General features: G+C 72.4%; 52 protein-coding genes (1 of these 52 running past the window's edge). 29 read left to right on the top strand and 23 right to left on the bottom strand.

What is annotated here, in order from left to right; translation table 11 throughout:
* From RH861_RS00260 to RH861_RS00245, 4 genes are all read right to left on the bottom strand, one after another.
* Positions 1-1,428, bottom strand: partial view of a cryptochrome/photolyase family protein gene (locus RH861_RS00260; protein WP_310519229.1) — the 5' portion only. 63 nt of this gene lie to the left of the window's left edge; 1,428 of the gene's 1,491 nt are visible here — the first part of the coding sequence; it begins with the start codon at positions 1,426-1,428; its stop codon lies beyond the left edge, outside the window.
* Between the two features lie 6 nt (positions 1,429-1,434).
* Positions 1,435-2,205, bottom strand: coding sequence for a hypothetical protein (locus RH861_RS00255; protein ID WP_310519228.1), 771 nt, complete (start codon positions 2,203-2,205; stop codon positions 1,435-1,437).
* A 35-nt stretch (positions 2,206-2,240) separates the two neighbouring features.
* Positions 2,241-3,599: an MFS transporter gene (locus RH861_RS00250; protein ID WP_310519227.1), complete on the bottom strand. Its 1,359-nt coding sequence runs from the start codon at positions 3,597-3,599 to the stop codon at positions 2,241-2,243.
* 107 nt (positions 3,600-3,706) lie between these two features.
* Positions 3,707-5,476, bottom strand: coding sequence for a bifunctional metallophosphatase/5'-nucleotidase (locus tag RH861_RS00245; protein WP_310519226.1), 1,770 nt, complete (start codon positions 5,474-5,476; stop codon positions 3,707-3,709).
* A gap of 250 nt (positions 5,477-5,726) precedes the next feature.
* Here RH861_RS00245 and RH861_RS00240 point away from each other — a divergent pair, with 250 nt between their 5' ends.
* Complete coding sequence (locus tag RH861_RS00240) at positions 5,727-7,157, top strand: M20/M25/M40 family metallo-hydrolase (RefSeq protein ID WP_310519225.1); 1,431 nt, start codon at positions 5,727-5,729, stop codon at positions 7,155-7,157.
* Here the strand turns inward: RH861_RS00240 and RH861_RS00235 are convergent.
* Complete coding sequence (locus RH861_RS00235) at positions 7,154-7,630, bottom strand: DUF4383 domain-containing protein (protein ID WP_310519224.1); 477 nt, start codon at positions 7,628-7,630, stop codon at positions 7,154-7,156. The genes RH861_RS00240 and RH861_RS00235 overlap by 4 nt on opposite strands.
* A gap of 98 nt (positions 7,631-7,728) precedes the next feature.
* Here RH861_RS00235 and RH861_RS00230 point away from each other — a divergent pair, with 98 nt between their 5' ends.
* From RH861_RS00230 to RH861_RS00210, 5 genes are all read left to right on the top strand, one after another.
* On the top strand, positions 7,729-8,859 hold the full coding sequence (locus RH861_RS00230; protein WP_310519223.1) for a class I SAM-dependent methyltransferase: 1,131 nt from the start codon (positions 7,729-7,731) through the stop codon (positions 8,857-8,859).
* 58 nt (positions 8,860-8,917) lie between these two features.
* A complete protein-coding gene (locus tag RH861_RS00225; protein ID WP_310519222.1) occupies positions 8,918-11,596 on the top strand; it encodes an adenylate/guanylate cyclase domain-containing protein in 2,679 nt (892 codons plus the stop codon).
* Between the two features lie 12 nt (positions 11,597-11,608).
* Positions 11,609-11,905 (top strand): ATP-dependent Clp protease adapter ClpS, encoded by a 297-nt coding sequence (gene clpS / locus RH861_RS00220; protein ID WP_067949504.1) that lies wholly within the window; start codon positions 11,609-11,611, stop codon positions 11,903-11,905.
* Entirely contained in the window at positions 11,902-12,399 is a 498-nt protein-coding gene (locus RH861_RS00215) for a DUF2017 family protein (RefSeq protein WP_310519221.1), read from the top strand. Before clpS ends, RH861_RS00215 begins: the two co-directional genes overlap by 4 nt.
* Positions 12,400-12,473: 74 nt before the next feature.
* The gene (locus RH861_RS00210) at positions 12,474-13,604 is read left to right on the top strand and encodes a DUF998 domain-containing protein (RefSeq protein WP_310519220.1); all 1,131 of its coding nucleotides are present in this window, start codon (positions 12,474-12,476) and stop codon (positions 13,602-13,604) included.
* 99 nt (positions 13,605-13,703) lie between these two features.
* Here the strand turns inward: RH861_RS00210 and RH861_RS00205 are convergent, their stop codons facing one another.
* Positions 13,704-14,099: an SHOCT domain-containing protein gene (locus RH861_RS00205; RefSeq protein WP_310519219.1), complete on the bottom strand. Its 396-nt coding sequence runs from the start codon at positions 14,097-14,099 to the stop codon at positions 13,704-13,706.
* A 130-nt stretch (positions 14,100-14,229) separates the two neighbouring features.
* Between RH861_RS00205 and RH861_RS00200 the strand changes: the two genes are divergently transcribed.
* The 4 genes from RH861_RS00200 (at position 14,230) to RH861_RS00185 (ending at position 18,499) form a co-directional block, all read left to right on the top strand.
* Positions 14,230-15,336 (top strand): AI-2E family transporter, encoded by a 1,107-nt coding sequence (locus RH861_RS00200; RefSeq protein ID WP_310519218.1) that lies wholly within the window; start codon positions 14,230-14,232, stop codon positions 15,334-15,336.
* An 84-nt stretch (positions 15,337-15,420) separates the two neighbouring features.
* Positions 15,421-16,569, top strand: a complete 1,149-nt coding sequence (locus RH861_RS00195; protein ID WP_310519217.1) for a type III polyketide synthase — start codon at positions 15,421-15,423, stop codon at positions 16,567-16,569.
* 3 nt (positions 16,570-16,572) lie between these two features.
* Positions 16,573-17,334, top strand: coding sequence for a methyltransferase domain-containing protein (locus RH861_RS00190; RefSeq protein WP_310519216.1), 762 nt, complete (start codon positions 16,573-16,575; stop codon positions 17,332-17,334).
* A complete protein-coding gene (locus RH861_RS00185) occupies positions 17,327-18,499 on the top strand; it encodes an FAD-dependent oxidoreductase (RefSeq protein WP_310519215.1) in 1,173 nt (390 codons plus the stop codon). Before RH861_RS00190 ends, RH861_RS00185 begins: the two co-directional genes overlap by 8 nt.
* Before the next feature lie 118 nt (positions 18,500-18,617).
* Here RH861_RS00185 and RH861_RS00180 read toward each other — a convergent pair whose 3' ends face one another.
* A complete protein-coding gene (locus RH861_RS00180) occupies positions 18,618-19,070 on the bottom strand; it encodes a nitroreductase family deazaflavin-dependent oxidoreductase (protein WP_310519214.1) in 453 nt (150 codons plus the stop codon).
* 160 nt (positions 19,071-19,230) lie between these two features.
* Here RH861_RS00180 and RH861_RS00175 point away from each other — a divergent pair, with 160 nt between their 5' ends.
* Both RH861_RS00175 and RH861_RS00170 read left to right on the top strand, forming a co-directional pair.
* On the top strand, positions 19,231-19,566 hold the full coding sequence (locus RH861_RS00175; RefSeq protein WP_248599008.1) for a hypothetical protein: 336 nt from the start codon (positions 19,231-19,233) through the stop codon (positions 19,564-19,566).
* 216 nt (positions 19,567-19,782) lie between these two features.
* Entirely contained in the window at positions 19,783-21,993 is a 2,211-nt protein-coding gene (locus RH861_RS00170) for an ATP-dependent Clp protease ATP-binding subunit (RefSeq protein ID WP_310520257.1), read from the top strand.
* Positions 21,994-22,011: 18 nt separating this feature from the next.
* Here the strand turns inward: RH861_RS00170 and RH861_RS00165 are convergent, their stop codons facing one another.
* Positions 22,012-22,371, bottom strand: a complete 360-nt coding sequence (locus RH861_RS00165) for an Asp23/Gls24 family envelope stress response protein (protein ID WP_310519213.1) — start codon at positions 22,369-22,371, stop codon at positions 22,012-22,014.
* A gap of 70 nt (positions 22,372-22,441) precedes the next feature.
* Here RH861_RS00165 and RH861_RS00160 point away from each other — a divergent pair, with 70 nt between their 5' ends.
* A complete protein-coding gene (locus tag RH861_RS00160) occupies positions 22,442-23,491 on the top strand; it encodes a zinc-dependent alcohol dehydrogenase family protein (protein WP_310519212.1) in 1,050 nt (349 codons plus the stop codon).
* 10 nt (positions 23,492-23,501) lie between these two features.
* On the opposite strand, the gene RH861_RS00155 is transcribed toward RH861_RS00160, so the two are convergent.
* Both RH861_RS00155 and RH861_RS00150 read right to left on the bottom strand, forming a co-directional pair.
* Positions 23,502-24,092: a nitroreductase family protein gene (locus RH861_RS00155; protein ID WP_248599011.1), complete on the bottom strand. Its 591-nt coding sequence runs from the start codon at positions 24,090-24,092 to the stop codon at positions 23,502-23,504.
* A gap of 96 nt (positions 24,093-24,188) precedes the next feature.
* Positions 24,189-25,274, bottom strand: a complete 1,086-nt coding sequence (locus RH861_RS00150) for a threonine aldolase family protein (protein WP_310519211.1) — start codon at positions 25,272-25,274, stop codon at positions 24,189-24,191.
* A 507-nt stretch (positions 25,275-25,781) separates the two neighbouring features.
* Between RH861_RS00150 and RH861_RS00145 the strand changes: the two genes are divergently transcribed.
* Complete coding sequence (locus tag RH861_RS00145; protein WP_310520256.1) at positions 25,782-27,137, top strand: MFS transporter; 1,356 nt, start codon at positions 25,782-25,784, stop codon at positions 27,135-27,137.
* 59 nt (positions 27,138-27,196) lie between these two features.
* On the opposite strand, the gene RH861_RS00140 is transcribed toward RH861_RS00145, so the two are convergent.
* Together RH861_RS00140 and RH861_RS00135 are read right to left on the bottom strand one after the other, a co-directional pair.
* Complete coding sequence (locus tag RH861_RS00140) at positions 27,197-27,661, bottom strand: SRPBCC family protein (protein WP_310519210.1); 465 nt, start codon at positions 27,659-27,661, stop codon at positions 27,197-27,199.
* On the bottom strand, positions 27,642-27,995 hold the full coding sequence (locus tag RH861_RS00135) for an ArsR/SmtB family transcription factor (RefSeq protein WP_310519209.1): 354 nt from the start codon (positions 27,993-27,995) through the stop codon (positions 27,642-27,644). Before RH861_RS00135 ends, RH861_RS00140 begins: the two co-directional genes overlap by 20 nt.
* Positions 27,996-28,177: 182 nt before the next feature.
* Here RH861_RS00135 and RH861_RS00130 point away from each other — a divergent pair, with 182 nt between their 5' ends.
* The 6 genes from RH861_RS00130 (at position 28,178) to RH861_RS00105 (ending at position 34,134) form a co-directional block, all read left to right on the top strand.
* Positions 28,178-29,197, top strand: coding sequence for an extracellular solute-binding protein (locus tag RH861_RS00130; RefSeq protein ID WP_310519208.1), 1,020 nt, complete (start codon positions 28,178-28,180; stop codon positions 29,195-29,197).
* 73 nt (positions 29,198-29,270) lie between these two features.
* On the top strand, positions 29,271-30,878 hold the full coding sequence (locus tag RH861_RS00125) for an ABC transporter permease (RefSeq protein ID WP_310519207.1): 1,608 nt from the start codon (positions 29,271-29,273) through the stop codon (positions 30,876-30,878).
* Complete coding sequence (locus RH861_RS00120) at positions 30,875-32,011, top strand: ABC transporter ATP-binding protein (RefSeq protein ID WP_310519206.1); 1,137 nt, start codon at positions 30,875-30,877, stop codon at positions 32,009-32,011. The genes RH861_RS00125 and RH861_RS00120 overlap by 4 nt, the downstream gene beginning before the upstream one ends.
* Before the next feature lie 70 nt (positions 32,012-32,081).
* Complete coding sequence (locus RH861_RS00115; protein ID WP_310519205.1) at positions 32,082-32,438, top strand: PadR family transcriptional regulator; 357 nt, start codon at positions 32,082-32,084, stop codon at positions 32,436-32,438.
* Entirely contained in the window at positions 32,435-33,199 is a 765-nt protein-coding gene (locus RH861_RS00110; RefSeq protein WP_310519204.1) for a hypothetical protein, read from the top strand. The genes RH861_RS00115 and RH861_RS00110 overlap by 4 nt, the downstream gene beginning before the upstream one ends.
* The gene (locus RH861_RS00105; RefSeq protein WP_310519203.1) at positions 33,196-34,134 is read left to right on the top strand and encodes a hypothetical protein; all 939 of its coding nucleotides are present in this window, start codon (positions 33,196-33,198) and stop codon (positions 34,132-34,134) included. Before RH861_RS00110 ends, RH861_RS00105 begins: the two co-directional genes overlap by 4 nt.
* A 75-nt stretch (positions 34,135-34,209) precedes the next feature.
* Here the strand turns inward: RH861_RS00105 and RH861_RS00100 are convergent, their stop codons facing one another.
* The 4 genes from RH861_RS00100 to RH861_RS00085 form a co-directional block, all read right to left on the bottom strand.
* Positions 34,210-34,977 carry an MBL fold metallo-hydrolase gene (locus RH861_RS00100; protein ID WP_310519202.1) on the bottom strand — a complete coding sequence of 256 codons (768 nt, stop codon included), beginning with the start codon at positions 34,975-34,977 and terminating at the stop codon, positions 34,210-34,212.
* A gap of 49 nt (positions 34,978-35,026) precedes the next feature.
* Positions 35,027-35,416 (bottom strand): phage holin family protein, encoded by a 390-nt coding sequence (locus RH861_RS00095; RefSeq protein ID WP_248599020.1) that lies wholly within the window; start codon positions 35,414-35,416, stop codon positions 35,027-35,029.
* Between the two features lie 184 nt (positions 35,417-35,600).
* Complete coding sequence (locus tag RH861_RS00090; protein ID WP_310519201.1) at positions 35,601-38,363, bottom strand: PQQ-dependent sugar dehydrogenase; 2,763 nt, start codon at positions 38,361-38,363, stop codon at positions 35,601-35,603.
* A 97-nt stretch (positions 38,364-38,460) separates the two neighbouring features.
* On the bottom strand, positions 38,461-39,612 hold the full coding sequence (locus RH861_RS00085) for a sugar phosphate isomerase/epimerase family protein (protein ID WP_310519200.1): 1,152 nt from the start codon (positions 39,610-39,612) through the stop codon (positions 38,461-38,463).
* A gap of 292 nt (positions 39,613-39,904) precedes the next feature.
* Here RH861_RS00085 and RH861_RS00080 point away from each other — a divergent pair, with 292 nt between their 5' ends.
* Complete coding sequence (locus RH861_RS00080) at positions 39,905-41,263, top strand: MFS transporter (RefSeq protein ID WP_310519199.1); 1,359 nt, start codon at positions 39,905-39,907, stop codon at positions 41,261-41,263.
* Between the two features lie 16 nt (positions 41,264-41,279).
* On the opposite strand, the gene RH861_RS00075 is transcribed toward RH861_RS00080, so the two are convergent.
* A complete protein-coding gene (locus tag RH861_RS00075; protein ID WP_310519198.1) occupies positions 41,280-41,939 on the bottom strand; it encodes an SDR family NAD(P)-dependent oxidoreductase in 660 nt (219 codons plus the stop codon).
* Positions 41,940-42,088: 149 nt separating this feature from the next.
* Positions 42,089-43,552 (bottom strand): DUF6421 family protein, encoded by a 1,464-nt coding sequence (locus RH861_RS00070; protein WP_310519197.1) that lies wholly within the window; start codon positions 43,550-43,552, stop codon positions 42,089-42,091.
* A gap of 229 nt (positions 43,553-43,781) precedes the next feature.
* On the opposite strand from RH861_RS00070, the gene RH861_RS00065 reads away from it, so the two are divergent.
* The 4 genes from RH861_RS00065 (at position 43,782) to RH861_RS00050 (ending at position 48,371) form a co-directional block, all read left to right on the top strand.
* A complete protein-coding gene (locus RH861_RS00065) occupies positions 43,782-45,341 on the top strand; it encodes a polysaccharide deacetylase family protein (RefSeq protein ID WP_310519196.1) in 1,560 nt (519 codons plus the stop codon).
* 214 nt (positions 45,342-45,555) lie between these two features.
* A complete protein-coding gene (locus RH861_RS00060) occupies positions 45,556-46,047 on the top strand; it encodes a hypothetical protein (protein WP_310519195.1) in 492 nt (163 codons plus the stop codon).
* 156 nt (positions 46,048-46,203) lie between these two features.
* Positions 46,204-46,734: a hypothetical protein gene (locus RH861_RS00055; RefSeq protein ID WP_310519194.1), complete on the top strand. Its 531-nt coding sequence runs from the start codon at positions 46,204-46,206 to the stop codon at positions 46,732-46,734.
* Positions 46,731-48,371, top strand: coding sequence for a DUF5671 domain-containing protein (locus RH861_RS00050; protein ID WP_310519193.1), 1,641 nt, complete (start codon positions 46,731-46,733; stop codon positions 48,369-48,371). The genes RH861_RS00055 and RH861_RS00050 overlap by 4 nt, the downstream gene beginning before the upstream one ends.
* Positions 48,372-48,380: 9 nt before the next feature.
* Here RH861_RS00050 and RH861_RS00045 read toward each other — a convergent pair whose 3' ends face one another.
* Positions 48,381-49,433: a S66 family peptidase gene (locus tag RH861_RS00045; protein ID WP_310519192.1), complete on the bottom strand. Its 1,053-nt coding sequence runs from the start codon at positions 49,431-49,433 to the stop codon at positions 48,381-48,383.
* A 93-nt stretch (positions 49,434-49,526) separates the two neighbouring features.
* Positions 49,527-50,213 carry a TetR/AcrR family transcriptional regulator gene (locus RH861_RS00040; RefSeq protein WP_374760936.1) on the bottom strand — a complete coding sequence of 229 codons (687 nt, stop codon included), beginning with the start codon at positions 50,211-50,213 and terminating at the stop codon, positions 49,527-49,529.
* A gap of 97 nt (positions 50,214-50,310) precedes the next feature.
* On the opposite strand from RH861_RS00040, the gene RH861_RS00035 reads away from it, so the two are divergent.
* Both RH861_RS00035 and RH861_RS00030 read left to right on the top strand, forming a co-directional pair.
* A complete protein-coding gene (locus RH861_RS00035) occupies positions 50,311-50,796 on the top strand; it encodes a DUF6326 family protein (RefSeq protein WP_310519190.1) in 486 nt (161 codons plus the stop codon).
* A gap of 79 nt (positions 50,797-50,875) precedes the next feature.
* The gene (locus tag RH861_RS00030; RefSeq protein ID WP_310519189.1) at positions 50,876-51,379 is read left to right on the top strand and encodes a hypothetical protein; all 504 of its coding nucleotides are present in this window, start codon (positions 50,876-50,878) and stop codon (positions 51,377-51,379) included.
* A 40-nt stretch (positions 51,380-51,419) separates the two neighbouring features.
* Here the strand turns inward: RH861_RS00030 and RH861_RS00025 are convergent, their stop codons facing one another.
* The 3 genes from RH861_RS00025 to RH861_RS00015 are packed head-to-tail and all read right to left on the bottom strand — an operon-like array spanning position 51,420 to position 53,403.
* A complete protein-coding gene (locus tag RH861_RS00025) occupies positions 51,420-52,091 on the bottom strand; it encodes a DUF4166 domain-containing protein (protein ID WP_310519188.1) in 672 nt (223 codons plus the stop codon).
* A complete protein-coding gene (locus RH861_RS00020; protein WP_310519187.1) occupies positions 52,088-52,714 on the bottom strand; it encodes an SRPBCC family protein in 627 nt (208 codons plus the stop codon). Before RH861_RS00020 ends, RH861_RS00025 begins: the two co-directional genes overlap by 4 nt.
* A gap of 35 nt (positions 52,715-52,749) precedes the next feature.
* Positions 52,750-53,403 carry a DUF6226 family protein gene (locus RH861_RS00015; RefSeq protein WP_310520255.1) on the bottom strand — a complete coding sequence of 218 codons (654 nt, stop codon included), beginning with the start codon at positions 53,401-53,403 and terminating at the stop codon, positions 52,750-52,752.
* 271 nt (positions 53,404-53,674) lie between these two features.
* Here RH861_RS00015 and RH861_RS00010 point away from each other — a divergent pair, with 271 nt between their 5' ends.
* Both RH861_RS00010 and RH861_RS00005 read left to right on the top strand, forming a co-directional pair.
* Positions 53,675-54,820, top strand: a complete 1,146-nt coding sequence (locus tag RH861_RS00010; protein WP_310519186.1) for an MFS transporter — start codon at positions 53,675-53,677, stop codon at positions 54,818-54,820.
* 64 nt (positions 54,821-54,884) lie between these two features.
* Positions 54,885-55,325, top strand: a complete 441-nt coding sequence (locus RH861_RS00005) for an SRPBCC family protein (protein ID WP_310519185.1) — start codon at positions 54,885-54,887, stop codon at positions 55,323-55,325.
* Positions 55,326-55,436: the final 111 nt, after the last annotated feature.

Below are 55,436 nucleotides of genomic sequence, written 5' to 3'. Positions count from 1 at the left end.
CGCGTCTCGGTCCGACAGGCGTCGGAGTCCGGCGAGGGGCTGCGCCATCCGGTGGTTGCCGCGCAGGTGCGGTTCGGCCCGGTCGAGGAACGCCCAGTAGCCCGCGGTCACCGGGCACGCGTCGGGGCCGAGGCGCACCTTGGGGTCGAATCGGCATCCGCCGCAGTAGTCGGTCATCTTCGAGACGTACGCGCCACCGGCCGCGTAGGGCTTCGTCGCGACGAGGCCGCCGTCGGCGTGCTGCGACATCCCGACCACGTTCGCGGGCATGACCCAGGGCGTGCCGTCGACGAACGCTCCGGCGAACCAGTCGGTGAGTTCGGCCGGGTCGACGGCGCGCTGCAGCGCCCAGTTGCCGAGCACCATGAGCCGCTGGATGTGGTGCGCCCAGCCGTGCGCGCGCACGTCGTCGAGCGTGTGCCGGATGCAGGCGGCGTCCACGCCGGAGGTGTCGAGGGTCGCGAAGGGGCGCGGCACCGGTCGGGTCGCCTGGAGGCGGTTGTGGGAGCGCCGGTAGCCGGGCCCGAGGTGCCAGTAGAGGTGCCACATCCAGTCGCGCCATCCGATCACCTGCCGCACGAAGCCCTCGACGCTCTGCAACGGTGCCCGGCCGGCCGCGTGCTCGGCGGCGACGCGCTCGGCGAGCGCGAGCGGGTCGATCAGGCCGAGGTTGAGCGGCACGCTCAGCAGTGAATGCGCCATGACCCAGTCGTGGGTGAGCACCGCGTCCTCGTACGGGCCGAAGTCGCCGAGGCGCGTCGCGATGAAGTCGGCGATCGCCAGCTCGGCCTCCGCCTCGGTGACGGCGAACCGGCGGGGTCCGTCGTCGCCGATGAGCTGCACGCGTCCGTCGGCCTGCCAGCGATCGAGGTCGCGGCGCACCTCGCGGTCGATCTCGTCCTCCTCGGGCCACCACGGCTCCGGCAGGCCCAGCGTGACCGCGCTCTTCGGCGGCGGCTGCCGGTTCTCACGGTCGAGGTTGAAGCGGCCGCCCTCGGGCTCGGGTCCGCGCATCAGGATGCCGGTGCGCTCGCGCGTCCACCGGTAGAAGTCCTCCATGCGCGGGCGGCGGCCCCCACGACCCGCCATCCAGTCGGCGAAGTCCGCCTCCGAGGTGACGAAGCCCCGGCTCGGCAGCATCCGGATGCCACGGCGCCGGAGCGCCGCCCTCGCCGCCCACGACACCGGGGCGACGGCCTCGAGGTCGTCACGCCCGTCGACGGCGTCGCCGAATCGCTCGACCTGCCGGAACTCGACGCGGTCGCCGAGCTGCGCCGCCCGGTGCCGGATCGCGGAGAGGTAGAGATGCGCCTTCTGCCGGTGCATCGGCCGGCGGCCGAACGCCGCGCGGGCCTCGACGAGCAGCATCCGCCCGCCGTCGTCGAACTGCGACCCGAGCTGCTCCGCGAAGATCCAGCGCACGGGCACGGGGGCTCAGCGACCCCAGGCCGACGGCGGGGCCGGCACGACGGGCACCGGCGAGGTCGACCACCACGTGCCGTATCCGTAGTGGCTCTCGGCCCAGGGCGATGCCCAGACCGCCCGCGCCGCGGCGTCCGCTGACGTGCCGGCCTCGAGGGCGGCGACGATGTCGGCGTAGAACGTGCGTTTCTGCAGGTTGGATGCCGCGTACCGTGCGGCGTCGACGAGGGTCGTGTAGCTGCCCAGGCCGCTGCCGCCTCCCGACCCGTACCCGTTGTTCAACGGGTTGTTGCGGTTCCACCAGTTGTCGGGGCCGTTCTCCTCGCGCATCCACTCGACCATGAACCGCACGTTCTCGTCGGTCACCGGCCAGTCGCCGAACACGAGCACGAGCTTCGCCCAGTCGTAGTTGGTGCCGGATGCCACGAGCGTCTCCGGTCCGGTCGCCGTGATGTAGCGCTCGCGTGACACCCCGGCCACGCTGAGGTCGCCGGGAATGGCGACATCCTGCACCTCGCCCCGGAACGGGGAGACGGAACCGGCGGCCGCGTCGGCGAGCGCCACCGACGGGCGCGGGAGCGGGGCGAGCGCGACCGTGGCGAGCAGGCCGCCCACGGCGACCGCGGCGACGAGCGCCGCGACGCTGCGTCGCCTGGCGAGGCGACGCACCCCGCGCTCGGGACGGGTGGCGCGACGCCGACCCTCGGGCGCACGTGACGGGCGCCGCGCGGGCGTTCGAACCGCCGCGCGGCGCTCCCCCAGGTGCTGCGCCGAATGTCGCATTGCGGGCTGAGGGTAGCAAACCCGGCTGGGCGCCGTCAGCGCCGACGTCGCAGCGCGGCCCGTCGGGCCCAGATGACGACGGGCACGAGCAGCAGCGACAGGAGCCCGCCCACGACCGACAGCGTGGCGTAGTCGGTGGCCGCGAGCACCAGGCCGGAGAGGGCGCTCGCGCCGGCGCCGGAGAGCGCGATCAGCACGTCGATCGACCCCTGCGTCTTCGCGCGGTGGGAGGGCGAGGTGGCGTCGACGACGAGCGCGGTGCCCGAGATGAGGCCGAAGTTCCAGCCGAGGCCGAGCAGCGTCAGCGCGACGATCAGGAGCCCGAGGGAGTCGCTCGGCGCGAGGGCGGCGACACCGCCGGCGAGCAGCATCGTGACCGCCGCGGCGACGGCCATGGGGATGCGGCCGATGCGGTCGACGAGGACGCCGGTCACGAGCGACGGCAGGTACATGGCGCCGATGTGGATGCCGATCACGAGACCGACGGCCGAGAGGGCGTGGTCGTGTCCGCGCATGTGGACGGGCGTCATGGTCATGATCGCGACCATGGTGGCCTGCGTGAGGATCATGATCGTCGCGCCGAGCACGACGCCCGGTGGGAACCGGTCGCCACGGGCGAGGGCGGAGGGCTCCTGCTGCGACGCGGCGGGCTGGGCGGGCTCGGCGTGCTGGGCGGGCTCGGCGGGGGACGGGACCTCGGGAGCGACGGCGGGCGGGAGCCCGGGCGCGTGATCGAGGTGCTGCGCCACGAGGAACGGGTCGGGCCGCAGCAGCAGGAACAGGACGCTGCCCGCACCGAGGTAGGCGGCTGCGGCGAGCAGGAAGGGCCCGGCGAGCGGGGGGATGCCGAGGGAGAGGGCGAGCGCGCCGAGCGGCTCGACCAGGTTCGGGCCCGCGACCGCGCCGAGCGTGGTCGAGACCATCGCGACGCTCACGGCGGTGCCGCGCTGCGTCGGCAGGGCGAGATCGGTGCCCGCGTACCGGGCCTGCAGGTTCGTGGCCGTGCCGGCCCCGTAGACGAACAGCGAGGCGAACAGCAGCGGCACGTTGCCCGACACCGCGGCGGCGACCACGCCGATCGCGCCGGCGCCGCCCGCGGCGAACCCGAGGCCGAGGCCGGTCCGGCGGCCCCACCGCTGCGTGACGCGGCCGACGAGGAACGCCGCGAGCGCGGAGCCGAGCGTGAACAGCGCCGCGGGGGCGCCGGTGAGGCTGTCGGAGCCGAGCAGGTCGCGCGCGAGCAGCGCGCCGACCGTGATGCCGGCTGCGAGACCGGCGCCGCCCAGCACCTGGCTCGCGACGACGACGGCGAGCGTGCGACGCTGCACACGGCGCCGTACGGCCTCGTCGGCGCCGATCGCGCGGGCGAGGCCGGCGAGGTCGGTGGCGGGCATAGGGCGAGCGTACTCGCGCCCACGCGCGAAGGGCGCGGACCGAGCAGTCTCGGTCCGCGCCCTCCGGATGGGCCCGACGGCCGGTCTCGGCACGCGCCCTTCGGGTGCTACCCGACCACCGTGCCGCCGATGGTGAGCCACCACGACTCGTCGGCGAAGTCGGCCGGGTCGATGACGCCGCGCTCCTGGGCCCAGTCGATGAGCAGCTGGCGGATCTCCTTCTGCTCGTCGTAGACGACCGGGGCCGAGGCGATGTGCGGGAACCCGCCGCCGCCGGAGCGGCGGTAGTTGTTCACGGCGACCACGACCTCCTGGTCGTCGGCGAGCGGCGTGCCGTCGGCCAGGACCAGCCCCTCGATGCGCGACCCGACCGGCTGCGACAGGTCGATCTCGTACTCGACGCCCGCGATGATGTCGAGGTTGTAGTCGGGGGTGCCGCCCGCGGCGGTGTGCGCCTCGGGGTCGAAGGTGCCGCCGACGGGCACCTGCGCGTAGTACTTCGCCGAGTACTCGAGGTAGTCCTTCACCTGCGCACCGGTCATCGTGACGGCCTGCAGCGTGTTGTCGTAGATGTAGAGGCCGGCGATGTCGCGCACGGTGACGTCGCCCTGCGGGAAGACGGCCGTACGACTGAACGGCGCGGCGATCGACAGCACGGGCAGGTCGGCGTGGGCCGTGCCCGCGAGCGAGCCCGCCACGGCATCCGTCTGCACCTGCTGGATGAAGTCGATGATCGCCGTGTCCTCGTACCGCGAGGTGACGGCCGACAGCTCCTCGGTCGAGCGCGCGACGACCTGGTTCACGTACGCGGCGGTCGTGGCGTGCTGGTCGGCGACGAGGTCGACGATCGCGGGGGACTCGGGGTAGGCGGCGGTGCGGATCGCGGACGCCTCGGCGTCGGCGACATCCCAGTCGCCCTTGACCTTCTCGAGCGAGAGGTCGACGCGCGAGACGGTGGAGCCCCAGCGGTACGGCTGGGTGAGCAGCACCTCGTCGCCGGTGACCTCGTTCACGACGACCTCGCTCGGCTTGTCGAGGTGGGAGTGGCCGACGACCATGACGTCGATGCCGGGCACCTCGCGGGCGATGTCGGCCGTCGCGTTCTCGGGCGGCGCGATCGACTCGTCGTACGACGAGCCGCCGGTGCCGGCGTGCGAGAGCACGACCACCACGTCGGCACCTGCCGCGCGGACCTTCGGCACCCACTCCTCGGCGGCGTCGACCATGTCGCGGAACTCGAGCTCGCCCTCGACGTTCGCCTTGTCCCAGATCGCCGAGCCGGGCGTGGTGAGGCCGAGGATGCCGACCGTGACGGGCTTGTGCCCCTTCACCTTCTTGGTGACGAGCGTGTACGGGTCGAACGCGGGCTCGCCGGTCTCGGCGTCGAGCACGTTCGCGCCCAGCAGCGGGAACCCGAGGTCGTCCTCGTAGGCGGCGAGCAGGTCGAGCCCGTAGTTGAACTCGTGGTTGCCGACCACCTGGGCGTCGTAGCCGATGGCGGCGTACGCGGCCGCCATCGGGTGGTCGGCGCCGGTCTCCTGCACGGGCTCCTGCACCGCGTAGTAGTAGCTGAGCGGAGTGCCCTGGATGGCGTCGCCGTTGTCGACCACGAGCAGGCGCTCGTCGCCGACCTCGGCGCGGACCTCGTCGACGACCGAGGCGACCTTGGCGAGGCCGACGGAGTCGCCGGCGCGGTCGCTGTAGGCGCGGTCGCTGAAGTAGTCCCAGTTCAGGACGCGACCGTGCAGGTCGGTGGTCGCGAGCAGGGTGAGGTCGAGTTCGTTGGCGGTGTTCGGTGCAGCGGCGGCGGGAAGGGCGGCGCCACCGCCGAGGAGCAGGGCGGCGGTCGCCGCAGCCCCCAGGAGTCGGGTCTTCACGTGTCGGGATTCCTCTCGAGGTGGTTCGATCAGGGCGGCGGCCCGCCCGGGCACACGCTAGGCCACGGGGGTTCCCTGCGCGTGAACCGCCGTCGACCGATGCGCGTCGGGCGATCATCGCCCCGACCACCGACGTCGCGGAAGATCTTGACGCCCTCGGCCCCGCTCGGGTACGCCGCCCCAGTACCCCGCCGTGCCCGAGCGGGTCAATCCCGTACCGCGGCGAGGTCGGGCGTAGCTACCGTGACGCATGGGCGACCGGATGGATGCGGCGGCGCGGAGCCGGCGGTTCGTGGAGGGGCGGCGAGTTGCGTTCGCGGAAGAACTCGCGGAGTGGGTGCGCATCCCCTCGGTGGCCGGCGATCCGGACCGGGCGGATGCGATGCGCTGGTCCGCGGCGCACCTCGCGGCCCGGATGCGCGCGGTCGGCTTCCCGCGCGTCGAGGTCTGGCCGCAGGGCGACACCGTCGCGGTGTACGGCGAGTGGATGCCGCATCCGGGCGCCCCGACGGTGCTCGTCTACAGCCACCACGACGTCCGCACGGTGCACGCCGAGGACTGGCAGGAGACGGCGCCGTTCGAGCCCGTGGTCCGCGACGGCCTGATGTTCGGCCGCGGTGCGTCCGACGCCAAGGGCCAGGTCGCGGCGCACCTCCTCGCCCTTGCGGCGCACGTCGCGGTCGACGGGGGCCCGGCGGTGAACGTGCGGTTCCTGATCGACGGCGAGGAGGAGCTCGGCTCGCCCCACCTCGCCGACCTCCTCGAGGCGCATCGCGACGACGTCGCGGCCGACCTCGTGCTGTACTCCGACACCTTGCTGGCCGACGCCGACCGGCCGGCGCTGTGCACGAGCGTGCGCGGGATGATCGGGGCGACGCTCACGGTGCACGGGCCGCTGGTCGACGTGCACAGCGGCACCGTCTCGGGCGCCGCACCCAATCCGATCCACGACCTCGCGGCCGTCATCGCCGACCTCCACGACGACGAGGGCCGAATCGTCGTCCCGGGCATCGGCGACGTCGCCTCGCCCGACGACCGCGACCGCGACGAGTTCGACGGGCTCGCGCTCGAACCGGAGGACTGGGCGGAGCGGACCGAGACGGACCGTGTGGTCGGCGACGGCGACCACTCCCTGCCCGAGCGCCTGTGGGCGCGTCCGGCCATCGAGGTGATCAGCATCACCGGTGGCGACACGGAGGGCCTCCCGCGGTCGGTCATCCCCGCGACCGCGACGGCCGACCTCAGCATCCGGCTCGTGGGCGATCAGGACCCGCAGGCCGTCGCGGCGCACCTCGAGGCGTGGATGGCCGACCGGCTGCGCGGAATCCGCTACGACCTGGAATTCGACCACCTCACCGCGGAGGCGCCGTACCGGACGCCGGAGCACCCGGCGCTCGACGCGCTCGCCGGGGCCATGGCGGTGGGCTTCGAGGTCGGCCCGGACGAGGTGGGTCGCATGGGCAACGGCGGCGGGGGCCCGGCGGCGCTGCTCGCGCGCACGAGCGGGGCGCCGCTCGTGTTCTTCGGTACCGGCCTGCCGAGCGACCGGTGGCATGCGCCCGACGAGCGCGTGCGGCTGGACGTGCTCGAGCGCGGCGCGCTCACCCTGGCCGAGTTCTGGCGCAGAGCGCCCGGCGCCCTCGAGGGGACGCCGGGCGCGAGCGGCCCTTCGGCGGGCTAGCGGCGGTCGGCGACGCCGGGCCGGCGCGCACCCGTGCGGTTGCGCGTGAGCAGCACGCCCAGCGCGATCATGCCGACGGCGAGCACGAAGTGCAGCCAGTCGTCGGCGTCGTTCATCGGCACGAAGTTCGCCGCGCTGTCCTCGGCGACCAGCAGGCCGTAGAGCCAGAGCAGCGCGTACACGGCGCCGCCCCAGATGAGGAAGTTCTTCGAGCCGCTGTACGTGCGGGCGAGCAGCAGACCCACCACGCCGAACAGCAGGTGGACGATGTTGTGCAGGATCGAGACCTGGAAGATCCCCATCAGCAGGGCCTCCGACTCGTGCCCGGCGAACTGCATCTGGTCCACGTTCGTCGTGATTCCGGGGATGAACCCGAGGATCCCGACGACGAGGAACACGATTCCCACGATCAGTGCGGCCTTCTGGACCGGCGTCTCCGCGTAGCGGACCCCGGTGCGGTCATTGACGGTCATGATGCCTCCTTCGTTGCCGCGATCCTTCCGGCCGCCCGGAGTCGGCCGATAGGGGGTTGACGCCGCAGGGGCCGCCTTCGTCGGGGCTACGATTCGGTGTGGCCATCGACCTCGACGCCCTCCGGCGCGCCCCCGACCTCGAGGGGCCGAACCTCGTGGCAGCGGATGCCGCGGACCGGCTGGTCCTCGACCTGGCCGCCGACGCGCTCGCCGCGGCGGCCGGCGTCCCGGGTGCCGTGGTGGTGATCGACGACGCGTACGGCGCCCTCGCCCTGGCCGCGGTCGACGCCGGCGCGCGCGAGGTCCGCGTCCACCAGGACCCGATCACGGGGGAGCGGGCGCTCGCCGCCAACGCCCGGCGGCTCGGCGTGCCCGAGTCGGACCGGCCGCGCAGCCTGCCGCTCTCGCCCGCGCTGGTCGCGGGCGCGCGGGTCGTGCTCATGCGGCTGCCGAGGTCGCTCGACCGGCTCGACGAGGTCGCGGCGACGATCGCCTCCGACGCGGCGCCCGACGTGCGGGTGTTCGCCGGCGGCCGCATCAAGCACATGTCGCTCGCGATGAACGAGGTGCTCGGTCGCCGCTTCGAGCGCGTCGACGTCTCGCACGCCCGGCAGAAGTCGCGCGTCCTCGTCGCCTCCGGCATCGGCGCGCGTCCCGCCGAACCCCTCCGGCCTGCGGAGCGGCGCGACGACCGGCTCGCTCTCACGGTCGTGGCGCACGGCGGCGTGTTCGCCGGCACCTCGGTCGACATCGGCACCCGGTTCCTGCTCGGGGTCCTCGGCGACGCGGTTCCGGATGCCGCCAGCGCGGTCGACCTCGCCTGCGGGTCGGGCGTCGTCGCGACGTGGCTCGCGCGCGAGCGACCCGGACTGGTGGTGCACGCGTCGGACCGGAGCGCCGCGGCCGCGGCATCCGCTGCCCTCACGGCCGCGGAGAACGGCGTGGACGACCGCGTTCGCGTGACCCGCGCCGACGGCCTCGAGCACCTGCCCGACGCGAGCGAGCGCCTGGTGGTGCTGAACCCGCCGTTCCATTCGGATGCCGCCGTGCACACCGGCATCGCCGCGCACCTCTTCGCCGAGGCCGCGCGCGTGCTCGAACCCGGCGGCGAGCTGTGGTGCGTGTGGAACTCGCACCTCCGGTACCGGCCGCTGCTGGAGCGGACCGTCGGCCCGACGCGCCAGGTCGCGCGCAACGCGAAGTTCACGGTCACCGCCTCCGTGCGCTGAGGTCGACGACCGGCCGACGGGGGGTGCGGTCGAGCGCCGGTCGTGCCACTCTCGAAGGGTGACAACCACGGCGTCGCGAAGCCGTCGTCGTCTCCCGACGGGGACGGTCACCTTCCTGTTCACGGATGTCGAGGGATCGACCCGTCTCCTGGAAGCGGCAGCCGATCGGTGGCCGGCGCTGCTCGCCGACCACGACCGGCTGGTCCGCGACGCCATCACGCGGCACGACGGCGTCGTCGTGAAGACCGAGGGCGACGGGTTCTTCGCAGCGTTCGCGTCGGCCGCCGACGCCGTGTCCGCCGCCGCCGACGCCCAGCGCGCCATCACGGCGCACGACTGGCCCGCGGGACTCGAGCCGAGGGTGCGGATGGGCCTGCACACCGGGCTCGGCCTCCTCGGCGGCGACGACTACGTCGGCATCGACGTCCACCGCGCCGCCCGCATCAGCGCCGCGGCGCACGGCGGCCAGGTCGTGATGTCGGCCCCGACGGCCGCCCTCGTCGACCACGACCTGCCGGACGGCGTGTCGATGCGCGACCTCGGCCGGCACCAGCTCCGGGGCCTCTCCCGGGCCGAGCGCATCTTCCAGATCGACGTCGACGGACTCGACCACGACTTCCCGGCGCTGCGGTCGCTCGAGAGCGTGCCGAACAACCTGCCCGTGCAGGTGACCCACTTCGTCGGCCGCCGCCGGGAGAGCGCCCGCGTGCGCGAGCTGCTCGACTCCTCGCGCGTCGTCACGATCACCGGGACGGGCGGCACGGGGAAGACCCGCCTCGCCCTCCAGGTCGGCGCCGAGATCGGCGCGCGCTTCCGCGACGGCGTGTACTTCGTCGACCTCGCGCCGGTCGACGACCCCGACGTGGTGCCCTCGCAGGTGCTGCGCGCGCTCGGCGAGGACTCCGCGCCCGGGAACCGGCTGCCCAGAGACGCGCTCCTCGACCGGCTCGCCGACCGGGAGGTGCTGCTGATCCTCGACAACTTCGAGCAGGTCATCGCCGCGGCATCCGTCGTGGCCGACCTCGTGACGGTGTCGCCCAAGTCGCGTTTCCTCGTCACGTCGCGCGGTCCGCTGCGGATCGCCGCCGAGCAGGAGATGCCCCTCGAGCCCATGGAGCTGCCCGACCGGCACGACCCGATGGGCGCCGCCGAATCCGACGCGGTGGCGCTGTTCCTCGACCGCGCGATGGCCGTGCGGCCGGACTTCGCGGTGACGCCGGAGAACGTCGCCGCCGTGACCGACCTCGTCCGCGGCCTCGACGGCCTCCCGCTCGCGATCGAGCTCGTCGCATCGAGGGTCCGCCTCCTGCCGGTGCCCGAGATCCTCGCCCGTCTCGACCCGGCGCGGCCGGGTACCGGCACGATCGACCTGCCGGAACGCCAGCGCACGATCGAGGGCGCGATCGCCTGGAGCCACGACCTGCTCGATCCGCCGGTGCAGGAGCTCTTCGCGAGGCTCGGCGTCTTCGCGGGCGGCGCCGACCTCGAGCAGATCGAGCGGGTGTGCGACGACGTCGACGTCGACCTGCTGACCGGCCTCGCCGAGCTCGTCGACCAGGGACTGCTGCGACAGGTCGCTGCGCCCGGCGGTCGCGCCCGCTTCCGGACGCTGCACGTCATCCGCGAGGTCGCCCTGCTGAAGCTCGAGGCGGGCGGGGCGGGCGGGGCCATCCACCGCCGGCACCTCCAGGCCTACGTCGACTGGGCGGAGGAGGTCGCGGCGCACGTCCTGGGGGAGGACCGGTCGGAGTGGCTCGATCGGTTCGACGCCGACCACGACAACGTGCGCACCGCACTCGACTGGGCGGCCGTCCACGGCGAGACCGACCTCGCCCTCCGCCTCGCGGCGGCCTCATGGCGGTTCTGGCAGTCGCGCGGCCACCTCTACGAGGGCCGGAGCCGGCTCGAGACGGTCGTCTCGCTCCAGGGCGGGGAACCGCGGAACCGGGCGCGCGCGCTCGAGGCCCTCGGCGGCGTGTACTGGTGGCAGGGCGAGATCGAGCGGTGCGTCCCGCCGTACCGGGAGGCGCTCGCGATCCAGCGCCGGCTCGGCGATCAGGCCGACCTCGCCAACGCGATCTACAACGCGGCGATCGGGCAGGGCGTGGCGGCCGTGACCGGGGGCGTGACCGATGAGGTCCGCAGTGAAGTGTTCGGCCTGTACGACGAGGGGGAGGCGATCTACCGCCGGCTCGGCGACGAGAACGGGCTCGGCAACATCACCTGGGGACGGGGCCTGGCGTTCTCCGACCTCGATGATGACGTGCCTCGGGCGATCCAGCTGTTCCACGAGAGCATCGAGCACTACCGGCGCGCGGGCAACGAGTTCGGCATGGGCTGGGGCATGTTCGAGGTCGCCATCCACAGCGCGCGCCGCGACGACCTCGAGACGGCCTGGGACTACCTCGAGCAGGGTTTGGCGCTCTTCGCACCGCACCGCGACGTCTCCGCGGTCGTGCTGTTCCTCTCGTTGGCCGCCGCGCTCGCGCAGGCCGCGAGCGACGAGGAGCGCGCCGCACGGCTCGCGGGCGCCGTGCGGGGCCTGCGGAATTCCTCGGGAGCGAAGATCGTCGACCACGAGGTGACCCGCATCCGCGGGCTCTCGATCGACGAGCTCGACCCCACGCGCCCGGACCTCGCGCCGCTGTACCGGGAGGGCATGGAGATGAGCCTCGAGGAGGCCGTCGCGTCGGCGCTGGGCCCGACGGGGGACGTGCGATCGGCCCCGGGTCCGTGACAGTCTGGAAGGGTGTCGTCCACGATCGAGCAGCTCGACGCCGACCTCGTCACCGATGAGGTCGTGCGTCCCGACGTGCCGTGGCAGACGATCGTGTGGGACGACCCGGTCAACCTCATGACCTACGTCACCTACGTGTTCCGCAGCTACTTCGGCTACCCCCGCGAGGAGGCCGAGCGGCTCATGCTGCAGGTGCACCACGAGGGGCGGGCGGTCGTCGCCACGGGCAACCGCGAGGCGATGGAGCGCCACGTGCACGCCATGCACGGCTACGGGCTCCAGGCGACGGTGTCGAGGGCCGAGCCGTGATCGTGGCCGGGCGCGAGGGCGGCGCCGACGGCGTCCGCATCGTCCTCGAGACCGAGGAGGCGATGCTCCTGTCCGAGCTCGCCGACCAGGTCGACTCCGTGCTGCTCCTCGGCGGCGACGACGACCCGGCGCTCGACCGCCTGTTCCCCTCGGCGTACCGCGACGACGAGGCCGCCGCGCGCGACTTCGAGCGCTACACCCGTGACAGCCTCGTCGACGGCAAGCGCCAGGCGGCGCAGGCGGTGCGGGATGCCACGGCCGTGCGCCGCGGCGAGGGCGTGGTCGAGATCGAGCTCGACCAGGCGCAGGCGTGGGGATGGCTGACGTTCCTCACGGACCTGCGGCTGATCCTCGCCGAGCGGGTCGGAGCGACCGACCCCGAGGAGGCCGAGGTCGCCGACGAGGAGCGCGACGACTACCTGCGCGCCGCGTACGAGTGGGCCGGCGTGGTGCAGGGATCGATGCTCGAAGTGCTCGACCCCATCGGCCGGTAGCTGGCAGGCTGGTTCCGCGAGCCGCGGGTACGCGCCGGGGGACGGCGGGCCGCGGCCGCTGAGCGGAGGCGAGCATGTCCCAGCCGGCGTCCATCATCGGCATCCTGCGCGAGCCGACCCGCACGACCGAGTCGATCGAGTCGTCGGCGCTGATCGTCGGCGCGGCGGTGTTCGTCGTCGCCGCGCCGCTCGGGCTGCTGCTGTTCTGGGGCGACTCGCTGCCGATCGCGGGTCGGGGCTCGCTCGGCATGGCGGTCGCGCTCGGCGCGGCGGTGGCGGCGGCCCTCGCCTTCGTCGCGGGGCGACTCGTGCTGCGACGGCGCTTCGGCGCGGCATCCGCGGTCGATGCCGATCCCGGTGGCACCAGGGCTCCGGCCGGCTCACCCGGCGCACCCGACCACCCCGGGCCGCGGCTGCACTGGTTCGACGTGGTCGCCCTCTCGCTCGCCCACGCGGTGATCGCGCTGCTGGGGTGGACGGGCCTCGCCGATGTGCTCGAGCAGAGCTTCCGCGGCGCCGTGGTGTTCACGATCCCGGGTGCCCTGCTGTTCGGCGTCGCGCTCGCCGTGACCGCCTACGTGTGCTTCCTGTCGTCGGTGCGGATGACGCCCATGCTGCTGTCGATCGTCCTGGCGGTGTTCCTCGTGGTCGGCGTGATCACCGCCATGCTGAGCGCGAGCGACCCGCTGTGGTGGCAGGAGAACCTCAGCGCGCTCGGCATGACCGACGACCTGTCGGCGTTCGCCTTCAACCTCACGCTCATCATCGCCGGGGCTATCGTGACGATCGTCGCGCGCTACGCCACGGCCGGGCTGCCCGCGGGCACCGACCGCGAGCGCCGCGGGCGCGACGTGGTGCGCTGGGGGCTCGTGCTGATCGGCATCCTGCTGGCGCTCGTGGGCGTGTTCCCCGTCGACCGGTTCTTCCTCATCCACAACACCGTCGCCACCGGCATGGCCGTGGTCTACGCGGTGATGGTCATCGGCCTGCCGCGGTTCCTGCCGTCGATGCCGCGCGTCTTCGTGGTGCTCGGCTGGGTGTACGTCGCCGTGATCGTGCTGCTCGGCATCTTCTTCGCGGTCGGCTACTACAACCTGACCGCCGTCGAGCTGGTGGCGGGCGTGCTCATCTTCAGCTGGATCATCCTGTTCCTGCGCAACACGGGCCCGGCCGGTCCGCGCCGGGTGGTCGCGGTCACCGCCTGACATGCCGGTGGCCGAGTAGCGACGGAGTCGCGTACCGGGGCCGGGCGAACGGGTCTCGGTACGGGCGCTTCGCGCCCTACTCGACCACCGGATGGTCGGTCAGGAGTGGGCGAGGGCCTTCGCCTTGAGCGACTCGTACTCCTGCGGCGTGATCGTGCCGGCGTCGAGGAGCGCCTTGGCCTTGGCGATCTCATCGGCCGGGCTGTGGGCGCCCGCCGTCTGCCGGATGTACTGGTCGGTCGCCGCCTGCATCTCCGACGCCTGCTTCGCCGAGCGCCGGGCCATGCCGTCACCGCGGGCGATGAGGTAGACGAGTGCCGTGAGGAACGGCAGGAACACCAGGAAGACGATCCAGATCGCCTTGACCCAGCCGTTGAGCTCGTGGTCGCGGAACAGGTCGCCGATGATCGCGAACAGGGCGAAGAGGTACGCGATGAATGCGAAGCTCCAGAAGAAGATCCACACGAAGTTCCAGAAGTTGTCCCAGAAGTCCACGGGGGTACGCCTTTCTCTCGGTCGTGAGGGACTGAAGACCTGCTCCCTCGAGCGTCACACTACTCATGAGCCCGCGACCCACCGGGACTTTCGGCACCCGGCGACGGCGCGTCGAACCTAGGGTGGTCCCGTGGACGCGGAGGGCGCCCGCGCGGAGCCGTCGCCGGGCTCGCGCAGCCTGATCACGGTGGTCGCGGTCGTGGCCGTACTCGCCGCGCTCTGGTTCGCCCGCGAGATCGTCGCGCCGCTCGCGCTCGCCGCGGTGCTCGTGATCATCGTGCACCCGATCCGGCATCCGCTCGAGCGCCGCGGCTGGCACCACTGGGTGGCGACGACCGTGGTGGTCGGGGTCGCGTACCTGATCCTTGCGTTCCTCGCGGCGCTGCTCGTGTTCGCCGGGTTCGAGTTCGGCGTGCTCGTGACCGACGTGCTCGACGAGCTCGAGGCCGCCGCGGCATCCTTCGCCGGATGGCTGTCGTCGATCGGCCTGGGCGAGCAGGCAGCGGATGCCGCGGCATCCGCCCTCGACCCGTCGGTGCTGGTCGACCTCGCGTCGGGCGTGAGCGCGTGGCTGCTCGGCTTCGCCACCGCCGCCTTCTTCGTGCTCGCCTACGTCATCTTCATGGCCGCGGACGCCGCGCGGTACACGCGCGCCGAGCGGGCGTTCGGGCCAGGCATCCGCCCGACCGTCGAGCGCATGCGCGCCTACAACTCGTCGGTGCGCCGGTACTACGTCGTCAACGCGAGCTTCGGCGCGATCGTCGCGATCATCGACGGGCTCGCGCTGTGGGCGCTCGGGGTGCCGGCACCGGTCGTGTGGGCGATCCTGGCGTTCGTCACCAACTTCATCCCGAACATCGGGTTCGTGCTCGGACTGGTGCCGCCGGCCGTCCTCGCGTTCGTGGTCGGCGGGCTGCCGCTCATGCTCGCCGTCATCGCCATCTACTCGGTCGTGAACGTGGTGCTGCAGGTGCTCGTGCAGCCGAAGTTCGTGAGCGACACGGTCGACCTGTCGCTCACGCTGAGCTTCTTCTCGGTGGTGTTCTGGACGTTCGTGATCGGTCCGCTGGGCGCCATCCTGTCGATCCCGCTGACGCTGCTGTTCCGCGACGTGCTGCTCGACCGCGACCCGGGTGCCCGCTGGCTGCGGTGGCTCTCGGGCGATGCCCGGGTCGCCGACGACGGCGGTCGGATCGCCGGCGCGCGGTCCCAGCACACTCCCGGCCGCGATCCCTAGACCGGTGCGCGGCCCGCTCGTTAGTCTGCAAGCGGGAGAGGGGGCACCCATGCCGCAGCGAGGAACCGACCCGAGGACGACGGCATGAGCCCCGGGGTGACCCTCCGGGGACTCTCGACCGTGGTGCCGCGGACCGAGCTGCCGCAGGCCGCCGTCCGCGACGTCTTCGCCGCCCAGCCCGGGCTCAACCGCCTCGCGCAGCGCATCATCACCACCTCGTTCGACGTGTCGGGCATCGAGCGCCGCTACACGGTGCTCGACGAGCTCACCTTCGACGACGTCGACGGCGACCCGGTGTTCTTCGACCGCGAGACCGGCGACCTGCTCATGCCCGGGACGAAGGCCCGCAACGACATCTACGCGATCGAGGCGACGAAGCTGTACGTCGAGGCCGCCCGCGACGCGATCGCGGCGACGCCCGGCATCGAGGCATCCGATATAACGCACGTCGTCACCGTCTCGTGCACCGGCTTCTACGCACCGGGACCGGACTACATGCTGGTGCGCGAGCTCGGCCTCGGCCCGGCCGTGCAGCGGTACCACCTGGGCTTCATGGGCTGCTACGCGTCGATGCCGGCGCTGCGCACGGCGAAGCAGTACTGCGAGGCCGACCCCGACGCGGTCGTGCTCGTCGTGAGCGTCGAGCTGTGCACGCTGCACCTGCGCTCGTCGAACGACCCCGACACCATCGTGGCGTCGTCGCTGTTCGCCGACGGCGCGGGCGCCGGAATCGTCACCGCCCGACCGCTCGAGCCGGGCGAGCGGGGGTTCTCGCTCGACCGCTTCGAGACGCGCATCACGCCCGTGGGCGAGGGCGACATGGCATGGAAGATCGGCGACCACGGCTTCGAGATGGTGCTCTCGAACGCGGTGCCGTCGATCATCGACGACCACATCACCGGCGCGCTCGAGCCGCTGTTCGCCCCCGACGACGACCTGGCCGAGGCGCTGGCGACGGATGCCGCGGGCGAGCACGTCGCCCACTGGGCGATCCACCCGGGCGGGCGCAGCATCCTCGACAAGGTCGAGTCGCGGCTCGGGCTCGCCGAGGAGCAGCTCGTGCCCGCGCGGTCCACCCTGCGGGACTACGGGAACATGTCGAGCGTGACCGTGCTGTTCGTGCTCCGCGACATCCTCGACCGCGCGACGTCGGCCGACGGCGACCGGGTCGCCGCGATGGCGTTCGGGCCGGGTCTCACCGTCGAGTCCGCGCTCCTGACCGTGAAGGGCTGACGGATGCCGCGTCCCGCCGCCCGCGAACCGGGGCTGCTGCGCGCCCTCGCGAGCCTCGTCCGCCGCGACGACCACGCGATCGAGCTGATGGACGACCCCGCCGCGGACCCCGAGGCGCTCGACCGCACGTACCGCCGCTTCGGGATCGTGAACCGCATCGTGTCGCGGCCCGCCGCGGTGTACGAGGAGTGGGTGCGCCCGCACCTCTCGCCGACGCGGACCTCGCGGCTGCTCGACGTGGGCGCGGGCGGCGGCGACCTGCCGCTGCAGATCCTCCGGCACGCCGAACGCGACGGGCTGCGGCTGGAGGTGCTCGCGATCGACCCCGACGAGCGCGCCGTGCGGTACGCGTCGCGCCACGCCGAGCCGCGCCTGCAGGTGCGCACGGCGACCACCGCCGACCTCGTCGCCGAGGGCGAGACCTTCGACGTCGTCTGGTCGAACCACGTGCTGCACCACCTCACGCCCGCCGAGCTCGGCGCGCTGCTGGCCGACACCGAGCGGCTCGTCGCGCGCGGCGGCATCGCGGTGCACGGCGACATCGAGCGCAGCCGGGGCGCATACCTGGCGTTCTGGGCGGCGACGCTGCCGTTCGCCGCGACGCTCTTCCGCGGATCGTTCATCCGCGCCGACGGACTCACCTCGGTGCGGCGCAGCTACAGCGCGCCGGAACTCGCGCGCGCCCTCCCGCGCGGGTGGCGCGTGAAGCGCGCGTTCCCGGCCCGCCTCGAACTGGTCTGGGGCAGCGAGATCGCCGATGACTGACCCCGTCGGGGCCGACCGCTCCGAGACCCGCATCCACGACGTCGCCATCGTCGGCGGCGGCGCCGTGGGGCTGCTGCTCGCGTGCCTCCTCGGCCGGCGCGGGCGCGACGTCGTCGTGCTCGAACGCCGCACCGACCCGCCGCCGCCCGGCTCGCCGTCGCGTGCGATCGGCGTGCACCCGCCCGGCCTCAAGGTGCTCGACCACGCCGGCATCGGCGAGGCCGTGCGGGACCGGGCCGTGGTGATCCGCGAGGGCCGGGTGACGTGCGAGGGACGCACGCTCGGCGCGATGCGGTTCCCCCGCTCGGGGCTGGTGCGGTCGCTGCCGCAGCGCGAGGTCGAGGCCCTGCTCGAGGAACGCCTCGGCGAGCTGCCGAACGTGCGGCTGCGCCGGGGCGTGGAGGTCACGGGGCTCCGCGACCGCGGCACGCACGTGGTCGTCACGGGTGCGGCGGGCGATGATGAGGTCGCGGTGCCGGCGCGCTACGTCGTCGGCGCCGACGGGGTGCGCAGCGGCATCCGCTCGCTCATCGACGCGCGTTGGCGGCCGCGCGGCCGCGGCGCGACCTACGTCATGTGCGACACCCGCGACGACACCGGCGCCCGCGAGACCGCGCTGCTGCACTTCGAGCCGACCGGCGTGGTCGAGTCGTTCCCGATGCCGGGCGGCGTGCGGCGCTACGTCGCGCGCGTGCGACGCCGGCCGTCGGTACTCGACGCCGCCGCCGTCGCCGCCATCGTCGAGGCGCGCACCGGGCAGGGGTTCGACACGGATGCCGCCGGCGAGCCGACCGCGTTCGACGCGCGGCAGCACCTCGCCACGCCGATCGCCGCCGGGCGCGTGGCCCTCGTCGGCGACGCCGCCCACGAGGTCAGCCCCATCGGCGGACAGGGCATGAACCTCGGGTGGATGGCCGCGCAGCACCTCGACCACGAACTCGACGCGGCGCTCGCCGCGGGCGCGCCGCTGGACGCGTTCGCCGGCTACGAGCGCGTGCGTCGGGCCGCGGCGACGCGCGCGATGCGGCAGGCCGCCTTCAACATGCGCATGGGCGCGCCCGTCACGGGCCTGCGGCTGCGGGTGCGGAACGCGTCGGTGCGGCTGCTCGGGCTGCCGCCCGCGCGCTCGGTGCTCGCCCGCGCGTTCACGATGCGCTGGCTCTGAGCGCCCTCGCCCTCGCCCGCGCCCTCGCCCGCGCCCGCGCCCGCGCCCCCGCGACGCGGAACCACCTTCCGGCGCCGGAACCACGCCGTTCCCGGGTTCCGGCGCGGGAACCTGGTTCCTACGCGTCGACCTCCGGGTCGAACGGCGTCAGGACGAAGAGCGGGATCTCGCGGTCGGTCTTGGCCTGGTACTTGTCGTAGTCGGGCCACACGTCGGTGGCGCGCTTCCACCAGGCCGCCTTCTCGCCGCCGGTGACCTCGCGCGCGAGGTAGTCGCGCTTCACGGGGCCGTCCTGCAGCTCGACGTGCGGCTGCCGCTTCATGTTGAAGTACCAGGCCGGGTGCTCCGGGTCGCCGCCCTGCGAGGCGACCACCGCGTACTCGCCGTCGTGCTCGACGCGCATGAGGGCGGTCTTGCGCAGCTTGCCGCTCTTCGCGCCGACGGTGGTCAGCACGATCACGGGACGCCCGCGCAACTCGGTCCCCTCGCGACCCCCGCTGGCCTCGTAGGTCTCGGCCTGGTCGCGCGCCCACTTCGACGTGCTCGGTGCGTACTCGCCCTGCAGCGGCATCCGTTCCTCCTCGTTCGGTTTCCTGCGTCGTCTGCCCCAACGCGGTCCGTGCCGCGGGCATTCCGACCTCTCACGAAGGGGTGGGAGCGCTCGCGCAACCCCGGTGCGCCGCCCGCTGGGCGCGCCTACGCTGGCGGCACGACCGAGGGGGAGGACGACTATGGACATGCACGGCGAGGGCGAAGACCGAGGGCGAGCGGATGCCGCGGCGATGAGCGCGGGGCAGCAGGCCGCGTTCGGCGACGGCATCTCCGGGGGTGCCGACGGGCGGCGCGTCCCGGGCGAGCACCAGGATGCCGCGCGGGACGACGACGCGCAGTACGACGGGCGCGACGAGGACCACTCGGGCCTCGTCGGCGGTGGCCCGGCCGAGGCGTCGGATGCCGCGGACGACCCGCGTGCGGGCGCCGGTGAGGTCGCGGCCGACCGGGCCCGCGCCGAGGAGGCGAGCGTCACCGAGGAGGAGGCCGGGCTCGCGCCCGGCGAGTCCGACTGAGCCGGGGCGGCACGCCGCGCCGCCGGGCCGCGCGCCCCGCCGTCGGCCCCGCCGCCGGGCCCGCCGCCGGCCCGCCCCGCGTCGAGCGAGTGTCCGATGGATGCCGCTTCCGGGTCCCGGGGGCGACATCCGCTGGACACTCGATGGAATAGCGCTCGCGCCGGGAGAGTTGAGCGTAGTACACTCAAGTTTGTCGAAGGGAACTCCGTGGCCAACATGCAGGGCGCGCCGAGCTCGCAGGAGGAGCAGAAGTCGGCGCTCGAACAGTACGGCGTCAACCTCACCGAGATCGCACGCCAGGGCAAGCTCGACCCGGTGATCGGCCGTGACGCCGAGATCCGCCGCGTCAGCCAGGTGCTGACCCGGCGCACCAAGAACAACCCCGTGCTCATCGGCGAGCCGGGCGTGGGCAAGACCGCCGTCGTCGAGGGGCTCGCGCAGCGCATCGTGGCCGGCGACGTCGCCGACTCGCTGAAGGACAAGCAGCTCGTCGCGCTCGACATCTCCGCGCTGGTCGCCGGCGCTATGTACCGCGGCCAGTTCGAGGAGCGCCTCAAGGCCGTGCTGAAGGAGATCAACGAGGCCGAGGGCCGCATCATCACGTTCGTCGACGAGCTGCACCTGCTCATGGGCGCGGGCGGCGGCGAGGGCTCCGTCGCGGCATCCAACATGCTGAAGCCCATGCTCGCCCGCGGCGAGCTGCGGCTCATCGGCGCGACCACGCTCGACGAGTACCGCGAGTACATCGAGAAGGATGCCGCGCTCGAGCGCCGCTTCCAGCAGGTGTTCGTCGGCGAGCCGAGCGTCGAAGACACGGTCGCGATCCTCCGTGGGCTCAAGGGCCGGTACGAGGCCCACCACGGGGTGACGATCACGGATGCCGCGCTCGTGGCCGCGGCATCCATGTCGAACCGCTACATCTCGGCGCGTCAGCTGCCCGACAAGGCCATCGACCTCATCGACGAGGCCATGAGCCGCCTCAAGATGGAGATCGACTCGAGCCCGGTCGAGATCGACCAGCTGAAGCGCCAGGTCGACCGCATGAAGCTCGAGGAGCTCGCCCTCAAGAAGGAGAAGGACGACGCGTCGAAGGAGCGCCTCGCCACCCTGCGGGAGACGCTGGTCGGCCTCGAGCGGGAGCTCGCGCAGCTCGAGGAGCGGTGGGCGCGCGAGCGGATGTCGCTCAACCGCGTCGGCGAACTGAAGAAGGAGCTCGACGAGGCCATCACGCAGCGCGACCGCGCCATGCGAGAGGCCGACTACGCCACCGCGTCGCGACTCGAGTACGAGACCATCGCCCGGCTGCAGCGCGACCTCGAGGAGGCCGAGCGCGCCGAGCAGGCGCCCGACGAGCCGCGCATGGTGAACGAGCAGGTGACCGAGGAGGACATCGCCGCCGTCATCGCCCAGTGGACCGGCATCCCCGTCGGCCGGCTCATGCAGGGCGAGACCGAGAAGCTGCTGCACCTCGAGCAGGAGCTCGGGCGTCGCGTGATCGGCCAGAAGCGGGCGGTCGGCGCGGTCGCCGACGCGGTGCGCCGCGCGCGTGCCGGCGTCTCCGACCCCGACCGGCCGACCGGCTCGTTCCTGTTCCTCGGCCCGACCGGCGTCGGCAAGACCGAGCTCGCGAAGGCGCTCGCCGAGGTGCTGTTCGACGACGCGCACGCGATGGTGCGCATCGACATGTCGGAGTACGGCGAGAAGCACTCGGTGTCCCGGCTCGTCGGCGCCCCTCCCGGCTACATCGGCTACGAGCAGGGCGGCCAGCTCACCGAGGCGGTGCGTCGCCGCCCGTACTCGGTGATCCTGCTCGACGAGGTGGAGAAGGCGCACCCGGAGGTGTTCGACGTGCTGCTGCAGGTGCTCGACGACGGGCGGCTGACCGACGGCCAGGGCCGCACGGTCGACTTCCGCAACGTCATCCTCGTGCTCACCTCGAACCTCGGTTCGCAGTTCCTCATCGATCCCACGCTCTCGTGGGAGGAGAAGGAGGCCGCGGTCATGGCGGCGGTGCGCCAGGCGTTCAAGCCCGAGTTCGTGAACCGCCTCGACGACCTGGTCGTGTTCTCGACGCTCACCGAGGAGGAGCTCGGCGAGATCGTGAACCTCCAGATCGATCGCCTCACCGCGCGGCTGCACGAGCGTCGGCTCGAGGTCGGCGTCACGCCCGACGCGCGGACCTGGCTGTCCGAGCGCGGGTACGACCCGCTGTACGGTGCGCGACCGCTGCGCCGACTCATCCAGACCGAGGTGGCCGACCGCCTCGCCCGTGCCCTGCTGGCCGGCGAGATCCGCGACGGCGACACGGTCGTGGTCGAACTCGACGAGAGCGGCGAGCACCTCACGGTCGTCCGTGCGCCCGAACCGGGCGACGCCCCGCAGGGCGGCGACCACGACGTGATCGATGCCGAGATCGTCGAGGAATGACCGGGCGCGCGGCCGGCGTCAGGTGCGTCGGCCGCGGCGCCGCAGCACCAGCCCGCGCGCGATGAGCAGCAGGCCGACGCCGAAGAACGCGGCGGCGCCGATGATGATGGTCGCCTGCAGCACGTAGTCCGCCTGCGCGTCACCCTCCACGGGGGTGCTCCGCGGCATGAACGCGTACAGGGCGATGCCGATCAGTCCGATCACGACCAGGATCGCACCGACGACGAGGTGAACGGGCGTCTTGGTGCGTCCGCCCGGGCCGTACTCCCCGACCCCGGCCCCGGTGTCGCGAACCCCCGGCTCGAGGCCCTCCACGAGGTCGCGGTCGCGGATGTCGTCACGTCGGTCGTCGTCGTCTCGTCGGGTGTCGTCGGTCATGCGGCGACGCTACGTGCCCCCGAAGCCGGCTTGCAGGGGGTTGACGGATGCCGCGCGTAGGCTCGCACGCATGCTCGCCACCGTCATCCACGCCGCCCGTGACATCCGCGTCGAAGACGTGCCCGACCCCCAGCTGTCGACCGGCGGCGATGCCGTCGTGCGGGTCGTCGCCGCGTGCGTGTGCGGTTCCGACCTGTGGCCGTACCGGGGCGTGACGCCCACGCGCGAACCGCACCGCATCGGCCACGAGTTCGTCGGCGTCGTCGAGTCGGTGGGCGCCGACGTGCGTCAGGTGCAGCCGGGCGACTTCGTGATCGCGCCGTTCTACGTCTGCGACGGCACGTGCGCGAACTGCCGCAACGGCGTGAGCACCTCGTGCCTGCAGGGCAGCTGGTGGGGCGGTGACGACCGGGTCGGCGGCGTCGCCGACGGCGGCCAGGGCGAGCGTGTGCGCGTGCCGCTCGCCGACGGCACCCTGTTCGTCGTGCCCGGTCCGGTCGCCGACGACGAGGTCCCCGGCCTCCTCACGCTGTCGGATGTCATGGGCACCGGCCACCACGCGGCGGTCTCGGCGGGCGTCGGCCCGGGCGACTCCGTCGCGGTCGTGGGCGACGGCGCGGTCGGCCTGTGCGCGATCATCGCCGCGAAGCGCCTCGGTGCGACGACGATCATCGCGATGTCGCGCCACGCCGACCGGCAGGCCCTGGCCCGGGAGTTCGGTGCCACGCACGTCGTCGAGGAACGCGGCGACGAGGGCGTCGCGGCGGTGCAGGAGCTCACGGGCGGCATCGGCGCCGACCGCGTGCTCGAGTGCGTCGGCACGAAGGAGTCGATGGACCAGGCGCTGCGTTCGGCGCGACCCGGCGGGATGGTCGGCTACGTCGGGGTGCCGAACGGCGGCCCCGAGCTGCCGATCCGGCAGATGTTCAACCGCAACGTGGGCGTGAACGGCGGCGTCGCCCCGGTGCGCGGGTACATCGGCGAGCTGCTGCGCGACGTGCGCTCCGGCGCCATCCGGCCCGGGCTCGTCTTCGACCTCGAGCTGCCGCTGACGGAGGCCGCCGAGGCCTACGCCGCGATGGACGAGCGCCGGGCCGTCAAGGTGCTGCTCCGGCCGTAGGTCGCGCCGCTCAGGCCGCGGTGATGACCAGCTCGTCGAGCGGCTTGCGGCTGCGCGGGGCGACCTCGCGCTCGCGGAGCGGCTCGGGCAGGCTCGAGGCGTCGCCGACCTTGCCGACCGCGGTGATCGACACGATCTCGAGGCCCTCGCGCAGGTCGAACGCCTCGGCCAGGCGCGCCCCGTCGAACCCGCCCATCTGGTGGGTGTGAAGCCCGTCGTGCTGGGCCTGCACGGTCAGGTGCGCCACGGCCTGTCCGAGGTCGTACTTCGCCCACGGGCGGGGCTTGCCGTCCTCGTCGGTGAGCTCGGCGATGTTGACGATGAGCGCGGCGGCCGAGTCGGCCCAAGCCTGGTTGAAGCCCATGAGCGCGTCGTGGATGAGCGTGAAGCTCTCGCTGCCGCGCCGGGCGACGATGAAGCGCCACGGCTGGAGGTTCATCGCCGACGGCGCCCAGCGTGCGGCCTCGAGGAGGGTGCGCACGTCGGCGTCCGTGAGCTCGGCCGTGGGGTCGTACGCCCGGGGGCTCCAGCGCTCGATGAGCGGGGCGATGAGGGGGGCGTCGGTGTCGGCGTGACGGGGGCCGGTCGCGGTGAGGGTCATGGCGTCGCCTTTCGGAACGTGCGGATTCGGACGGGACGCCATCGGCCTGATCCATGACAACGCATGGACCGCCGGGCTATTCCCGAGCGCCGCCCGTCACGCGCGGGCGAGCTCCTCCCGGATGCCCGCGACGAACGCGTCGATGTCGTCCTCGGTGGTGTCGAACCCGCACATCCAGCGGACCTCGCCGCGCGCGGCGTCCCAGTCGTAGAACTTGAAGCCGCGGTCGCGGAGGCGGTCGGCGACGCCGGCGGGCAGCACGGCGAAGACGCCGTTCGACTGCGTCTCCTGCGTGAACGACAGGCCGGGCAGCTCGCCCGCGGCGATGCCGGCGTCGAGCGCGTCGCGCAGGCGACGGGCCATCGCGTTCGCGTGGGCGGCGTTGCGCAGGTAGAGGTCGCCGTCGAGCAGCGCGATGAGCTGAGCCGACACGAACCGCATCTTCGACGACAGCTGCATGTTGAGCTTCCGCAGGTACTTCAGGCCCTCGGATGCCTCGGGGTTCAGCACCACGATGGCCTCGCCGAGCAGCGCCCCGTTCTTGGTGCCGCCGAAGCTCAGCACGTCGACGCCGGCGTCGCGGGTGAAGTCGCGGAGCGGCACGCCGAGCGAGGCCGCGGCGTTGGAGATGCGCGCACCGTCCATGTGCAGCTTCATGCCGCGCTCGTGCGCGTGGTCGGCGAGGGCCCGGACCTCCTCCACCGAGTAGGCGGTGCCGAGCTCGGTGGTCTGCGTGATCGACACCACGAGCGGCTGGGCGCGGTGCTCGTCGCCCCAGCCCCACGCCTCGCGGTCGACGAGCTCGGGCGTGAGCTTGCCGTCATCCGTCGGCACCGTCAGCAGCTTGATGCCGCCGACGCGCTCGGGAGCGCCGCCCTCGTCGACGTTGATGTGCGCCGTCGATGCGGCGATGACCGCGCCCCAGCGGGGGAGCATCGACTGGAGCGCCGTGACGTTCGCGCCCGTGCCGTTGAACACCGGGTAGACCTCGACGGGGTCGCCGAAGTGCCGCGCGAAGACCTCGTGCAGGTGCGCCGTGTACTCGTCGTCGCCGTAGGCGACCTGGTGCCCGCCGTTCGCGGCGGCGATCGCGGCGAGGACCTCGGGATGCACGCCGGAGTAGTTGTCGGAGGCGAATCCGCGGAAGGCAGGGTCGTGCAGGGGCTGGAACTCGTGGGTCACCGGATGATTCTCCCAGATGCGACCGCGCCGGTCGCGCGGTGAACGCGCAGCGAACGGATGACGCAACGGGTTGACTCGGGTGCCCCCGACAGGGGAACGTGTCACGGTGATCGATCGGACTGTGGTGCCCTACCTCGCAGGTTTCCTCGTATGCGTCGGAAGCGTGCTCGTGCTCGCCGCATGCACTCAGGGCGGCGACGACGCGGAGCGGCCGGCGGCCGTCTCGTCGGCCGCCGTCGTCCGCTGACGCCGCGCTGCCGCGCGAGCGCCTCCCCGAGCTCGACCCGGATGCCCATGCGCAGCAGCGAGTTCCGGTAGTCCCGGCGACGGTCGCGGCGCGAGGGACCGCGAGCGGCGTCGAGGTCCCGGCGACGCGTCATCCGTCGTTCGGGGGAGTGGGGCTACCGGATGTCGGTGGTTCGACCTACGCTCGCGACCATGGCCGACGGAATCACGGACCCCGGTCCGGCGCCCTCGTCGACGGGCGTCGAGCCGCCGGCGAACGGCATGCGCCTCTTCCTGCAGGTGCTCGTGAACACGATGATCGCGAACATCACCACGAGCTTCCTGTGGTTCGCGCTGACCTTCTGGGTCTATCTCGAGACCCGCTCGGTGCTCGCGACCGGCATCATCGGCGGGGCCTACATGCTCCTCATCGCCTTCTTCGCGATGCTGTTCGGCACCATCGTCGACCGGCACCGCAAGCTGCAGGTGATGGTCTTCTCGAGCGTCGTCACGCTCGCCTCGTTCATCGCCGCCGGACTCCTCTACCTGCTGCAGCCCGAGTCGGCGCTCGTCGACCTCGGCGGCCCGTGGTTCTGGGTGTTCGCGGCCATCATCCTGTTCGGCTCGGTCATCGAGCACATGCGCAACATCGCCCTGTCCACGACCGTGACGCTCCTCGTGCCCGTCGAGCGCCATGCCAACGCCAACGGCATGGTCGGCACCGTGCAGGGCCTCGCCTTCATCGTCACGAGCGTCTTCAGCGGGCTCGCGATCGGCCTGCTCGGCATGGGCTGGACCCTGGCGATCGCGATCGGGCTGACGCTCGTCGCGCTCGTCCACCTGCTGTTCCTGCGCATCCCCGAGGAGCGGCCCGAACCCGACGGCGACCACCCGCCGGCGATCGACATCCGCGGCAGCGTCACCGCGATCCGCGGCGTCCCCGGACTGTTCGCGCTCATCCTGTTCGCGACCTTCAACAACCTCATCGGCGGCGTGTACCTCGCGCTCATGGACCCGTACGGTCTCACCCTCTTCGCTGTCGAGGTGTGGGGCGTCGTCCTCGGCGTCGCGTCGACGGGCTTCATCATCGGCGGCGTCGTCATCGCGAAGTTCGGCCTCGGGCGCAACCCGATCCGCACGATGCTGCTCGTCGTGGTCGGCATGGGCGTCCTCGGGGCGGCGTTCACCATCCGCGAGTGGTGGTGGCTCTACGCGGTCGGGATCTTCCTCTACATGGCGCTCGTGCCCGCGGTCGAGGCCGCCGAGCAGACGGTCATCCAGAAGGTCGTGCCGTTCCGCCGCCAGGGGCGCGTGTTCGGCTTCGCTGCGGCGGTCGAGTCCGCCGCCGCGCCGATCACCGCGTTCCTCATCGCCCCGATCGCTGAGTTCTGGATCATCCCGTTCATGGAATCCGATGCCGGTCGAGAGGCGTGGGGCTGGGCGCTCGGCGAGGGCGACGCCCGCGGCATCGCCCTCGTCTTCCTCTTCGCCGGGCTGATCATGGTCGCCCTCGCCCTCGCGGCGTTCGCGACGAAGTCGTACCGGCTGCTCTCCGAGCGCTTCACGAGCGCGGCCGTGTCGGTGCCGGCCGAGGAGCCGACCGACGCCGATCGGCTCGCCGCCGACCCGCGCCGCTGAGGATCCGGCCGGAGCCGACTGGATCCGGCTGCCGACACCGCGCCGACCGGCGGCGGCGGTCAGCGAGCCCGGGCCGTCACCTGCTCGCCCAGCAGGTCGAACGCCGAGTCCCAGCCGTCGTACACGTCGCCGTCGCCGGGCGCCCCGGCGAATCCGCGCAGGTGGAACAGCATCTCGGTGCGGTCGCCGTCGAGCTCGCGGAGGTCGACGGTGATCACCGGCGCCGTGTCATCCGGGTCGCCCGGCGAGGCCCACGTGAACACGAGCCGCCGAGGCGGCATGACCTCGCGGTAGACCCCCGCCGTCGGGTACTGGGAGCCGTCGGCCGGATTCACCATCGTGAAGGCGTACCGACCGCCGGGCCGGGCGTCGACCGCGACGCTGCCCTCCTTGATCTCGATCCCGCGCGGATGCCACCACTCCGCGGCATCCGCCGATTCGGTCCAGGCACGCCACACGAGGTCGCGGGGCGCGTCGAAGATGCGAGTGATCGTGAACTGCGCGTCATCCGCTCGTTCGGTCATGGTGGTCCCCCTTCATCCGGCGGAGCTGCTCGTCGAGCAGGTCGAACCGTTCGTTCCACTCGCCGCGGTGCCGTTCGACCCAGGCCGAGGCGTCGTCGAGCGGTTCGGTGCGCAGCGAGCAGGTGCGCCACTGCGCGGTGGCGGTGCGTTCGATGAGCCCGGCGCGCTCGAGCACGTTGAGGTGCTGCGAGATCGCGGGTCGGCTCATCGCGAACGGCTCGGCGAGGGCGCCCACGGTCGCCGGTCCGGCGTGGAGGCGCGACAGGATCGCGCGCCGCGTCGGGTCGGCGAGAGCGTGGAACACCCGGCTGAGGTCATCGTCCGCCGCCTTCACGTAAGCAACTCCTTAATTAATGATCTGCTTACCGTACGCCCGCCGACTCGGCGCGTCAAGAGCCGGACGGATCTCCGGACGTCGCCCGATGACGCGGCCCAATGCAGGTGAGGCTAAGCTAAGTAACACCCCGCATCTCAACGGGTCCTCACCTCCCACCGACCGATGGAGTCAGCACGCCCATGCGCGCCCACCGCGGAATCGCCCTCGCCACGACCGGACTCGCCGCCGCCCTCGCCCTGACCGGCTGCGCGACCGACCCCGCCGCCGAGGAGGGCACCCTCACGGTCTACATCGGTCGCGACGAGGCGCTCGTCGGCCCGCTGATCGAGCGGTTCGAGGAGGAGACGGGCATCGACGTCGAGGCGCGCTATGCCGCCACCCCCGAGCTCGCAGCGCTCCTCCTCGAGGAGGGCGACCGCACGCCGGCGCAGGTGTTCCTCTCGCAGGACGCCGGGGCCCTCGGCGCGCTGGCCGACGCGGGCCTCGAGGCCACGATCCCCGCCGAGCTCGCCGACCTCATCCCCGACGGCTTCACCTCGCAGGACGACTCGTGGATCGGCGTCACCGGTCGCGCGCGCGTCATCGCCTACGACGGCGAGCAGCTCGCCGAGGCCGACGTGCCCGACACCGTCGACGCGCTCACCGGCGAGGAGTGGAAGGGCGAGGTCGCCTTCGCGCCCGGCAACGCGAGCTTCCAGGCGTTCGTCACCGCGCTCCGCGTGCTCGAGGGCGAGGACGCCGCGGCCGAGTGGGTGGCCGGCATGGCCGCGAACGACCCCGAACTCACCGAGAACAACCTCGCCACGCTCGACCTCGTCAACAACGGCCAGGTGCAGCTCGGGCTCATCAACCACTACTACTGGTTCCGCCAGGCCGCCGAGGTCGGCGCGGACAACATGCGCGCGCAGCTGAAGTTCCTCCCCGGCGACCCGGGCGGCATCGTCAACGTCACCGGCGCGGCGATCCTGAAGAACGCCGCCGACGACCCCGAGGCGCGCGCGTTCGTCGAGTTCCTGGTGTCCGAGGAGGCCCAGCGCTACTTCGTCGAGGAGACCTTCGAGTACCCGCTGCTTCCCGGCATCGACGCCCCCGAGGGCCTGCCCGCGCTCGAGTCGCTCGTGAACCCGGGCCTCGACCTGTCCGACCTCGAGTCCGTCGGCGAGTCCCAGCGCCTCCTGGCCGACAACGGCCTCATCTAGTCGGGCGAACGGATGCCGCGGCGACCCGCTCCCAGCAGGCATCCGTCTTCGCCCGCCTACGCTTGACCACGACATGACTGCCCAGGTCGCGACCTCGAGCCCCCGCCGTCCGTGGGGGCTCATCGCGGCATCCCTGGTCGCGGTCGCGCTGGCCGCGATCCCGGTCGTGCACCTCGTCGTGCGCGTCGCCTCGGCCGACCCGGCCGAGCTCGCAGCGGTGTTCGAGCGGCCCCGCATCCCGATGCTCGTGGGCAACTCGGTGATGCTCGCGGCATCCGTCACGGCGACCGCGATCGCCCTGGGCGTGCCAAGCGCGTTCCTGCTCGCGCGCACCCGGCTGCGGTGGCGCGGGTTCTGGGCGGTGCTCGCCGCGCTGCCGCTCGCGATGCCCTCGTACCTCGCCGCGTACGGGTGGCTCGCGTGGCAGCCGTCGATGAAGGGCTTCTGGGCGGCGTGGCTGGTGCTGAGCTTCGTCTCGGTGCCGTACGTCACCCTGCCGGTCGCGGCGGCGCTGCGCATCGGCGGCACCGGACTCGACGATGTCGCCCGCACGCTCGGGCGCGGCCCGCTGGGCTCGTTCATGCTCGGCACGTGGCCGCAGATCCGCCCGGCGGTGCTCGCGGGCGGCCTGCTCGTCGCGCTGTACACGTTGAGCGATTTCGGCGGCGTGGCGCTGTTCCGCTTCCCGGTGCTGACCACCGCGATCCAGCAGGCGTACTCCGCGAGCTTCAGCCGCGACGAGGCCGCGGTGCTCGCGGTGCTGCTCGTCTCGCTCGCGCTGCTCATCGTCGTGGGGGAGCAGTTCGCGCGCGGTCGTGCCGCACGCCGCATCCAGGCCGCGCCGAGCGCGGGCCGTCGGCGCATGACCCCGCTCGGCCGGTGGGCCGTGCCGGCCATGGCGCTCCTCGTGCTCGTGCCCGTGATCGCGGTCGTGGTCCCCGTCGCGGTGCTCGTCTCCCGGGTGCTGACCGCCGAGACGCTGCGCGCGTTCGATCCCGCGAACCTCGCGAGCGCGATCGGCAACACGGTGCTGCTCTCGGCGGGCGGCGCCGTCGTCGCCGTCGCGCTGGCGCTGCCCATCGGCGTGCTCGCCGCCCGGCACCGGGGCCGGATGGTCCGCGCCGTCGAGTCCACCGGGTACCTCGCGCTCGGGCTGCCCGGCATCGTCGTGGGCCTCTCGCTCGTCTTCTTCTCGCTCAGCGTCGTGCCCGCGCTGTACCAGACGGCCCTCGTGCTCGCCTTCGGCTACGGCGTGCTGTTCATGCCGAAGGCGATCGGCTCGATCCGGGCCGCGACCGGGCAGGTGCCGACCTCGCTCGAGGACGTCTCGCGCACCCTCGGCAACTCCCGCGCCCGCACGTGGATGACGGTCACGGCCCGCCTGGCGCGGCCCGGCATCTTCGCCGCCGCGATGCTCGCCGCCGTCAGCGCGATGAAGGAACTGCCCGCCACCCTGATGCTGCGCCCCACCGGCACCGACACGCTCGCCGTCGAGCTGTGGCAGCGAACTGATGTCTCCGCCTACGGCGCAGCCGCTCCGTACGCGGTCGCCCTGCTGCTCGTCGCCGCCGTGCCCGCGTTCCTGCTCTCCGATGCCCGCGCCGGACGCGAGGCGACGCGTGAGGCGATCGTGCCCGACACGCAGGCGGGGCGCGAGGCGAACCGGGAGGTCATCGCATGAGTCGGCTCGAGGTCCGCGGCCTGACGGTCGGCTACGAGGGCGGCCCGGTGCTGCATTCGGTCGACGTCGAGGTGCCGCACGGCGAGCTGCTCGCCATCGTCGGGCCGAGCGGATGCGGCAAGACGACGCTGCTGCGCACGATCGCGGGCCTGCTCCGCGCGCGATCGGGCGAGATCCGCATCGGCCAGCGCATGGTGACCACCCACGGCATCCACCTGGCCCCGGAGAAGCGGCGCATCGGCTGGGTGCCGCAGGATGCGGCGCTGTTCCCGCACCTCACCGTCGCCGAGAACGTCGCGTTCGGCATGCTCGCCGGCCGCGGCTCGTCGCGCGCGGCACGGCGCGCGGCGCGGTCCGACGAGGTGCGCCGCCTGCTCGACCTGGTCGACCTCGGCCAGCTCGCCGACCGGGCGCCCGGCCAGCTCTCCGGCGGGCAGGCCCAGCGCGTTGCGCTCGCGCGCGCGCTCGCCGCCGGGCCCGAGCTCGTGCTGCTCGACGAGCCGTTCGGGGCGCTCGACCCGATGCTCCGCGCCGATCTCCGCGCGTCGGTGCGCGAGCTGCTGCGCACCGAGGGCGTCACCGGCATCCTCGTGACGCACGACCAGGCCGAGGCCCTGTCGATCGCCGACCACGTCGCGGTGCTGCGCGGCGGCGAGGTGCTGCAGCTCGGCACGCCCGAAGAGGTGTACCAGGTGCCCGCGACCCCGTGGGTGGCCGGATTCGTGGGCGATGCGGTGTTCCTTCCGGGCGTGCTCCACGGCGACGAGGTCGCGACGTCGATCGGCCGGCTCCGCGCGGTCCCGGTGACGGATGCCGCGGGGCTCGCGCCGTCCGACGGCGACGACGTCACGGTGCTCATCCGGCCGGAGGAGCTGCGGGTCACGCCCGCCGGCCCGGGTGCGCCCGCCGAACCCGCACCCGGCGGCGCGGCCGGCGCCGCGGCATCCGCTGCCCTCGACGGCACCGTGACCGACGTGGAGTACACCGGGCATGACGCGATGCTCGCGGTGTCGCTGGCCGACGGCATGCGGCTGCGTGCGCGGGTGACCGCGTCGGGCCTGGTGCCGCGCGGCACCGAGGTGCGTCTCGCGGTCGCCGGCGCGGTGCTCGCGTACCGGCCCGAGACCGCCTGACGCGAGGCGCCGGCCGTGCGTCGCTGCCGCCCCCTTGCGCAATGGGAAGATATCTTCCTATTCTTTCCCCATGGCGCGACGACGTGAAGGACGACTCGTCCCGCTCGAGGTCGACATCCTCGAGACGGGCATCGAACTGCAGGCGGAAGGAGACGAGTTCTACGGCTTCGCGCTCGCGAAGCGCATCGCCGAACGAGCCGACGCGGCCGCGCTGACCGCGCACGGCACGCTCTACAAGGCGCTCGCCCGGATGGCCGACGCCGGCATGCTCGAGTCCCGGTGGGAGGACTCGGCCGCCGCTGAGGCGGAGGGCCGCCCGCGCCGCCGCCTCTACCGGGTCACCGGGGTGGGCGAGGTCGCGCTGCGCACCGAGCTCGCCGCCCGCCGAGCCGAGACGGCCACCGCGCCCAAGGCGGCTTTCGCATGAGCGCGGACTCGATGGGCGGGGACTCGATGAGCGGCTCGTCCGACGAGGTCGCCCTCGCCCTGCTCGAGCCGTCGACCGTCGAGCACCGCACCGGCGCCGATCGCCTCGACGCACTGGTGCTCGGGTGGGCACGCTGGTACACGCGCGACCTGCCTGCCGAGGTCGCCACCGAACGGATCGACGAACTCGTCTCCGACCTGCACGACGAGCGGGAATGGGCCGGGGCGTCGGCGTCGCGATCGATCGTTCGGAGGTGGGTGCGCGGCATCCCGGCCGACCTCGCCTGGCGTGCGGCCCGGATGCGCGGCGTCGCGCTGACCGCGCCGCGCGGCACGTTCCCCCGACTGGTGCCGGCCGTCGGCCAGTTGGCCACCGCACTGCTGCTCGCGTGGGGGGTGCTCATCGTCGCCCGCGTGGCGCCGCTCGTCGCCACGGGTGCGTGGTTCGGCGCGTGGGACCTCATCGCAGCCGGGGCCGTGGGACTCGCGCTCGCCGTCGTCGGCGCCGTCTTGGGGCTCGTGCCCGGTCGCCGCTGGCTCGGCGGCTTCTGGCTCGCCGCCGCGGCGTACGTGCTGCTGCAGCACGGCACCGTCGCGCTGATGACCGCGAGTGTCTCGCTCGGGGCGTTCGCCTTCGCACAGGCGCCGCAGGCGGCGCTCGTCGCCGACCTGCTCACGATCGCCGGCGTCCTCGGGTTCATCGGAGCCGCGCTCTGGTGGATCCCGCTCGACCGCAACGCCCGAGCGGAGTCCGCCCGATGAACCCGCAGCGCATCGCCGCGGCCCTCGTCGGCGGGGGCGCTCTGCTCGGCCTGGTCTCGGTCGTTGCGCTCGGTGCGGGCGCAGCAGGGCTCGACCTCCCCGGCGTCCCGCGGCCGCCGGTGACGGCGCCGACCGCCGCCGCCCCGGCACCGGAGCCCGTCGTCCTGCCTTCACGGGAGCCGGCGGCGACGCCCGAACCGGAAGTACTCGCCACGGCGGAGGTCGATCCGTCGCTCCTTCGCGGTGGCATCGATCCCACGGGAGTGCCGCTCGCCCATCTGGAGTGGCTGACGCTCATCCCCGAGCTCGACCCGAACGATCCGTTCTACGCCACGCCCGCGCAGCGGGAAGAGCACATGATCCGGGAGAACGCGCTCGCACGCTGCATGGCCGAGCGCGGCGTCACCTACCATCCGTCGGCCTGGTGGCTCGGACAGGTCTCGCAGCCTCGCGGCCTGAGCTACGACGAGTCGATGGCATTCACCGAAGCCCTGTACGGCCCGAACTTCGCATCCGGATACGACTGGACCGCGCCGTGGACGGAACGCGGCTGCATCGGCGCGGTGGAGCACGAGCACGAGCAGGCGGCGGCCGCGGGCATCACGCTGACCGCGGACGTGCCCGAGCCGGATCCGGAAGCCCCGACGGCGCGGCAGCTCGGGTTCGTCTTCGCGCAGGCGCACGAGCGATGCATGGAGGACGCCGGCTTCGAGTACCTGATGCCGTACGAGCTGACGCCGGGAGCCCGCGAGTACCCGCCACCAGGCGCGGGGCAGGGGTATCCCCAGATGCCCGCGTCGCTCTCGGAAGCCGAGCGCGTGGCCTGGACGCGTCACTCGGACGGGAACCCGCTTCCGGGCGCGGCGTACCGCTGGCAGGACGCGGGCTGTTCCGGTTGGGCCACGCACATCACCGGCAACGACAACATGCACTGACCCGCCCCGAATCCGGTGGCGGATGCCGCGCGTCCCGAACCGCGGCATCCGTCACCGCTGCCAGGCGCCGGCCGGTCAGGCGACGCCGGCCGCTCGTGCGAGGTCGGCGGCGCGGGCGATCCCGTCCGTCCACGGTTCGCCGTGGCCCGGCAGCACCGTCCCGGCCCCGGTCGTCTCGAGGCGGGCCAGCGACTCGAGCGCCTGCGTGCTGTCGGCCGTGGCGGCGCGGGCGACGGCGCGCGGACCGGTCTCGCCCGTGTAGGGGTCGAGCGTCACGAGCGCGTCGCCGGAGAGCAGTACGTCGCGGTCCGGCAGGTGGAATCCGCAGTGCCCGTCGGTGTGCCCCGGCGACCAGACCGGCACCGGCCGGCCCGGCAGGTCGACGGGGGTGCCGTCCAGCAGCTCGCCCGAGGCATCCACCCCTCGGACGGTGAGGGCGCCGGCGAGCGCCATGCGACCGAGGACGGGCACCGCGCGCGGGTGCGTCAGCGGGTAGCGGATGCGGGCCGCCTCGTGCGCGTAGCGGTACGGATGCCGCACCAGCCGCAGGTCGCCCGGGTGCGCCCAGATCGGGATGCCGCGTTCGGCGAACCGGCGGGCGACGCCGACGTGGTCGAAGTGGCCGTGCGTCAGCACGAGGCCGGCGATCTGCCCGGGCCGTCGCCCGAGCGCGCGCAGCGTGGCGAGCAGCGGACTCCAAGAGCCGGGCAGGCCGGCATCGACGAGCGTGAGACCGTCGTCGTCGACGATCAGGTAGCAGTTGACGTGCGCCCGCTCGATCAGGAAGACGCCGTCGGCGACCTCTCGGAGCCGGGCGTCGGGTCGTGCGGCGGTGGCGGACATGCGGCGAGTGTACGGACCGCCTGCCACCGCGCCGACGGGCTTGACAGGCTCAGGCGTCCCTGCGCTGGCCGCGTCGGTTCTTCAACCACCAGAGGCCGAGCAGCCAGGTGCCGAGCGCGGTGACGATCCAGACGATGAGCGTCGCGAGCACCCACGTGACCGCGCCGTCGACGCGGATGCCGCCCGGGAACAGCGAGGCGATGAGCAGCGCGACGAACGTGGAGACGAGCCCGATGCCGCCGAGGATCGCGGAGGCGTACTGGCGCGCCACGTTGAAGATGAAGGGGGAGAGGATCGCCTGCGCGACGGTGAAGACGACCACGGCGACGATGAAGCCGCCGGCCTCGACCCGGAAGTCCTCGAGGAGCCATGCGGCGAGCAGGATGCCGAGCGCGGCCGTGATCAGCGAGATCGCGAGCCCGATGAGGAAGCGCACCATGCTCGCAGGCTAGCGCCGCCGACCGCCGCGGGAGGTGAGCGCACGCGCAAGTCGGGCCGTGCTCCAGGTGGAGCACGGCCCGACTCGGTCTTGGTGCGGCCGGCGGATCCCGCCAAGGTCGTTGTCCCGACCGCACCGGCTCAGGTTCGCGGCGGCGGGTGACGAGCCCCGCCGCCGCGAAGGATCAGGCGATGTCGGCGATCACCGCCTCGACCGCGCGGATGACCAGGGCTGCTGCGTCGGCGTCACCGCGGATCCGCTTGGGAGCCTGGGTGGCGATGAACTGCAGCTTCTCGGTCGCCGTCGCCGTGTCGTCGGCGGCGAGGGCCGCGTCGACCTCGTCGAGGACGTCGCCGAACGAGTTCACCGCGCCCTTGGTGATGCGCTGGTCGCCGGCGAGCGACGCGAGCAGCGAACGGATGTCGCCCGTCGAGGTCGTGAACATGAACTGGTCGAGGTCGACCCCGCCCGTCGAGGTGACGACCACGCGGCCGGTGCCCTCGGGGCTCGTCACGAGCGGCACGGAGACGTCGGTCCAGCCGGTCGAGTCGACCGCGAAGGTGGCGAACGGCTCGGCGTCGGCCTCGGCCCAGCGCAGCTGCACCGTGCCGGCACCCTTGGCGCGGAGCTCCGCGCCGGTGATGCCGCCGAACTCGACCGGGTCGTAGGCGATCCACTCACCCGAGCCGAGGCCCGAGAGGTACCGGAAGCCTTCCGCCGACTCGTCGTCGACGACCGTGACCTCGCCCTGGCGGGCGTCGCTGTGCTCCGCCTGCAGGGCGCGCGGGTTGAGCAGCACGACGTCGTCACCGGTCAGCGCCGGCGCCGTGTCGGTGCCCGCGTCGGTGTACGAGGCGCCGATCTGGCCGTAGATGTTCTCGGTCTCGCCGTGGCCGGCCTCGAGCGAGGTCTCGATCGTGGCGGTGCAGCCGGAGCCCGTGAACAGCGGGTGGGTGTGCGTGTTGTCGTGGCCGAGGCCGTAGCTCCACAGCACGCGGCTGCAGTCGATGTCCTCATCCGGGTCGGTGACCTTCACCTCGAAGGCGACCTCGTCGCCCCAGTCCACGAACGAGCCGTTGACGGGCGAGACGATCTCCACGATCGGGGCGGTGTTGCCCACCGTGATGGTGACCGAGGCGAGGCTCACGCGGCCTCCGGCGTCGGTGACGCGGACGCGCGCCTGGTACTGGCCGTCCTCCTCGTACGTGTACGAGGCGGTCGCCTCACCCGCGGTGAAGGTGCCCGAGTTCTCGAAGTCCCAGGCGTAGCTCAGCGCGAGCTCGTCCGGGTGCGAGGAGCCGGAGGCGTCGAACTCGACGGTCAGCGGACCGTCGCCCGAGGTCACGGATGCCTCGATGACCGCGCGGGGCCCCTTGGTGCCCTCGACGTAGTCGATCCGGTAGAGCCCGGCGTCCGGGTTCGCGCGGAAGAAGCCGTCGCCGTAGTTCAGCACGTAGAGCGCGCCGTCGGGGCCGAACTCGAGGTCCATGACGTTGTCCCACGCGCCGAGCGCGGCGCCGCCGAGGGCGCTGTTCGGCAGGAAGTCCTCGATCTTCGTGACCTCGCCGTCCGGGTCGTCCTGCGAGAAGACGAAGACGCGGTCGCGCGAGAACTCGCCCATGAAGGTCTTGCCGTCCCAGTAGGCCGGGAACTTCGTGTCGGACTCGTTCTCGGCGTCGTAGCGGTAGGTCGGGCCGCCCATGGGCGCCTGGCCTCCCGAGCCGAACTCAGGCCACGGCTGGTGCTCCGGACGGTCGCCGTACCAGATCTGCGGCGCGGTCGCGGTGGGCAGCTGGTCGAGGCCCGTGTTGTAGCTGCTCGTGTTGATGAGCGTGCCCTCGCAGTCGAACCACTCGCCGGGGGTCGCGGTCTCGAAGTCCCAGTCGTTGTAGTTCGCGTTGGGACCGTGGCAGAACGGCCAGCCGCCGTTGATCGGCTTCGTCGTCGACTGCCACTCCACGTAGCCCATGGGGCCGCGCAGGTCGTTCGCGGTTCCCGCGTCGGGGCCGTAGTCGCCCCACGTGACCGCGCCGGTCACCGGGTCGAAGTCCATGCGGAACGGGTTGCGCAGGCCCATGGCGAAGATCTCGGGGCGGGCGTCGGCCGTGCCCGGCGCGAACAGGTTGCCCTCGGGGATCGTGTAGCTGCCGTCCTCCTGGACCGAGATCCGCAGGATCTTGCCGCGGAGGTCGTTCGTGTTGCCGGCGCCGCGTCGGGCGTCGAACCCGGGGTTGTAGCCGGGACGGTCGTTGTTCGGCGCGTAGCCGTTGGCACCCGGGGTGCCCGCCGGGGTGTTGTCACCCGTGGCGAGGAGCACGTTGCCGTCGTTGTCGAAGGCGACGTCGCCGGCGACGTGGCAGCACTGCCCGCGCTGGACCTCGACCTTGATGATGTCCTGCTGGGTCGACATGTCGAGGGCGTTCGCCTCGGCGTCCCACTTGAAGCGGCTGAGCTGGTTGTAGCCGAGCCACTGGTCCCAGTACGAGGCGTCGGCGCCCGCGGGAAGCGTGTTGGGGGCGGATCCGGCCGGCGTGGTCGTCGGGTACGGCGCCTCCATCACGCGAGGCGCGTAGTAGAGGTAGACCCAGCCGTTCTCCTCGAAGTCGGGGTCGAGGGTGACCGTCTGCAGGCCGTCCTCGGAGTTGGCGTAGACGTCGATGGTGTTGACCGTCGTCGTCGTCCCCTGCGCCGGGTCGGTCAGCCGCAGCTGTCCGTTCCTGGTGGTGTGCAGGACCCGCGAGTCGGGCATCACGGCGAGGTCGATCGGCTCGCCCACGCCGTTCGTGGTGGCGAGCGTCACGCGCTCGTAGTTGGCCCACGTGGTGGCCGTGACCTCGTCTCCGTGGTCATGGCCGGGGTGAGCGGCGGCGGGCCCCGCGAAGGCGACGGATGCCGCGACTGCGGACCCGATCACCAGCGCCGCGAGGCGCGAACGTGCGATGTGCATGGATGTGCTCCAGTCGGATGGAAGGAGGTTCGGCGGGATCCATGTGGTACCGGGCCGCGCGGGGGGTTTGGTCACCCGCGCGGCCCGGGGTCTCGCGTCAGCCGCGCAGGGCGGCCAGGTTCGCGTACGACGACGCGGCGTTCTCGAGCGAGAGCGAGGGCGACGCGGGCGCCGGGATCGTGGCGGCGTTGTCCTGCTCGTACATCGCGTTGTGGTAGCCCTTGGCGCCGACGCGCTGGAAGAACGTCACGTAGTCGATGTCGCCCTGGCCGAACGGCACGATCGAGTAGCCGGCCGCGCTGCCGTTGCGGGCGCCGTCCTTCGCGTGGAAGAGCGGGAAGCGCGTGGTCTGCTCGGCCACGAGCCCGGCCGGGTCGAAGATGTCGTCGACGACGGTGCCGTCGGCGGCGGTGTAGCTCTGGAACCGGTGCTGTGCGACGTGCGCCCAGTAGATGTCCATCTCGAGGTAGACGGAGTTCGGGTCGGTGTTCTGCAGGAACCACTCCAGGCGGCGCAGGCCCGACGAGCGGGTGGGTCGACCGGCGGCGTCCAGCGGGCCCTCGTCGAGGAGGAAGCTGTACGCGGCGTCGTGGTTGTGCGTGTAGAGCTTCAGCCCGTGCGAGGCGGCACGCTCGCCGAGGATGTTCCAGCGATCGGCCGCGGCCTGCCAGTCGGCGAGGTACGCGCTGCCCGTCGGGTCGCTGCCGGTGCCGATGTGGCCGAATCCGAGGATGTTGGCCACCTCGCACGCGGCGTCGAACTGCGCGAGCGTGGTGTCGTTGATGACCGACGGGATGCTGCCGTGGTTGCCCTCGGCCTCGAGCCCGTTGTCGTCGAGCCAGGTGCGCAGCAGCTGGGCGCCCTGCGGGGTGCCCAGGTTGTTGCCGCCCTCCGAGTTGGCGTTCTGGGTGTAGCCGGCGAACTCGATCTGCTTGTAGCCGATCCGCGCGAGCTCCTCCAGCACCTCCTTGAAGCCGGACGGCAGGTCGCTCGTGAGCGGGTTGCGGCTGACGGCGTCGCGGACGGTGTAGAGGATGATGCCCCGCTTCCCGGGCGGGACGAGTACGCCGTTGCCGTTGCCCGGCGCGGCGGCGAGCGGTGCGGCGTGCGCGTGACCGCCGCCCGTGAGGCCCACGGCGGCGGCCGCGGCCATGCCCGTCGTGGCCGCCAGCAGCTGCCGGCGGCTCAGGCCGAGGCTGCGCCCGAGGACCCGGGCGTCGTGCTCGGCCTGTTCCGTCAGTTCATCCATGATGCTCCCTTGCACTGAACCGTTGTGGGGGACGGGCGGCGTTGCCCTTCGAGCCACTCTCCGCACCGTTGCTCGTGAGTTGGCGTCCACGAACTTTCTCGGACGCTACGGCATTAATCCGTCGCAGGTCAAGCAAAAGAGTTTGTTGGATGCGCGGCTTTCAACTTTCTACGACAAAAGCCCGGGTGCGATGTGGGCTCCGGCGAAGGGGCGCGGCACGCTCCGCTCTTCCGTCGCAGCCCTCCGAAGAGCAAGATGAGCGCATGCGACATCACGCCCGACGGCACGGCGCATGACCGCCGGAGCGTCCGACGCGAACGGCGGGGAGGGCGGCGGCCCGAGTGCCGACGGCCGCGCCGCGCGCCGGGTCCAGGGCACCTACTACACGCTCACGCTCGGCAACACGCTCGCCGCCTCCTTCATCTGGGGCATCAATACGCTGTTCCTCCTCGACGCGGGTCTCACCAACCTCGAGGCGTTCGCCGCGAACGCGTTCTTCAGCCTCGGGATGTTCGTGTTCGAGATCCCGACGGGCGTCGTCGCCGACACCCTCGGCCGCCGGGCGTCGTACCTGCTCGGCACCCTCACCCTCGCGGCGACGACCGCGCTGTACTGGATGCTCTGGGTGTGGCAGTCGCCGTTCTGGGCCTGGGCGGTCGTGTCGGTCCTGCTCGGGCTGGGCTTCACGTTCTTCTCCGGCGCCGTCGACGCCTGGCTCGTCGACGCCCTCACCGCGACGGGCTACTCGGGCAGCCTCGAGGCCGTCTTCGGCCGGGCCGTGGTGGTCGGCAACGTGGCGATGCTCGGCGGCTCGGTGCTCGGCGGCGTGATCGCGCAGCTGACCAACCTCGGCGTGCCGTTCCTCATCAGGGCCGGCATCCTCGTGGTGATGCTCGTCGTGGCCGCGGTGCTCATGCGCGACCTGGGCTTCACCCCCGAGCGCGGCGCCGGTCCGCTGAAGGCCACGCGCACCGTGCTGCGGGCGTCGATCACGCACGGACTCGGCAACCGCCCGGTCCGCTGGCTCATGCTCACCACCCCGTTCACGACGGGCGTGGGGTTCTACGCGTTCTACGCCCTCCAGCCGTACCTGCTCGAGCTGTGGGGCGACGAGGGCGCCTACTCGATCGCCGGTCTCGCGGCCGCCCTGCTCTCGGGTGCGGGCATCGTGGGCGGCCTGCTCGCGCCGGTCGTCCGGCGCCGCTTCCGCAAGCGGACCTCCGTGATCCTGCTGTCGACGATCACGAGCGCGGCGGTGCTCGTCGCGCTCGCCGTCTCGGCGAACTTCTGGGTCGCCGTGGTGCTCATCGCCGTCTGGGGCGTGTCGTCGTCCATCGACGACCCGGTGCACCGCGCGTACCTGAACGACATGATCCCGTCGAAGCAGCGGGCGACGGTCCTGTCGTTCGATTCGCTGCTCGGCAGCGCGGGAGGCGCGGCGATCCAGCCGGTCCTCGGTCGCACGGCCGACCTCGGCGGCTACGGCTTCTCCATGCTGTGGAGCGGCGTCTTCCAAGCGCTCGCGGTGCCGTTCGTGCTGCTGAGCCGGGCGCAGCACGACCCGGCCGACACGGCCCGCGAGGTGACGTCGGCGCCGCAGCCCGGCGACGAGCCGACGACGGATGCCGCGCTGCCGCCCACCGTCGACTGACGCTAGGGCCGCTCGCTCAGGCCGTGAGCGTGGTGACGCGTCCGTTGAGGTCGGATGCCGCGGCATCCGTCGACCACAGTGCGACGACCTCGTCGGCGAGGCGCTCTTCGAGGCCGGCGAGCGACTTCACGCGGAAGGTCACCGAGGCGGCGGGCGATTCCGCCTTGCGGAACCCGTCGGCGAGCGAGCGCATCCACGACTCGCTCGCGGCCTTGATCGCGGTGTAGTTCCCGCCGCCCGCGGTGGGCTTCTCGACCGTGGTCGACGACACGATCGCGATGCGCCCGGCGTCGGAGTCGACCAGGTCGTCGAAGAACACGCGGCTGACGTGGCGCAGCGCCGTGAAGGAGCGCTCGAGGAACCGGTAGTCCTCCTCGGTCTGGCCGGCGATGCCGCCGCCGCCGCGCCATCCGCCCACGAGGTGCACGATGCCGTCGACGTCGCCCACCTTCGCGTGCACGCGCATGGCCGCCTCGAGGACGTCGTCGCCGTCGGTGAGGTCGGCGCGCTCGCCGACGACGCCCGGGATCTCGACCTCGAGCTCGTCGAGCCGGCCCTGGTGGCTGCCGATGGCCACCACGCGCGCCCCCGCGTCGGCGAGGGCGCGGGCCACCGCGCGTCCGGCGGCGCTCGTCGCGCCCGCGATCACCACGACCTTGTCCTGCAGCTCAGTCACGGTAGGGCATCCTCTCATGCGTCTCGGGGCGCGCGCTCCACGCGCCGATGGTCGAGTAGGCCGCTCGCGGCCGTATCGAGACCCGTCGTCTCGATACGCGCGCTTCGCGTGCTACTCGACCACCGGCGTTGCAGCGATGTCGAGACCGGTCAGGCGTCGGCGGCGGTGATGCCCACCGTCGACTCGATGACCGGCTTCATCTTCTTGTCGAGCGCCTCGTAGAACATCGAGAGCGGGAACTCGTCGTCCATCACGAGGTCGGTGTAGCCCTTGGGCGGGCCCGCGAGCACCTCGCGGGGCAGGCCCTCGGCCCAGACCGACGCCGGGTTGGGCGTGAGCACCGAGCGGACCAGCTCGTACGCGGCGAGCCAGTGCGCCGTCTTCGGCCGGTCGATCGACTTCCAGTAGAGCTCGTCGATCGCGTCGCCGAGTTCGACGACGGCGTCGGGCACCGCGTCCCAGTCGAAGCTCAGCGAGACGTCGGTCCACTCGAGCACGTGCTTCTGGTGCAGCCACGCGAACAGCAGCTGTCCGCCGAGTCCGTCGTAGTTGCGCACCCGCGAGCCGGTGATCGCGAACCGGAAGATCCGGTCGAAGATCACCGCGTACTGCACGAGCTTGGCGTGCTCGAGCATCTGGGCGTCGACCGCGTCGAGCTCGTCGCCGGCCTCGACCCGCTTGCGCAGGCTGCGCTCGATCTTCACCGACTCGCGGAACGCGGTCAGGTCGCAGCGCAGCTCCTCCAGCGAGTAGAGGAAGTACGGCATCCGCTGCTTGATCATGAACGGGTCGAACGGCAGGTCGCCGCGCATGTGGGTGCGGTCGTGGATGATGTCCCACATCACGAAGGTGCGCTCGGCGAGCTCCTGGTCGTCGAGCAGCGACGCCGCGTCATCCGGCAGCTCGAGCTTCGTGATCTCGGAGGCCGCGCGCACGACCCGGCGGTAGCGGGCCGCCTCGCGGTCCTGGAAGATCGCGCCCCAGGTGAACGGCGGGATCTCGCGCATCGCGACCGTCTCGGGGAAGAGCACGGCCGAGTTGGTGTCGTAGCCGGGGGTGAAGTCGACCAGGCGCAGGCTCACGAAGAGCTTGTTGCCGTAGTCGCCGGCCTCGAGGTGCGCGATGAACTCCGGCCAGATCGTCTCGACGACGAGCGCCTCGACGTGCCGGTCCTGCGAGCCGTTCTGCGTGTACATGGGGAACACGACGAGGTGGCGGATGCCGTCGACGCGGTGCAGCTGCGGCTGGAACTCGACGAGCGAGTCGAGGAAGTCCGGCACGCCGAGGCCCTCGGCCTGCCACTTCCGGAAATCGGCCTGCAGCGCCTCGAGGTAGGCGGCCTCGTGCGGGAATCGCGGCGCGAGCGCGGCGACCGACTCCACGATGGCGTCGACGAGGGCGGATGCCTCGGGCCGGTCGGATTCCTCGGGAACCGAGCCGTCCTTGACCTGCAGCGACTGGAGGCGCGTGGCGGACTCCTTGAGGCGCAGCCAGGCCGGGTCGGTCTCGACGCCGTCGGCGAGGGCGATGAGCTCGGGGGTGATCGCGATGCCGGTCTCGTCCTCGAGAACCTCGGGCTCGCCAACGATTGCAGACAGGGTGTTCTGTGACATCGGAACCTCCGTTCTCAGGGGATCGGGCCTCACGGCGCTGGTGGTCGGAGCGCGAATCGCCCCGCTCGTCCAAGGCTACGTGCAGCCTCTCCGCGATTGATTGCGGGTGCGCGCGGGAATCTTGCGTCCACGCAAGATTTCGCGCTCGCAAGCTGCGGCGCGGCGCAGTCGCCGGGACACGTCGCTCGCGGCGGACTGGGAAACCGGCTCGGGAGGTTAGCGTGGAGGCATGGGGGAGGCGGCCGTCTCGCGCACGCGCCGGCCCGCGCGTCGCGTCGGGACGGCACTGTCGGCCGCCCTGCTGGCGACGGCACTCGCCTCGTGCACCGCGCTCGTGCCCGGGTCGCCGGTCGCGAGCGGCACGCCCGGTCCGCCGCCGACGGCCTCCGCTCCGCCGACGCCCTCGGGTCCGCCGCCCGAGTCGCCGCGGCTCGTGCCCGGCCCGCCGCGCCTGTCGGCCGCCGACGCGCCGGGCCTCGTCGGCCGACTCGCGGCGACCACCGGTCCGGACCTCGCCGTCGCCGTCCGCTGGGCCGTGCTGCCGGGCGCCAGTGCCCTGGGCGACCGCCTCGACGAGCGCGTCGAGCAGCTGGCGCGCGACTTCGCCGCTGCCCACGGCGCCGGGTGGGTGCCCGCGGTCGACGTCCTGCCGGGCGGCGACATCGGCCCGTGCCGCGGCGCCAGCCTCGGCACCACGGCCGGCGCGGTGCTCACGATCGACTGCGGCATCGTCACGGCGGCTGGCCCGCTGCTCGGCGAGCGGCTGACCGTGATCCGCCGCGAGCCCGGCGCTGCGGCATCCGTCGCCCGCGAGGTCTGGTACGCGGATGCCGCCACCGGGACAGTCCACGACGGGCCCGCGCTCTACGAGCCGGGGCGCGAACCGCGCGTGCTCGGACTCGTCGCCGAGGCGCTGCGCGCGACCGGCCGCATCGGCATCGAGGATCCGTGGGCCGGCGTCGACCCGGCCGCGGCCCGGGGGCTGCTCGTCGACTCGGCGGTGACGCCGACCGGCATCGTGGTGACGCTCCCACTCGCCGGGTCGGTCGTGCCGGTGTCGGTCCTCGTGCCCACCCGCCTGCTGCAGCCGTTCCTCAGCGAGGCGGGCCGCAGCGCCACCGCGACGGCCGCCGCCGACGAGCCGTTCGCCGCGCCGGCGGCGCCGGCGGGTGGCGACCCGGTCGACTGCTCGTTCGTCGCCTGCGTCTCGATCACGTTCGACGACGGCCCCACGGGCCTCACGCCCGGGCTGCTGGACGTGCTCGACCGGACCCGCGCGCCGGCCACGTTCTTCGTCCAGGGGTCGTCGGTGCAGCGCAACCCGGACACGGCCGCCCGCATCGTCGACAGCGGTCACGAGATCGCCAACCACACGTGGGGGCACCCCGACCTCACCAAGCTGAAGGACGACGCCGCGGTCCGCCGCGAGGTCGACCGCACGCAGGCGGCGATCCGCGAGGCCACGGGCGTGACCTCGCGCAGCATCCGCCCGCCCTACGGCGCTTCGGACCGGCGCGTGCGCGCCCTGGTCGCGCTGCCGTTCATCGTGTGGGACGTCGACACGAACGACTGGCGCGACCCGGGCGCCGACGTGATCGTGCAGCGCGCCGTGGCCGAGAGCCGACGGGGCAGCATCGTGCTCATGCACGACACGCACGAGCAGACGATCGAGGCGGTGCCGAGCGTCATCGCCGGGCTCCGGGCGCGCGGGTTCACGCTGGCGACGGTGTCGGCGCAGTTCGGCGGTGCGCTGCCCGCGTCGGGCCTCGTCAGCCACGGTCCCCGCTGAGTCGGCCGCCCGCAGCACTGGCCCGCTCGGACCGGCCCGGCTCGGTGCAGGCACGGATGCCGCGTGCCGAGATCCCTCAGCGGCATCCGTGCGACCACCCGGGCAGTTCGCGGGCGAATCGGCGGGAGGGCACTGATCCCGGGAGACCTGAGGATTCCTAATCTCTGTTTCATCCCCGCTCCAGAGAGTCGGGTCCCGTGAAGGAGAAGGAACCATGAACACCAACCGAACCGCCATCGTCGGCGGAACCGCCGCGCTGCTGCTGGTGCTGACCGGCTGCGCCGGGGTCGAAGGACAGTTCGATGACGGCGCCCGCGCCGAGTCCGCGCAGCAGCGGGTGTCGGCCGCACAGTCGAACCTCAGCCCCGAGCAGGTCGCCCAGGCGATCGAGGCGTACGAGCGCCTCCGCGAGGTCAAGGAGGCGGAGTTCCGGTCGCAGGCCGCCGAGCGCGCCGCAGCCGACATGACCCGCAACGAGCGCATCCGCGAGGTCCGGCAGTCGGAGTCGACGCGTACGCTCAGCGTGCAGGAGCGCATCCGCCAGGCGAAGCAGGCCGAGTCGCGGCCGCTCACGTCCTACGCCCAGGCCGAGGTGCAGGAGCTGGTGCGCCAGTCGAAGCAGTCCGAGTCGGAGCCGGCGCCGCAGGGCCCGACGCCCATGACGCCGGAGCAGGTGCGCGAGTTCAAGGCATCGCAGGTGCAGTGAGCAGCGGGCACGACGACCTGGACATCCACCACGGGGCGCGGAGCCGGTGAGCGATCACCGGTCACGCGCCCCGAGCACGTGCGCACGGGTCCGACGCGCCGCAGCGGCATGACGTTGGTCCGTCGATGCATGGCCCGGACGCGACATGATGCAGGCATGGACGCCTCTGGTGCCGCACCCGAACCCGCACCCGATCCCGCACCCGCGACGCAGCCCGCAGCCGGGGCCGCGCCCACCGGGCGACCGGATCGCACGTTGCTCGTGATCCTCGGCGTGATCGCCGCGCTGGTGATCGTGGCGCTCGTCGTCGTCTTCTCCCGCGGCGAGCCGGCGCGGCTCGACGAGTCCACCCCGGAGGGCGTGGTGCAGGCCTACGCTTCCGCGGTCATCGACGGCGACGAGGACGAGGCGATCCGGCACCTCGTCCCGGAGGTCGCCGACGACTGCGTGCCCATCGACGGCGCGCCGACGGACCGGATGCGCGTGACGCTGGTCTCGACGACCGAGCGCGACGACTCGGCCGATGTCGAGGTGCTCATCTCGTGGTCGTACGACGAGGGGCCCTTCGGCGGGTCCGGCGTCGATGAGCGCGGCGACTTCGACCTGGTGCGGGCCGATGACGGATGGCGCATCGAGACGGCGCCGTGGCCGCTCACGATCTGCGACCCGGGGAGGTGGCGAGGATGACCGCGCCCGCGCCCGGCGGTGCGCAGCGGACGGTGCGTCGCCTCATCGTCTACGGGCTCCTGTTCGTCCTCGTCGTCATCACCGCCATCGGACTCGCGGGGCTGCTCGAGCGACTCATCGACGCCGGCACCCCGATCGCGGGCGGCGGCGCCTCCGACCTCGCCCTCTGGCTCGCCTTCACGCTCATCGGCGGACCGCTCGCCGCCGTGCTCTGGTGGGTGGTGTGGCGTCGTCTCGGCGACGAAGCCGAACGCGGCTCGCTCGCGTGGGGGCTCTACCTGACCGCGATGTACACCGTGTCGCTCGTGGTGGCGACCTCCGCACTGCTCGCGGCGGCGACCGCGGCGCTCGAGGGTCGCGCGCTGCCCACCGAGCTCGCGACCGGCCTCGTCTGGGCGGCGGTGTGGGGCTGGCATCGGTGGATGTCGCGGCATCCGGTCAAGCACCCGACGCGCCTGCGCACCGTGCCGTTCGTGATCGCGGCGGTCTCCGGCCTGGTGCTGCTCGTCTCGGGAGCGATCGGCGCGCTGGGCACGCTCCTCGACGAGGCGATCCTCGGCGCCACCGCTCCGGCGCTCGCGGGCGCTCCCTGGTGGCGGAGCGTGGCGGACGCCCTCGTCACGGCCGCGGTCGGCGGCCTGATCTGGTGGTGGCACTGGGCACGCGACGGGGTTCGCGGGTTCCGGACGGGATTCGCGGCGGTCGCGCTGGTGGTCGTCGGCGTTCTCGGCGGCGCCGCGGTGACCCTCGCCGGCGTCGGGACGGCCCTGTGGGTGGCGCTCCGCCTCGTCCTCGACCACACCGAGACGGCGACGCGGATCCTGGAACCGCTGGGCGGTGCCCTCGCGGCGGCCGCGGTCGGCGCGCTGGTGTGGCGTTCGCACCAGCGGATCGCGGCGGTCCGCTCGGACGGCACGCGCCGCGCCGCGAGCCTCGTGCTGTCGGGCCTGGGGCTGGCGGCGGCCGCGTCGGGCATCGGCGTCATCGTGAACGCCACGCTGGGCGCGTTCGTGAGTTCGCTCGTCGCCGCCGACACGCGAACCCTCCTGCTCGCGGGCATCGCCGCGCTGGTCGTCGGCGCGCCCGTGTGGTGGCTGGCCTGGCGACCGACGCGGCGTCCGGACGCCGAGGAGCTCGGCTCCCCGGGTCGACGCGTCTACCTCGTCGCCGTGTTCGGCATCAGCGCGGTCGTCGCGCTCATCGCGCTGCTCGTCGTCGGCTTCCGGGTGTTCGAGTTCGTGCTCGATGCGACGACCGGCGCGAGCCTCCTCGACCGCGTCCGCGCACCGCTCGGCCTGCTCGTCGCGACCGCCCTCGTCTTCGCCTACCACTTCGCGGTCTGGCGTCGCGACCGGTCGGCGATCGCCGAGCAGGGGCTCGCGCCCGCGCGGCGCATCGCGCGCGTGGTGCTCGTGGCGACGGATGACGCGGCCGCGCTCGCCCCCGCGATCGAGGCGGCGACGGGCGCATCGGTCACGGTGTGGCGTCGCGAGCCGGTCGCAGGCGCGCCGTCCGCCGAGATCCAGGTGCCGGATGCCGCAGCCATCGCCGCCGCGTTCGACGGCATCGCCGCCCGCCGCGTGCTCGTGCTCGCCGGTCCCGGCGGTCGGTTCGAGGTCGTGCCGCTGGTCGACTGACGCCCGACGTCAGGAGTAGTCGGCGGTCACGGTCCGTGCGCCGCCGTCGAGGCGCATCGTTCCGCCGTGCGGCACGATCCACTGCGGACGGGTGTGCCCGAATGGCACGCCGACGCAGACGACCGCGTCGGGCGCGTAGCGGGCCACCTGTTCCACGATGGCGTCGCGTTGGGCCGCCCGATGGCGTGCGCGCTCCTCCGCGCTCGGAACGGGTGAGCCGATGGCGCTGGCCGGCGTGCGCGCGACGAGGACCCCGGCGACCGCCGCGAGGAGGCCGCGCTCGCCGAGTCCGCGCACCCATCGCCTGACCTGCTCCGGCGAGGGCAGTTCCTCGCTCGTCTCGAGCAGCAGGATGCCGCCCTCGAGGTCCTCCGTCTGCGGCATCCGCTCGGCGAGGGCGAGCTGGTCGATGACTTCGAGGCAGCCGCCCCACGTCGGGCCCTCGACGGCGCGGGCGGGACCGGCCCACGCCCACGCCTCGGTCGGTTCGTGGCCGCCGAACTCGGTGAGCGCACGCGGGTCGGCCCAGTCGATGCCGAAGTCCTGCGACCTGCCCGGTTCGGTCAACTCGATCACGCCGCCCTCGAGCAGCGCCGCGCGAAGCGAGATCCGGTGCACGTCGTCGACGCGCGGTCCCGGGCCGAGGTGCACCTGCGTCGACCCGCCGTAGTAGCTCGGCACGCCGACGCTCCAGAGGAGGTTGTGCAGGCTGGTGTTGTCGCTGTACCCGAGGAACGGCTTCGGATTCGCCGCGACCACGTCGGCGTCGACGTGCGGGACCACGGTGACCTGGTCGTCCCCGCCGATCGTCGCGATGATCGCCCGGATCGAGGCATCCGCGAAGGCCGCGGTGACGTCGGCGGCCCGCGCCTCCGCGCTCGCGCCCAGCTGCCGCGTCGTCGGGAACTCCACGGGGACGAGGCCCGTCGTCTCCGCGAGCCGCTCCATGGCCTGCTCGTGGACGCGCGCGGCCACCGCGGGCGCGGCGAACGCGGGGGAGAGCACGGCGATGCGGTCTCCGGGTCGGGCCTTCGGCACGTGCGGGAATCGGCGGGCGCTCATGCCTCGATCCAACCAGCCGGCGGGGTTCACGCGGTGCGGCCGGTGTCGTTCTCGCCGAAGCGGTCGCCTGCGGCATCCGCTTCTCGAGCCTCGCTAGGCGGAGTCCCTCAGGGGCTCGAGCGCGGCGAGGATGAGGTCGAGGCCGAACGCGAACTCCTCCGTCGGGTCGTAGCCGGCGGCGACGAGGGCTGCGGCGGACTCGTTGAGGTGGGGGAATTGCTCCGGAGGGAGTCGGGGCAGGTAGACCCCCTCGGTCATCTCGGCGAGTTCGTGGGCGGTGTCGAACGGCAGCCCGGCTTCCTGCAGGGCGAAGCCGTACACGTAGCTGTCGAGCAACCAGTTGGCGTGGGTCGCCATCACGACCGAGAAGCCGGCCCGTCTCAGGCAGGCGGTGACCGCTTCGCGGTGGCGGAGGTTCGCGGGGCCGGGCGAGGTCCGCGACTCCATCAGGCCGATCGCCCACGGGTGTCGCGCGAGCACCTGACGGGCGGATGTCGCGCGGCGCCGGATCGCCGACTGCCAGTCGGTGCCGTCGGGCGGGAGTTCGATCTCCTGGAAGACGACGTCGATCATCGCGTCGAGCAGCTCGTCCTTGTTCGCCACGTAGTGGTACAGCGACATCGCGCCCGCGCCGAGCTCGCCGGCCAGCCGGCGCATGCTGAGCCCGCCGACGCCCTCGCGATCGGCGAGCCGGATCGCGCGCTCCACGACCCGCTGCGCGCTGAGCCCTGCGTCGGGCGGGACCGGGCGTTGTCTCTCCACGGGATCGGGTCTCCTCATTCGGGGCGGACACTTGACAATCGTACACTGTACGGGTCAGAGTACAGCGTACGACGTACGGTGTACGAAACGCCGTACCTGAAGTGAAAGGCAACCGATGACCATGCGCACGACCACCGCGAACCTGCTCGACAGCCCGCCCGTCCCCGTCCAAGCCAAACTGGCCGCCGCGTGGACCAGCTTCATGTTCCTGTACGTCTACGTGGACTACTACCACCTGTACAAGCCCGGTGCCGTCGACGACATCCTCGCCGGTGTCGTGTTCGAGTTCGACATCAGCCCGGCGTTGCTGACGGGCTTCCTCGCACTGATCGCGATTCCCGCCCTGATGGTGATGCTCTCGATGACGCTCCCGGCCCGGGTGAACCGCGGCGTGAACCTCGTCGTGGCCTCGCTGTACATCCCGGTCACGGTGTTCAACGCGGTCGGGGAATCGTGGGAGTGGGCCTCGTTCTACGGACTCTCCATCGGTCTCGAGCTGTTGCTGCTCGCGGCCATCCTCCGCTTCGCCTGGGCGTGGCCCCGGACCGCCGCCCCCGCCGAGCCGGCGACCAACGACCTGCGGGAGGGCGTCCGGCGCTAGACATCCCCAGGGCGACGTTCGCCGGCGGCGATGGAGGAGTGTCGAGATCAGTGGCCTTCTGGACCCATAGTCTGCGTGGATGACGACCCGACCCGAATGGAGCTCGGCCAAGGCCACGATCGTGCTCGCCGTGGGCGTTGCGCTCTTCGTGGTCGGCATCTGGGTTGCCACTCTCCTCACGCCGAGCCCTCGGCCGATGACGGTCGAGGCTGCAGCCGCGGAGGTGGCGGCTCGGCTCGACCGGATCGAAGGCACCCTCCCCGAAGCATCCGTGCTCGATCGTTCGGAGACGATTGCACGAGAAGCGTGCCCTCTCGAAGGGCGAGGGGAGCAGGCACGGGTTGTGCGGGTGATCGATGTGGACCCGGAGTTCGATCGGGTGACCTGGGCCAGGGCCCTGGCCGAGGAGTTCGCCGAGTCAGACGGGTGGGTGGTTCGCACGAAAGCGCTCGAAACCCGCGAGAACCTCGAGATCCGCGTCGTCGGGCGCGACCTGCTCGTGGTCGACATCATCGCGCGCGGCGACCCTGCCCAGGCACGCATCACCCTGCGCTCCCGGAGCGAATGCAGCAGCGCCAGCTGATCGGTGGTGATGGGTGTGGACCGATCCGTCGGTGGCACGCTCAGGTGCGGAGTTCGTGCCGGAGCGGCTTCAGCCGGGTCGGCGCATCGGTGGCCGCCACCCATTCGCAGGTGAAGCTGCCGTGGTAGCCGAACAGCAAGCCGAAGCGGTCGTTGTGCACCTCGAGGTCGACGTGGAACCGCTCGTCGGCGTCGTCGTAGCGTTCGCGGAGGGTCGCCTTCCCGCTGAACGACATGGGGAAGCGGAAGCCGATGGCTCCTTCGTAGAATCGCTGCGCGTCCGAGGTCAGCAGCAGCCCACCGTCCTCACCGACGGTGAGGTCGAGGTCGACGGCGAGGTGCTGGTGCGTGCCGAGGTAGTCGACGATCCGCTCACCGACCAGGATCATCGTCGCGTCGAACCTGCGCCGCCGCCCGCCAACGGTGTACTCGCGGACGAAGGTGACCGTCTCACGGCCGAACGGGTCGACGTAGGGGTAGTTCTCGATGGTGAAGGGAACCTCGGTGCCGACATCCGGTATCAGGATGTTGCGGAGCCGGCCGATCTGCAGGAAGGGCACGGTCCACCACGGGCCGCGCCGAATCTCACTCATCACGCCCCGGCCGATGCAGGCCTCGCCGCGGTCCAAGCCGACACCGAACCTGCGCTGCATCATCGGGTGCAGCCGCGCGAACGCTTCGGCCCCGAGCGCGCGTTCGAACATGGAGGTCATCGCAGCGTCTCCGGGTCGGGCAGGGCCGCCAGCGTCGCCGGCGCCGTTCGCAGGTGGTCGGCGCGCCGTCGCTGCCCCTCGGGAGCCCGCCGGCATCGGGACGCGCGCGGGCGATCGGGTCGCCACAGCCGGGCCACGCTCGCCAACGGCCAATGCTCCGGCGGTGGGCCACCCTCGAGCCAGATCCGGAGCCGGTCGAAGCTCCACGCCGTAGCCCACCCGATGACCGGTCGGACCAGCACATCGAGCAGACCCCAGCCGGGCTCGTAGTCGTACCCGGTGATGAAGCGGATGCCGCCGGGAACCGGCTCGTACCGCCAGTACCCGCGCCCCGAGCGGATCGGTGAGAACCGGTCCGGCGTCCAGAACCGCAGGGCGGACGTACGGGACCCGTCCGGGCGGGAGACCTCCCCGAGGTTCACACCCGTGCCGCGCACGGTGTGGAACGGTGTGCGGCGGGTGTACTCGAACCGGGCCGCACCGCCTTCGGTGACGCCCGCCGGCCGGATCTCGGAGAAACGGACATCCCACCTCACATGCTGCACCGGGTCCTGCGTCACAGCCCAGATCGAGTCGAGGTCCGCCCCGATGGTCGCCTCGACGTAGATGCTGCGGGAAGACACGATCCGACACTAGTGAACCGTTCGATCCGGATCCCTCAGCCACCTGCCGATCGCGGCCGCGCCGGCCACGGCTCCCACGGGCCAGCACCGGGAACGAGATGACGCGCGCGTTCTGAACGCTCGATCGGTACTTCGTCTGTTCGAGATTGACCCGTGGCCGTGCGAACGCCGGGTTCTTCCAAGCGGTAGCCGAGCCATTCGCTCCCCTGCGGGTTCACGGATTCGCGGTAATGGCCGGTGACGACCATCCGCACTGTCCACTCCAGGTCGTCGGCCAGGGAACGGACATCGTCATCGCAGGCGTCGCACCCGCACACCGGGAAGTGGAAGTCGTGCAGCACCCCCGCGTGCAGGTAGACGCCGGGGAATGAGGTCAGCACGAACGTGAGCGGCGCAGACGCGGTCGACCTGGGCGTCAATCGCACCGAGTGAATCGGATCGTCCGGTTGCAGAAGCAGATCCGCCGCCACTTGGCTGCCAGTCTCGACCTCGACATCGAACGTGGACGCGAGCCACTCGATCAATGCATGCGCGACTGCGTGCAGGCCCGCGAAGCGATCCAGGTTGCTGGTGCGCGAGTAGGCGCCCTCAGGAGGCCCGTTCGGTCCCCACCGGTTGCCGTATTCGATCGGCGTGCCATCCTCATCGACATACACACCCACCGGGAGCTCGGGTCGTTCGTAGCCCATCACAACTCGACCGTATGCGGCCAGGTAACTCGACGCCGGAGCACGGCCGGAGATACCCCTCCACGAAGTGAGTGGCGGGTTCAATCCCCGGGACTCAGCGGGCTCGCCGTGGGTCCCTCGACGCGCACGATCGCTCCGGCTCGCCCGGTTGGCTCGGCGTCTTCTCCCCCGAGGTGCAGGGTGTCCTCCCGTTTGGGGCTGACTCTATGATCCTCAGATGGACGCGTCTGTGGCACCCGCACGGCTGTCGGCCGCGCGGCGCGGGGTGTCGATGCTGTTCATCGCGAACGCCGTGGTGTTCGCGACGATCGTCACCCGTTATCCGGAGGTGAAGGAGCGGTTCGACCTCGGGGAGTTGACCTTCGGCGTGATGGTCGCGTGCGGGCCGGTGGGCGCGGTGCTGGGAAGCGTGGCCGCGGGCCGGTTGGTCAATCGCCTGGGCGCGGTGCCGGTGGCGGTGGCGTCCTCGCTGCTGCTCGGCGCACTGCTGGTCGTGGCCGGCTTCGCCAGTGAGGCGGTCGCCTTCGGAGCGATCCTGTTCACTCTGGGGTTCGTCGATGCGACGGGCGATGTCGGGAACAACGCGCACGGGCTCGCCATCCAACGCCTGGTCGGCCGGTCGATCATCAACGGCCTGCACGGCGCCTGGAGCGCCGGGGCGATCGCGGGGGCCGCACTTGGCGCGCTCGCCCTCCAGCTGGGCATTCCCATCTCCATCCACTTGGGAGTCACCGGAGCGGCCATCGTGGTCGGCAGTCTCGTCGCGCTCCCGCTCGTGCGGCTGCGCACCGCACCTCCGCTTCCACCGCAGCCTGGCCATCATCGCCGTTCCAGCCCGGTCACGGCGATGCTCGTCACGGCGTGCGCCCTCGCCGTCATCGGCGCCTTCCTGGAGGACCTCGGATCGACCTGGGGCGGCGTCTACGCGGTCGCCGAGACCGGTGCCCGGGTCGCATCCGCGGCCATCCCGTTCGCCGTACTGATGACAACCCTCACACTGGGGAGGTTCGCCGCCGATGCACTGGTGGACCGGATCGGCGTCGTCAGCACCATCCGGGCCGGTTCGATGGTCGCACTGTTCGGACTCCTCATCGCGGTGCTCGCTCCGGAGACGTGGGTCGTCGCGGTCGGCCTCGGTCTCCTCGGGCTCGGGATCGCGCCGATGATCCCGCTCGCGATGGACGCCGCGGAACGCGCGCCCGGGATCACGGCCGGAACGGGACTCGCTATCGCGGCAACCGTCATGCGCCTCGGTTTCCTCGCGTCACCGTTGCTGGTCGGGGCGATCGCCGAGTGGACCGGCCTCAGGGTCGCACTCGCGCTATGCCTCGTCGTGCCCGTGACGGCGTTCGCGATCGCCGGCCGCTTGCATCACCCGCCACCGCGCACCACCCCGGATGCAGTCGGCGCCGACTGAATCTGCACTATCCATCCCTCACTGCATCGTCGAGTGACAGCGACGCGGTGGGACACTGATCGCTGTGACTGTCGAGTTCGAGTGCCAGACGCACGTGCCCGCCGACGTGCGCGAGACCTTCGACCGCTCGCGGAGCATCGACCTGCACATGGCGTCGATGTCGGATTCGCGCGAGCGCGCGATCGGCGGTGTCACCGCCGGCCTGATCAGCGAGGGCGAAGAGGTCACCTGGCGGGCATGGCATTTCGGGGTGCCGATCCGAATGACCAGCCGCATCACTGCGATGACGGAACCGGAGTACTTCGTCGACGAGCAGGTGCGCGGTCCGTTCCGCGCGTTCCGGCACGAACACGAGTTCAAACCGGACGGGTCCGGAACGCTCATGATCGATCGCGTGAAGTTCGACGCGCCACTCGGACCCCTCGGGGCAGTGGCGGAACTGGTGATCGGCCCTTACCTGCGCCGTCTCATCGAGAAGCGCAACGCGCATATCGCGGCACACTGACTGATCGCTGCCGATCCCTTGGCGGGCGTCGTGCTAGATGCTTGCCTCCCACCCGCCGTACTCGGCTTGAGGATGAACTGCAACGATTCCCTCGAAGAACATGCGAGCCTC

The sequence above is a fragment of the Agromyces indicus genome (genome assembly GCF_031432295.1).
Classification (GTDB): Bacteria; Actinomycetota; Actinomycetes; order Actinomycetales; family Microbacteriaceae; genus Agromyces; species Agromyces indicus.
Note: the sequence above shows the minus strand (reverse complement) of the source record. Positions and strands in the feature narration are given on the sequence as shown.

What these genes read in the sequence shown, in the direction of transcription:
- RH861_RS00155 (WP_248599011.1), bottom strand. Translation starts at nt 24,092, where the DNA reads ATGACCCTCACCGCGACCGGCCCCCGTCACGCCGACACCGACGCCCCC.
- RH861_RS00080 (WP_310519199.1), top strand. Translation starts at nt 39,905, where the DNA reads ATGACCGCCGGAGCGTCCGACGCGAACGGCGGGGAGGGCGGCGGCCCG.
- RH861_RS00165 (WP_310519213.1), bottom strand. Translation starts at nt 22,371, where the DNA reads ATGACCGACGACACCCGACGAGACGACGACGACCGACGTGACGACATC.
- RH861_RS00010 (WP_310519186.1), top strand. Translation starts at nt 53,675, where the DNA reads ATGCTGTTCATCGCGAACGCCGTGGTGTTCGCGACGATCGTCACCCGT.
- RH861_RS00190 (WP_310519216.1), top strand. Translation starts at nt 16,573, where the DNA reads ATGCCGCGTCCCGCCGCCCGCGAACCGGGGCTGCTGCGCGCCCTCGCG.
- RH861_RS00025 (WP_310519188.1), bottom strand. Translation starts at nt 52,091, where the DNA reads ATGACCTCCATGTTCGAACGCGCGCTCGGGGCCGAAGCGTTCGCGCGG.
- RH861_RS00030 (WP_310519189.1), top strand. Translation starts at nt 50,876, where the DNA reads ATGACGACCCGACCCGAATGGAGCTCGGCCAAGGCCACGATCGTGCTC.
- RH861_RS00055 (WP_310519194.1), top strand. Translation starts at nt 46,204, where the DNA reads ATGGACGCCTCTGGTGCCGCACCCGAACCCGCACCCGATCCCGCACCC.
- RH861_RS00125 (WP_310519207.1), top strand. Translation starts at nt 29,271, where the DNA reads ATGACTGCCCAGGTCGCGACCTCGAGCCCCCGCCGTCCGTGGGGGCTC.
- RH861_RS00140 (WP_310519210.1), bottom strand. Translation starts at nt 27,661, where the DNA reads ATGACCGAACGAGCGGATGACGCGCAGTTCACGATCACTCGCATCTTC.
- RH861_RS00105 (WP_310519203.1), top strand. Translation starts at nt 33,196, where the DNA reads ATGAACCCGCAGCGCATCGCCGCGGCCCTCGTCGGCGGGGGCGCTCTG.
- RH861_RS00120 (WP_310519206.1), top strand. Translation starts at nt 30,875, where the DNA reads ATGAGTCGGCTCGAGGTCCGCGGCCTGACGGTCGGCTACGAGGGCGGC.
- RH861_RS00145 (WP_310520256.1), top strand. Translation starts at nt 25,782, where the DNA reads ATGCGCCTCTTCCTGCAGGTGCTCGTGAACACGATGATCGCGAACATC.
- RH861_RS00015 (WP_310520255.1), bottom strand. Translation starts at nt 53,403, where the DNA reads ATGGGCTACGAACGACCCGAGCTCCCGGTGGGTGTGTATGTCGATGAG.
- RH861_RS00065 (WP_310519196.1), top strand. Translation starts at nt 43,782, where the DNA reads ATGGGGGAGGCGGCCGTCTCGCGCACGCGCCGGCCCGCGCGTCGCGTC.
- RH861_RS00160 (WP_310519212.1), top strand. Translation starts at nt 22,442, where the DNA reads ATGCTCGCCACCGTCATCCACGCCGCCCGTGACATCCGCGTCGAAGAC.
- RH861_RS00050 (WP_310519193.1), top strand. Translation starts at nt 46,731, where the DNA reads ATGACCGCGCCCGCGCCCGGCGGTGCGCAGCGGACGGTGCGTCGCCTC.
- RH861_RS00240 (WP_310519225.1), top strand. Translation starts at nt 5,727, where the DNA reads ATGGGCGACCGGATGGATGCGGCGGCGCGGAGCCGGCGGTTCGTGGAG.
- RH861_RS00235 (WP_310519224.1), bottom strand. Translation starts at nt 7,630, where the DNA reads ATGACCGTCAATGACCGCACCGGGGTCCGCTACGCGGAGACGCCGGTC.
- RH861_RS00175 (WP_248599008.1), top strand. Translation starts at nt 19,231, where the DNA reads ATGGACATGCACGGCGAGGGCGAAGACCGAGGGCGAGCGGATGCCGCG.
- RH861_RS00195 (WP_310519217.1), top strand. Translation starts at nt 15,421, where the DNA reads ATGAGCCCCGGGGTGACCCTCCGGGGACTCTCGACCGTGGTGCCGCGG.
- RH861_RS00130 (WP_310519208.1), top strand. Translation starts at nt 28,178, where the DNA reads ATGCGCGCCCACCGCGGAATCGCCCTCGCCACGACCGGACTCGCCGCC.
- RH861_RS00170 (WP_310520257.1), top strand. Translation starts at nt 19,783, where the DNA reads ATGCAGGGCGCGCCGAGCTCGCAGGAGGAGCAGAAGTCGGCGCTCGAA.
- RH861_RS00045 (WP_310519192.1), bottom strand. Translation starts at nt 49,433, where the DNA reads ATGAGCGCCCGCCGATTCCCGCACGTGCCGAAGGCCCGACCCGGAGAC.
- RH861_RS00255 (WP_310519228.1), bottom strand. Translation starts at nt 2,205, where the DNA reads ATGCGACATTCGGCGCAGCACCTGGGGGAGCGCCGCGCGGCGGTTCGA.
- RH861_RS00085 (WP_310519200.1), bottom strand. Translation starts at nt 39,612, where the DNA reads ATGGATGAACTGACGGAACAGGCCGAGCACGACGCCCGGGTCCTCGGG.
- RH861_RS00070 (WP_310519197.1), bottom strand. Translation starts at nt 43,552, where the DNA reads ATGTCACAGAACACCCTGTCTGCAATCGTTGGCGAGCCCGAGGTTCTC.
- RH861_RS00035 (WP_310519190.1), top strand. Translation starts at nt 50,311, where the DNA reads ATGACCATGCGCACGACCACCGCGAACCTGCTCGACAGCCCGCCCGTC.
- RH861_RS00040 (WP_374760936.1), bottom strand. Translation starts at nt 50,213, where the DNA reads ATGAGGAGACCCGATCCCGTGGAGAGACAACGCCCGGTCCCGCCCGAC.
- RH861_RS00180 (WP_310519214.1), bottom strand. Translation starts at nt 19,070, where the DNA reads ATGCCGCTGCAGGGCGAGTACGCACCGAGCACGTCGAAGTGGGCGCGC.
- RH861_RS00090 (WP_310519201.1), bottom strand. Translation starts at nt 38,363, where the DNA reads ATGCACATCGCACGTTCGCGCCTCGCGGCGCTGGTGATCGGGTCCGCA.
- RH861_RS00185 (WP_310519215.1), top strand. Translation starts at nt 17,327, where the DNA reads ATGACTGACCCCGTCGGGGCCGACCGCTCCGAGACCCGCATCCACGAC.
- RH861_RS00100 (WP_310519202.1), bottom strand. Translation starts at nt 34,977, where the DNA reads ATGTCCGCCACCGCCGCACGACCCGACGCCCGGCTCCGAGAGGTCGCC.
- RH861_RS00060 (WP_310519195.1), top strand. Translation starts at nt 45,556, where the DNA reads ATGAACACCAACCGAACCGCCATCGTCGGCGGAACCGCCGCGCTGCTG.
- RH861_RS00250 (WP_310519227.1), bottom strand. Translation starts at nt 3,599, where the DNA reads ATGCCCGCCACCGACCTCGCCGGCCTCGCCCGCGCGATCGGCGCCGAC.
- RH861_RS00095 (WP_248599020.1), bottom strand. Translation starts at nt 35,416, where the DNA reads ATGGTGCGCTTCCTCATCGGGCTCGCGATCTCGCTGATCACGGCCGCG.
- RH861_RS00115 (WP_310519205.1), top strand. Translation starts at nt 32,082, where the DNA reads ATGGCGCGACGACGTGAAGGACGACTCGTCCCGCTCGAGGTCGACATC.
- RH861_RS00110 (WP_310519204.1), top strand. Translation starts at nt 32,435, where the DNA reads ATGAGCGCGGACTCGATGGGCGGGGACTCGATGAGCGGCTCGTCCGAC.
- RH861_RS00210 (WP_310519220.1), top strand. Translation starts at nt 12,474, where the DNA reads ATGTCCCAGCCGGCGTCCATCATCGGCATCCTGCGCGAGCCGACCCGC.